This is a genomic window from Streptomyces cirratus, assembly GCF_014650775.1.
GTDB lineage: Bacteria > Actinomycetota > Actinomycetes > Streptomycetales > Streptomycetaceae > Streptomyces > Streptomyces cirratus.
In genome coordinates this window covers 1-57671 of record NZ_BMVP01000002.1, presented here as the reverse complement: position 1 = coordinate 57671, position 57671 = coordinate 1, and the positions used below count along the sequence as shown (strand labels likewise).

Genomic DNA, 57671 nt, shown 5'->3' with positions numbered 1-57671 from the left:
CCTGCACGGCGTCCTCGGCCTCCCCGAGGGAGCCCAACATCCGGTAGGCAACGGCCTTGAGGTGCGCGCGGTGCTCCTCGAACCGACCGGCCAGCAGTTCGTGCTCGTCCACGTCTCGTACTTCCCTCTCCACCACGCCGCCGCCACGCCCCCGCACGCCCCGCCCGCGGGAGCCACCTCCTACGCATCCTCGGCGCCGGCGCGCCCAAATCCCAGGCGATATGGGCGGGTCCGTCAGGAAGCGGCCCTGACGCCGTCGAGGAAGGGCTCCAGCACCGCCCGCCAGGCGGCCGGCTGGTCGTAGTGCAGGTAGTGGCCGGCATCGGGGATTTCGGCGTACCGGCCGGCGGGCAGGACGCGGACCATCTCCTGGGCTTCGGCGCGGCCCAGTTCGCCGTCCAGCCCGCGCACGACCAGCGTGGGGCAGCGGACCTGGGCCAACTCCTCCCAGTGCGCGTCGTGGACCCACGTCTCGCGGGCCGTCAGCATCTGGCGGCGGGAGAAGAGGGGCCGCCAGCCGTCCTCGGCCTGGTGCATGACCTCGGCGAAGAACGCGCCGCGGCCGGGATCGGGGCGGTCCACCCGGGGGTCGTCCTCGCCGAACCAGCGGCGGGCCGCGTCCTGGGTGGGGAAGGGGAGCGGCCAGCGGCGGAACCAGTCCTCCCACTCGCGCTGCGAGGCCTCCCCGAGCGCGGAGGCCCGCATGTCGCAGATGACCAGGGCCTCCACCAGCTCCGGGCGGCGGGCCGCCAGCTGCCAGGCGGTGAGGGCGCCCATGGAGTGGCCGATCAGGGTCAGGGGGGCGAGGCCGAGCTGTTCGACGGCGGCCTCGGCATCGGCGACGAAGGCCTCGCGTCCGAAGGCGGCCGGGGCGTGGGGGCCGGCCGGCGGACGGCCGCTCTGACCGTGCCCGCGCTGGTCCAGGGCAATGACACGGCGGTGCTCGGCGAGCCAGCGGGCGGTGCCGGCCCAGTGCAGGGCGCGGCCCATCAGTCCGTGGAGTAACAGGACCGCGGGCCGCTCTGGCTCCTCGGGCGCACGGGATTCTCCACGGGTCTCACGGCCCGGTGCGAGGAACTCCCAGGCGGCCAGGCGTACGCCGTCGGCCCCTGTGACATCGATGCGCTGTACCACCGCAGATGCACCCCCTTCGATCCCCGCCAGGGTATCGAACCCGTATTCGAAAATGGCGCTCTCGCCGACAACACCGCTCTTTCGAGTGACCTTGCTCAAGGATTGGCCGCCGCTGCCGATGGAGATCCTTTCAACAGGGAGGCGGGCCGCTCGGGGAAGACGGTCCGAAGGGGATGACCTTGAGAGCTCGGGGCTCCAGGTCAGTCAGGGGAGGACCGGTCCCGGCGCCGCAAGGCGCCGGGACCGCTTGCGTAACGCCGGGAGCGGTCGCGTAACGCCGGGCGCCCGGCCGCCGCCGGTACCTCGCCTCCACCGCACCCCGTCGCACCACGTCCACGCCGTCCGCCCCGTCAGCGCCGTCAGCGCTTCGCGACGAACACGTGCGAGGCGATCTCCGCTCCCAGCTCCGCGGCCTCGCCACCACTGCCGACCAGCACCCCGCCCGGGGACTCCGTCACGCTCACCACCGACCCGGGCTGCACCCCGGCCCGCCGCAGCGTGTACATCAGCTGGGCGTCCGTCTGGATCGGCTCGCCGATCCGGCGCACCACCACGGTCTTGCCCTCGGTGCCCGGGTCCAGCTCCGAGAGGCTGACCATGCCGGCCTCCAGGAACGGGTCCGCCTCGGCCTTCTCCCCCAGCTCCTCCAGCCCCGGGATCGGGTTCCCGTACGGCGACTCCGTCGGGTGGCGCAGCAGCTCCAGCACCCGCCGCTCCACCGCCTCGCTCATCACGTGCTCCCAGCGGCAGGCCTCGGCGTGCACCTGCTCCCACTCCAGGCCGATGACGTCGACGAGCAGGCACTCGGCCAGCCGGTGCTTGCGCATCACGCGCGTCGCCAGCCGCCGTCCCTCCTCCGTCAGCTCCAGATGCCGGTCACTGGCCACGGCCACCAGGCCGTCGCGCTCCATGCGCGCGACCGTCTGGCTCACCGTCGGGCCGCTCTGGTCGAGCCGTTCGGCGATCCGGGCTCGCATGGGGACCACGCCTTCCTCTTCCAGCTCGAGGATGGTGCGGAGGTACATCTCCGTCGTGTCGATCAGTCCGGACATTCGTGCCCCTCGGATTGCGTGCGCTGGCCCTGCCCCCAATTCTGACGCATCGGGCCGACAACCGTCCCGTGCCGGACGTCAAGGCCGGTACGGGACATCCGCCGGGGGCCCTCCCACCCCCGCTGGTTCCGCGTCCACCGGATTGACGTTCGTATTGACACGCCCTTGGTCCAGACCGCACGGTGAGCGGCGGACACGGACGCAACACCCCCGCACCCCACCCCTGGAAGGGCCTTCGGCGTATGAGCGAGAGCAAGCTGGCCGGGCAGTTCTTCGACGCCGCCATCGGCCTGCTGGAGCGGGTGCGGGACGAGGAAGCCGGGCCGATCGGCGCGGCCGGGGCCGCCATCGCCGATGCCGTCGCCGGCGGCAAGCGGCTCTTCGCCTTCGGCGCCGGGCACTCCTCGCTGCCCGCCCAGGACGTGGTCTACCGGGCAGGCGGGCTGGCCCTGATGAACTTCCTCGCCGTACCCGGCACCGCGGGCATCGACGTCATGCCGGCCACCCTCGGCAGCGCCCTGGAGCGTGTCGACGGTCTCGCCGCGGCCGTCCTGGACAGCAGCCCGGCCGCCGAGGGCGACGTCCTCGTGATCATTTCCCTCTCCGGGCGCAACTCCCTGCCCGTCGAGATGGCCATGAACGCCCGCGCCGTCGGCCTCAAGGTCATCGGCGTGACCTCCGTGGCGTACGCGACCGAGACGCGGTCGCGGCACGCGTCGGGCACCTACCTCAGGGACCACTGCGACATCGTCCTCGACAGCAAGATCGCGGTCGGTGACGCCGAGCTGACCCTCGACGGCATCGACGCCCCCTTCGCACCCGCCTCCACCGTCGTGACCAGCGCGATCATGCAGGCCGTGATGGCGGCGGCGGCCGGCGAGCTGGCCGCGCGCGGGGTGCAGCCGCCGCTGCTGCGCTCGGGCAACGTGGACGGCGGCCACGAGTGGAACGGCCGCGTCATGCAGGAGTACGGCGACCGGATCTTCTTCCGCCACTAGCCTGGCCCCTCAGCCGGACCCTGCCGGCCGGGGCCCCTCAGCCGGGCTCCGTCCGCCTGGCTCCGTCCGCGCCGGCCGACGTACGCCGGGCCAGGTCCAGGTCCGCCGCGACCCGGGCCGCGACCTCCTCCGCGTACAGGGCGTCCGCGCGCTCGAACGCCGGGCGCGACGGGCCCCGCAGGAAGGTCAGCGCCCCCAGGGTCCGGCCCCGGCTGCGCAGCACCGTGCACAGCGCGTGCGCCGCGTCCGGTGGCCAGTGCCGGGCCCGCGCCCACGCCTCGGGCGGCTCCCCCGCCGGGACGCTGGCCCGCACCGGGCCGATCCGGTCCAGGGCCTGCAACGCCGGGTGCATGCCCGCGTACCGGACCGGGATCGTGCCCGGCGCCGGCAGCAGCAGGGTCTGCCCCGACGGCGACACCGCCGCGCGGACGAGCCGTCTGCGGCGCCCCGGGACCGCCTGATCGGGGCGCGCGTCCGCCGGGTCCGCCGCCTCCGCCGGGCCGTCGAGGACATCGGGAACGTCCAGGACGTCGACCAGCGCGTGCTCCGCGAAGCCGGCCAGGGCGAAGTCCAGCCGTACGGCCGCCGCCTCCGCCGGGTCCTCGCACTCGGCGGCGGCCCGCCCCGCCCGGTGGAGCTGGTTGGACCGGAACCGCAGCTGCCCGGTGTCCAACTCGGCCCGCCTGGCCTCGGTGACGTCCTGGAACAGCCAGCCGACCCCGAGCGGCACCGGCAGCTCCGCCAGCGGCGAGGCCAGCCGCAGGAACCCCGAACGCCAGCACCGCCGCCGCACCCCTTCCGGCGTGCGGACCGACACCCACAGCTCCAGCGGCGCCGGCGGGGCCCCCTCCGCGAGCACGTGCTGGAGCGCGCCCTCGAGCTCCTCCACGCCCTGCGCCAGAAGCTCCCCGAGCGGACGCCCCAGCAAGGCGGTGCGCCCGGATCCGAAGGCGCGGGCGGCGTGCAGGTTCACGACCGCCGGGCGTAAGTCGACGTCGACCAGGACGACGCCCCAGGAGGCGTCGTCCAGCAGCGCCTCGCTCAGGGCGATGGACCGCTCCAGGTCGATCTGCGCGTGCACCTCGCTGAACGCGCAGTAGACGCCGGCGGGCTTGCCGTCCACGCCCGGCACCCCGGCGGACTGGGTCCGTACGAGGACCCGGCCGTTGTCCTTGGTCAGCAGCGCGAACTCGTGGACGTGCCGGCCGGGCGAGTCCTGGGCGGACATCAGCCGGCCCTCCACGTCGTGCGCGTCGGCGGCGCGCACCGCCCACCCGGCGAACCCGCGCCGGCCGACGGCCTCGGCGGCGGTCCAGCCGAGGATCCGCTCGGCTTCGCGGTTCCAGTGGGTGATCACGCCGTCGGCGTCGAACGCGCACAGCGCCGCGTCCATCCCGTCCAACAGCGCTGCGAGCAGATCGTCGGCGGTCTCGTTACGTCCGGAAACACTCACCTGGCACCCCCAGCAGGTGTTCGCGTATGCGGCACGTCAGATCATTGAACCGGAACGTGACGCAGCCCACACCCCCTTCCCGGAATCATCCCGTTTTTTCCGTTTCGGCCGCCCGGGCGAAGTCGGCTCCATAAATGCCTTGAGCGACTCGGGACGGGCTCGTAGGCTCTGCCGTACACGAGAAGGGAGGTGGTTCCCGAAATGTACGGAAACCGGACGCGTGAGGTGGCTGCGGGCTAAAGCGCCCGTCGTCGCACGCACCCAGTGCGGTGCCCGGCGGGAACGCCAGGCGCCAATCCCAAGCAGTCACCCGACCCGCGGGCTCGCCGGTACGTCCGGCCGGCTCCTCTCACTGCAGGAGAGGATCCCGAGCCCGCGGGTCGTCTGCATTTCCCGGGGCCCCCTTCCGTGAGCGGGGCCCCCGGTCCCGTATACACCGTCCCGGACTTCCCGTCCCGGACCTCCCGCCCCGGCCGCCTACGGGCAGAGCCGCTCGACCCGCCAGTTCACGCCCTCGCGGACGTAGCGCAGCCGGTCGTGCAGCCGGTTCTCGTGGCCCTGCCAGAACTCCACCGCGTCGGGCACCACCCGCAGGCCGCCCCACTCCGGCGGCACCGGCACCTGCTCGCCCTCCGGGTAGCGCTCCGCCAGCTCCGCGTAACGCCGGTCCAGCTCCGCCCGGGAGCCGATCACCTGGGACTGCGCGCTGGCCCAGGCGCCGAGCTGCGAGCCGTGCGGCCGGGAGCGGAAGTACGCGGCGGTCTCGTCGCGGCCGATCCGGGCGGCCGTACCCGTCACGATCACCTGGCGGGCGATCGGATGCCAGGGGAACAGCAGCGACACGTACGGGTTCTCGGCGATCTCGCGGCCCTTGCGGGAGGCGTAGTTCGTGAAGAAGACGAAGCCCCGCTCGTCGAACTGCTTGAGCAGCACGGTGCGGGAGCTGGGCCGGCCGTCGGCGGTCGCGGTCGAGACGACCATGGCGTTCGGTTCGAAGAGGTGCGACGCGGCGGTCTGCCGGAACCACTGCGCGAACTGCTGCATCGGGTCCTCGGCGAGGCTCTCCTCGTCGACGATCTCGGAGCGGTAGTGCTTGCGCATGGTGGCGGGATCAAGGTCCTGGTGGGTCACGCGGGCCATCCTGCCGCAGTACGACTGCCAGGGGTGTGCCGTATGTCACGCTTCCGCAGGCCATGCGGAACGGACAAAATCTTGGGGCCGGTCCGAGGGTCCCCGCACGGATGACCATCGGCCGTGCCGGGCATCAACGGGGATGACCGCGCCGGACCGCGAATCACGCCGGGAGCCGCGCGTGTTCGCACTATCTGAGGAGCCGCCTGATGTCCGACTTCGTACCCGGGCTCGAAGGGGTCGTCGCGTTCGAGACGGAGATCGCCGAGCCCGACAAGGAGGGCGGGTCCCTCCGCTACCGGGGGGTGGACATCGAAGACCTGGTCGGCCACGTCTCCTTCGGGAACGTGTGGGGCCTGCTGGTCGACGGCGCCTTCAACCCCGGTCTGCCGGCCGCCGAGCCCTTCCCGATCCCGGTGCACTCCGGTGACATCCGGGTCGACGTGCAGTCCGCGCTGGCGATGCTGGCCCCCGTGTGGGGTCTGAAACCGCTGCTCGACATCGACGAGCGGACGGCGCGGGACGACCTGGCGCGGGCGGCCGTGATGGCGCTGTCCTACGTCGCCCAGTCGGCCCGCGGCCAGGGCCTGCCGATGGTGCCGCAGAAGGAGATCGACAAGGCCGAGTCCGTGGTCGAACGGTTCATGATCCGCTGGCGGGGCGAGCCGGACCCGCGGCACGTCAAGGCCGTCGACGCGTACTGGACCTCGGCCGCCGAGCACGGCATGAACGCCTCCACCTTCACCGCGCGGGTGATCGCCTCCACCGGAGCCGACGTGGCGGCGGCGCTCTCGGGTGCCGTCGGCGCGATGTCCGGGCCGCTGCACGGCGGGGCGCCGTCCCGGGTGCTCGGCATGATCGAGGAGATCGAGCGCACCGGCGACGCCGTGGCCTACGTGAAGAAGGCCCTGGACAAGGGCGAGCGGCTGATGGGCTTCGGGCACCGGGTCTACCGGGCCGAGGATCCGCGCGCCCGCGTGCTGCGGCGCACCGCCAAGGAGTTGGACGCGCCGCGCTACGAGGTGGCCGCCGCGCTGGAGAAGGCGGCGCTGGAAGAGCTGCACGCCCGCCGTCCCGACCGGGTGCTCGCGACGAACGTGGAGTTCTGGGCGGCGATCATGCTGGACTTCGCGGAGGTCCCGGCGCACATGTTCACCTCGATGTTCACCTGCGCCCGCACGGCGGGCTGGTCGGCGCACATCCTGGAGCAGAAGCGCACGGGGCGCCTGGTGCGCCCGTCCGCCCGCTACATCGGCCCGAGCCGGCGGGACCCGCGCGACATCCAGGGGTACGCGGACATCGCCGAAACGGCCTGATCCGCCGCCCGCCGCGCCCAGGCGCCGCACCCCGGGGCGGGGGGCGGCGCCTTGCGCTTTCCCGGGGTCCTCGGGGGCCCTCAGGGGCCCAGCGCGGCGTCCAGGATGGCGGCCCACTGGGTGACGACGCGGGCCCGGCGGGCCGTGTCGTCGGACAGGACGTTGGCCAGGCCCAGGCCCCGGGCCATGTCGAGGAGGCCCTGCACGGTCTCCCGTACGCCCGGCACCGACTCGTCGGCGCCGAGCAGTTCGACGGCGATGCGGTGGGTCTCGCGGCCGACGCGGGCTTCGAGTCCGCTGACGTGCGGGCGCAGCTGTTCCTCGTTGGAGGCGGCGACCCACAGCTGGAGCGCGGCTCGGAAGAGCGTGCCGGTGTACAGGTCGACCAAGGCCTCGACGACGGCCGTGCGGGGGGCAGGGCCCGCGTGGAACAGCTCGCGCAGGGCGGTGGAGCGTTCCTCGGCGACGTGCTCCACGGCGGCCGTGAACAGCTTCTCGCGGGTCGGGAAGTGGTGCTGGGCCGCGCCGCGCGAGACCCCGGCCCGCTCGGCGACGACGGCGACGGTGGAGCCCGCCCAGCCGTGTTCGGCGAGGCAGGAGACGGCGGCCTCCAGGAGGTGGCGGCGGGTGACGCGGCTGCGGGCCTGCTTGGGGCCGGCGGCCGGACCGGCGCCGGTCACCGTGCCCATGACGGGTCCCGGCGTTCGAAGCGGGCGGTGATGCCTTCGCGGGCCTCTTCCGAGGCGAAGTGGCGGGCCGACAGCTCGGCCAGGGCGGCGCCGTCCTCGGCGAGCGCGGCCCGGACGGGTGCGGTCAGCAGCCGCTTCGTCGCGGCGAGGGCCTCGGGGCCGGCTTTGCGCAGGCCCGCGAGGACGGGGGCGAGCGCCTCGTCGACGTCCGCGCCGTGCAGGGTGAGGAGGCCGATCCGGGCCGCCTCGGCGGCGTCGAAGGCCTCGGCGGTCAGGAAGTAGCGGGCCGCTGCGCGGGGGTCCAGGCGGGGCAGCAGCGGTGCGGAGATGACGGCCGGCACGACGCCGAGGTGGGTCTCGGTGAAGGCGTACGTGGACTGCGGCCCGGCGGCGGTGATGTCGCAGGCGCCGAGCAGCCCGAGGCCGCCTGCCCGGACGTGTCCGGTGACCCGGGCCACGACGGGCTTGGGAAGCTCCGCCACCTCACGCAGCAGGGCCAGGAAGTCGGCGGGGTCGCAAGGCGACTTGAGGTCGGCGCCGGAGCAGAAGGTGGTGCCGGTGTGGGTGAGGACGACGGCCCGCGCCGCCGGGTCCGCGCCGGCTCCGGCGAGGGCCGCGCGGAGCTCGCCGACGAGACCGGCGGAAAGCGCGTTGCGGTTGGCCGGGGAGTCGAGGGTGAGCGTGGTGATGCCGGTCGCCTGCCCGGCGTGCACGAGTGGGGCCATGTCTCTCCTCCGGAGGGGGTGGGCCGGTCGGGGGTCCTCCCCCGGGGGAGGGTATGCGGACCCGGCGGCTGCCCGCCAAGTCACCCCCCGGGGGAGGGTGGGGCGGCCCGGGGCCCCCGGGCCCGCCTCCGGGAGGCCGGGCCCGGGGGCGGCCGCGGGCGGGGGGGCGGGTGTTGGCCCGCGGGCGGGGGCGGGATAGGCCGGTCGGCCGCCTGCTGCGGCAGGACGAGGAGCCGGCCGCGGGCCGGGGCCGGGTGGTGTCGTACAGGCCCGTCGGCCGTCTGTTGCGGCAGGACGGGGGTCGGCCGCGGGCGCGCCGGCCGGTCGTGGTTCGTGTCCGTACGAAGCGGCCGCCCCGCCGGCTCCCCGACCCAGCCCGCCGCGCCACGGCGGTCAGTAGGACTTGGGCAGGCCCAGAGTCTGGTGGGAGACGAAGTTGAGGATCATCTCGCGGCTGACGGGAGCGATGCGGGCTACTCGGGAGGCGGTGATGAGGGAGGCCAGGCCGTACTCGCGGGTGAGGCCGTTGCCGCCCAGGGTGTGGACGGACTGGTCCACCGCCCTCACGCAGGCTTCGGCGGCGGCGTACTTGGCCATGTTGGCCGCCTCGCCCGCGCCCATGTCGTCGCCCGCGTCATACAGCAGCGCGGCCTTGCGCATCATCAGGCGGGCCAGCTCCAGTTCGATGTGGGACTGGGCCAGCGGGTGAGCTATGGCCTGGTGGGCGCCCACGGGTTCCTTCCACACCTGGCGGGTCTTCGCGTAGTCCACCGCCTTGGCCAGGGCGTACCGGCCCATGCCGATGGCGAACGCGGCGGTCATGATCCGCTCGGGGTTGAGTCCCGCGAACAGCTGGAGCAGACCCGCGTCCTCCTCGCCGACCAGGGCGTCGGCCGGCAGCCGGACCTCGTCCAGAACCAGTTCGAACTGCTTCTCCGCCGCCTGGAGTTCCATGTCGATGACCGAGCGGGAGAACCCGGGCGCATCACGCGGCACGATGAACAGGCACGGCACCAGCCGGCCCGACGTGGCGTCCTCCGTGCGGCCGACGATCAAGGTGGCGTCCGCGATGTCCACGCCCGAGATGAAGACCTTGCGGCCGGTCAGCACCCACGAGTCACCGTCGCGGCGGGCTGTGGTGGTGATGCGGTGGGAGTTGGATCCGGCGTCCGGTTCGGTGATGCCGAAGGCCATGGTGCGGGTGCCGTCGGCAAGGCCGGGCAGCCAGGCCCGCTTCTGGGCCCCGGTGCCGAAGCGGGAGATCACGGTGCCGCAGATCGCGGGCGAGACGACCATCATCAGCAGCGGACACCCGGCGGCGCCCAGCTCTTCCAGGACGATGGAGAGTTCGGTGATGCCGCCGCCTCCGCCGCCGTACTCCTCGGGCAGGTTGACGCCGAGGTAGCCGAGCTTGGCGGCATCGGCCCACAGCTCCTCGGGGTGACGGCCCTCGCGGGCCGTGCGGGCGAGGTACTCGCGGCCGTAGCGCTGCCCGAGGGCGGCGACGGCGGCGCGCAGGGCCTGGTGCTCCTCGGATTCCACAACGGAGTTGCTCATACTGGCGTTTCCTCCTGGACTACGGCGAGCAGGGCGCCGAACTCGACCTGGTGGCCGGTTGCGGCGTGGAGCGCGGTGAGCGTGCCGGAGGCGGGCGCGACGATGCGGTGTTCCATCTTCATGGCCTCCAGCCAGAGCAGGGGCTGTCCGGCGGTGACGGCGCAGCCGGGGGCGAGTCCCTCGGCGACGCGCACGACGGTGCCGGGCATGGGGGCGAGCAGCGAGCCGGGTTCGGTGCGGTCCTCGGGGTCCGCGAACCGGGGCAGCCGGGACAGGGTGTGGGCACCCGGCGCGCCGTCCACGTAGACCTCCGCGGGGCCGACACCCCCCTTGTTCGAATTGTGTTTCACGTGGAACACGCGCCGGACGCCGTCCACTTCGAGAGTGACGCGTCCCGGCTCCACGGCCAGGACCCGGACACCGGGGTGGTCCACGGGCTGCGGAGGCCCGCTGCGCGCCGGGTGGTAGCCGATCTCGTACTCGGCACCGGCCACGGCGTAGCGCCGTACCTGCGGCTGCGAGCGCACATTGCGCCAGCCGCCCAACCGGGCCGCGAGCGGGGCGTCCGGGCCCGGCGCGGCGTCGGAGAGGGCCGCGGCGAGCGCGGCCAGGGACGCGGCCCGCTCCGCATCGGGGGCAGGCTCGGTGAGCGCGGCCAGGTGGCGCCCGTAGAACCCGGTGTCCAGGTGCCCGGCGGTGAACTCCGGGTGCCGCAGGGAACGTACGAGGAGGTCCCGGTTGGTGGTCAAGCCGTGGATCCGTGCTCCGGCGAGGGCGTGGGCGAGGGCGCGGACGGCCTCGGCCCGGGTCGGGGCGTGGGCGATGACTTTGGCCAGCATCGGGTCGTAGTGCACGCCGACGCCGTCCCCGTCCGCGAACCCGGTGTCCACGCGTACCGCGCCGGGCACGGCGAGGGTGTGGAGCACCCCGGTCTGCGGCCGCCAGTCCCGGGCGGGGTCCTCCGCGTACAGGCGCGCCTCGACGGCATGCCCGGCGGGTTCGGGGGGCTCCGGCGGCAGCGCCGCGCCCTCGGCGATCCGTAGCTGGAGGGCGACGAGGTCGAGGCCGAAGACGGCTTCGGTGACGGGGTGTTCCACCTGGAGGCGGGTGTTCATCTCCAGGAAGTACGGGCGGCCGTCGGCGGCGACGAGGAACTCGACGGTGCCGGCGCCTTCGTAGGAGACGGCCCGGGCGGCGGCGACGGCGGCCTGGTGGAGGCGCTCGCGCAGCGATGCGGGCAGGCCGGGCGCGGGGGCTTCCTCGATGACCTTCTGGTGGCGCCGCTGGAGGGAGCAGTCGCGGGTGCCGAGCGCCCAGACGGTGCCGTGGGCGTCGGCGAGGACCTGCACCTCCACGTGGCGGCCCCGCTCGATGTAGGGCTCGGCGAACACCTCGTCGTCGCCGAAGGCGGAGCGGGCCTCCGCGCGGGCGGCCTCCAGCTCCTCCTTGAGGCGGTCGAGGTCCCGTACGACGCGCATCCCGCGGCCGCCGCCGCCCGCCGCGGCCTTGAGCAGCAGGGGCAGGTCCGCGGCGGTGGCCCCGGCCGGGTCGACGGGGTCCAGGAGCGGCACCCCGGCGGCGCGCATGAGTTCCTTGGCCCGGGTCTTGGAGGCCATGGCCTCGATCGCCTCGGGCGGCGGGCCGATCCAGGTCAGACCCGCGTCGCGGACGGCACGCGCGAAGCCGGCGTTCTCGGAGAGGAACCCGTAGCCGGGGTGGACGGCGTCGGCGCCCGCCGCGAGGGCGGCCCCGACCAGCAGGTCGGCGCGCAGGTAGGTGTCCGCGGGCGCGGTGCCGGGCAGCCGTACGGCCGCGTCGGCGCGGCGCACGTGCAGGGCGTCGGCGTCGGCGTCGGAGTGCACGGCGACGGTGGCCAGGCCCAAGTCACGGGCGGTGCGGAAGATCCGTACGGCGATCTCGCCGCGGTTGGCGACGAGCAGCGAGGTGATGGTCATCTGCGGGCTCACATCCGGAAGACGCCGAAGCCGCCACGGGCGCCCTCGACGGGGGCGTTGTGGACGGCCGACAGGCACAGGCCGAGGACGGTACGGGTGTCGCGCGGGTCGATGACCCCGTCGTCGTACAGCCGCCCGGACAGGAACATCGGCAGGGACTCCGACTCGATCTGCGCCTCCACGAAGGCGCGCATCCCGGCGTCGGCTTCCTCGTCGTAGGGCTGCCCCTTCGCGGCGGCCGACTGCCGGGCGACGATCGACAGCACGCCGGCCAGCTGCGCGGGTCCCATGACGGCGGACTTGGCGCTGGGCCAGGCGAAGAGGAACCGCGGCTCGTAGGCCCGGCCGCACATGCCGTAGTGGCCCGCGCCGTAGCTGGCGCCGATGAGGACGGACAGGTGCGGGACGCGGGAGTTGGAGACCGCGTTGATCATCATGGAGCCGTGCTTGACGATGCCGCCCTGCTCGTACTCCTTGCCGACCATGTAACCGGTGGTGTTGTGGAGGAACAGCAGCGGGATGTCCCGCTGGTTGGCGAGCTGGATGAACTGGGCGGCCTTCTGCGACTCGGCGCTGAACAGCACGCCCTGGGCGTTGGCGAGGATGCCGACGGGATAGCCGTGCAGGGTGGCCCAGCCGGTGACCAGGCTGGTGCCGTAGAGGGGCTTGAACTCGTCGAAGTCGGAGGCGTCGACGAGCCTGGCGATGACCTCGCGCGGGTCGAAGGGCGTTTTGAGGTCCTCGGGAACGATGCCGAGGAGTTCCTCCGGGTCGTACAGCGGCTCGGGGGCGGGCGGCGGATCCTGGTGCGGCTTGCGGTGGTTGAGCCGGGCGACGATGCGGCGGGCCTGGCGGATGGCGTCGTACTCGTCGAGGGCGTAGTGGTCGGCGAGGCCGGAGGTCCGGGCGTGCATGTCGGCTCCGCCGAGGGACTCGTCGTCGCTCTCCTCGCCGGTGGCCATCTTGACCAGGGGCGGACCGCCGAGGAACACCTTCGAGCGGTCCTTGATCATGACGGTGTGGTCGGACATTCCGGGGATGTACGCGCCTCCGGCGGTGGAGTTGCCGAAGACGACGGCGACGGTGGGGATGCCGTCGGCCGACAGCCGGGTGATGTCCCGGAAGATCGCGCCGCCCGGGATGAAGATCTCCTTCTGGGAGGGCAGGTCGGCGCCGCCGGACTCCACGAGGCTGATGCAGGGCAGCCGGTTCTGCCGGGCGATCTCGTTGGCCCGCAGTGCCTTCTTGAGGGTCCAGGGGTTGCTGGCACCGCCCCGGACGGTGGGGTCGTTGGCGGTGATCAGGCACTCGACCCCCTCGACGGTGCCGATGCCGGTGATCATCGAGGCGCCGACCGGGTAGTCGCTGCCCCAGGCGGCGAGCGGGGACAGCTCGAGGAACGGCGTGTCGGGGTCCAGCAGCAGTTCGACGCGCTGCCGGGCCAGGAGCTTGCCGCGGCCGAGGTGGCGGGCGGTGTACTTCTCGCCGCCGCCGCGCAGGGCGGCGGCGTGCGCGGCGTCGAGTTCGGCGAGGCGGTCCAGGGCGGTGGCGCGGGCCGCGGCGTGCTCGGGCGCGTTCGGGTCGACGGTCGTGGTCAGGCGGGTCATGAGCCGGTCCCCTCCGGGGCGGACAACAGGTGGTCCGGGATGTCGAGGTGGCGGGCGCGCAGCCATTCGCCGAGCGCCTTGCCCTGGGGGTCGAAGCGGTGGGCGGAGGCGACGCCGTCGCCGAGGATGCCGGTGACGGTGAAGTTGAGGGCGCGGAGGTGGGGGAGGACGTGCCGGGTGACGGGCAAGGCGGCGGTCTCGGGCAGCAGCTCTCGGAGCAGCCCGGTGGTCAGGACGCGCCGCAGCCACGCCCAGGCGTCGTCGCTCTCGACCCAGACGCCGATGTTCGCGTCCCCGCCCTTGTCCCCGCTCCGCGCCCCGGCCACCCGTCCGAGCGCCGCCCTGGTGGTGGGCCCGTCCCATGCCTGCGACGGCGGTTCGGACCACCCTTGCGAGGCGGCCCCAGGCCGGTCCTGCGACGCGGCCCCAGGCCGGTCCGGCGACGCGGGCACCGGCGCGGCCGGGACGCCCACGCGGGTTCCGTCCGGGAGGACGGCCGTGTGGGGGACCCCGGTGGCCGGGACGGAGTCCGCCGTGAAGACCCCGTACGGCTGCGCCGGGGCCGGCGGGGCCGTGACGTGGAAGCCCGGGTAGCTCGCCAGCGCCAGCTCGATCGCCGCCGAGGTCAGCGACCGGCCCACCCGGTCCGGGGAGGGGTCCCGCACCACCAGGCGCAGCAGCGCGCTCGCCGTCTCCTGCGTCGGCGCGTCCTCGTGGTCCGTGCGGGACAGCGTCCAGTCCACGACGGCCACCTCCCGCAGCGCGTCCGCGAGTTGCGCCCGGACCAGATCGGCCTTCTCACCGATGTCCAGGCCGGTCAGCACGAACACCACCTCGTTGCGCCAGCCCCCCACCCGGGTCACCCCCACCTTGAGGGTGTCCGGCGGCGGCTCCCCGACGACCCCCGAGATCCGCACCCGGTCCGGCCCGGCCGGCTCCAGCCGGACGGTGTCCAGGCGGGCCGTCACATCGGGGCCCGGATACCGCGCGCCGTGGGTTTCGTAGAGGAGCTGCGCGGTGACCGTGCCCGGCGTGACGGCCCCGCCGGTCCCCGGGTGCTTCGTGATCACCGACGAACCGTCCTCGCAGACCTCCGCGAGCGGGAACCCGGGGCGGCCCACGTCGTGCCGGGTGAAGAAGGCGTAGTTGCCGCCGGTGGCCTGCGTCCCGCACTCCAGGACGTGTCCCGCCACCACCGCCCCCGCCAGCCGGTCGAAGTCGTCCGGCGCCCAGTCGAACCACCAGGCGGCCGGCCCGCTGACCAGCGCTGCGTCCGTGACCCGGCCGGCGACCACCACGTCCGCGCCCGCCCGCAGGCAGGCCGCGATCCCCGCGCCGCCGAGGTAGGCGTTGGCCGTCAGCGCGTCACCGCGCGCGGACGCGTACGGCGTCAGGTCGTCACCCTCCACGTGCGCCACCGTCACCGGGACGCCCGTCTTCGCCGCCAGCTCGCGGATCGCGTCCGCCAGACCGGCCGGGTTCAGGCCGCCCGCGTTGGTGACGATCCGTACGCCCCGCTCGTGCGCGAGGCCCAGGTTCTGCTCCATCTGGCGCAGGAAGGTCTTCGCGTAGCCGAGTTCCCGGTTCTTCAAGCGGTCGCGGCCGAGGATCAGCATGGTCAGTTCGGCCAGGTAGTCCCCGGTCAGGACGTCCAGCGGGCCGCCCGTCAGCATCTCGCGCACCGCGTCGAAGCGGTCCCCGTAGAAGCCCGAGGCATTGCCGATGCGCAGCGGCCGCCGCCCGGTCACCGGGAGCCCTCCCCGTCGGCGGCCGACGGTGCACGACCGGAACCCGCCGGACCCGCGAAGGCCTGCGCGATGTCCAGCCAGCGCTCCGCGTCGGGGCCGGTCGCCGTCAGGGCGAGGTCGGCGCGGTGGGCGCGCCGGGTGACCAGCAGGCAGAAGTCCAGCGCCGGTCCCGTGACCCGCTGCCCGGCGTCTTCGGGCCCGAACGACCACACCCCGGCGCCGTCGGGGGCGAGCAGTTCCACCCGGAACTGCTCGCCGGGCGCCCGCAGGCCCCGTACCGCGTACGCGTAGTCCCGCGCCCGCACCCCGATCCGCGCGACGTGCCGCAGCCGGGCCGTCGGGGTCCGCCGGACGCCCAGCGCGTCGGCGACGTCCTGCCCGTGCGCCCAGGTCTCCATCAGCCGGGCGCTCGCCATCGAGGCGGCCTTCATCGGCGGCCCGTACCAGGGGAAGCGCGCACCGGGATCGGCGGCGGCGAGCGCCTCGTCGAGCGCGGCCCGCCCCGCGCGCCACCGGGCCAGCAGCTCGGCGGCGCCCAGCAGTACCCCTTCGGCGGCGCCCTCGTCCACGAAGGTGTCGGGGGACTTCGCGGCCACCTGCGCCATGACGGCGAAGCCATCGGCATCGGTGAGGGCGAGCAGCGAGGCCCGGTCAGTCCAGTGCAGGTGGGCGATCTGGTGGGCGATGGTCCATCCGGCGGCGGGCGTGGGCGCCGCCCAGCCGGCCTCGGGCAACTCCCCCACCAGAGAGTCGAGTTCGCTCCCCTCCGCACGGAGATCGGCGAAGACGGCGACAGCGGACGGATCGGGCACGGTGCGCTCCCCTTCTCGGCGTGGGGGAAGCCTGGCAGGGGTCCGCAAAACAATCAAGCATGCTTGCATGATTTTCGACTCGGTCCGGGCGGACGCTGTCGCGTTCCCGCCACCCACGGCAACTGTGTCTATCCGCAGGCGAATTGAGGCGACCCCAGGTCCGGCATGGGCGGCGGCAGCGGCCGCCGGTCGTGGACCGCCCGTGGGCACGGGGGCCCTTTCGGCCGTACGCCGGGAAACGCGCGGAACGTCTGCGATGTCGCGCCGATACTGAATTCCCCGCCGCCCGGAACCGCGGAACCCCCTTGCGGCGCGGCACGCACACCCCGCTCCTGTCATGGCACGTGAGGCACTCGACGAAGAGGACGAACCGACGTGACCTACGCGAACCCAGCCGACCTCTCCCTCTACCCCGAACTCGATGCCACCGCCCTGGCCGCCTTCGTCGCCGCCCTGGAAACCGGCGACGTCACGGGCCTGTCCCCCGCCCGGGCCTTGGACGTCGCCGAGGTGCGCTCGCTCGCCGTGTTCAGCCGCGGCAAGGTGACCGGCGCCGGCGGCGCCATGCTCGACGCCGCGCTGTGGCGGCACACCGGGCCGCAGCCCCGCCCGGTGATCGTGATGCCCTCGCCCTGGACGGACGCCGGCTGGCTCACGTACGCCGTCCAGGCCAGCCTCTTCGCGGCGCGCGGCTACGACGTCCTCGCCTACAGCGCACGCGGGTTCGGCGCCTCCGAGGGTCAGGTCGAGGTCGCCGGCCCGCTCGACGTCGCCGACGGCAGCCGCGCCCTGGACCACCTCATCGAGCGCACCTCCGGACCCGTCACGAAGATCGGCTTCCTCGGGGACTCGTACGGATCCGGCATCAGCCAGCTCGTCGCCGCGCACGACACCCGCGTGGACGCGGTGGTGGCGCTGAGCACCTGGGGCGACCTGGGCGAGGCCTTCCTGGAGAACTCCACCCGCCACGTCGCCGCCGTGCAGGCCCTGCTGAGCGCGGCGGCGCGGGCCCGGCTCAGCGCGCAGACGCAAGGCGTATTCGAGAGCGTCCTGGCCAACCGGGACATCGAGGGCGCCCTGCGCTGGGCGGAGCCCCGCTCGCCCTTCACCCACGTCAAGGAACTCAACCGGCGCCGAGTCCCCGTCCTGTTCGCGCAGGCCTGGCACGAGACGCTCTTCCCGGGCAACCAGACCCTCAAGATGTTCAACGAACTCACCGGCCCCAAGCGCCTCGACTTCTCCATCGGCGACCACTCGGCCCCGGAGATGCCGGGCATGCTCGGACTGCCCAACCGGATCTGGACCGACGCGCACCGCTGGTTCGACCACCACCTCAAGGGCATCGACAACGGCATGGCCGACGAGGGGCAGGTGGTCGCGGAGGTCATGTGGAGCAAGGCCCTCGAAGCCGCTCCCACCTGGCACGCCCTCACCGGAGGCGTCCGCCGGGTGCACCTCGCGGGCGGCGGGGAACTGGCCGAGAAGCCGGAGGCGGGCTGGACGGCGACCGTCGTGTGCGGGATCGACACCCCGGCCACCGTCGCCGACCAGATCGTCCGCTCCGGATACGCGGAGATCGCGGGACTGCCGAAGGTCTACCCGACTGCCGACATCGACCGCACCGTGGCCGCCGTCTGGGCCGCGGCCCCCGAGGAGGCCGTCTTACGGCTGCGCGGCACGCCCCGGCTGCGGGTGACCTACCGGGCGGCGAACCCGGGCTCCGGCTTCGTCGCGTACCTGATGGACACCGCGCCCGACGGGAGCGCCCACATCATCACGCACGCCCCGTACAGCGACCTCGACTCGGCACCGGACAGCCTGGTCAGCGCGGACATCGACCTCCAGGCGACGGCCTACGACGTCCCGCGGGGGCACCGCGTACTGCTGGTCGTCGATGCCCGCGACCCGTTCTACTCGGACCCCAACCTGCCTCGCGCGACGCTCTCCTTCACCTCACCGGAGGCGACGCCCTCGTACCTGGAGCTGCCGCTGGCGCCCTGAGCGGACGAGCCGCCGACCTGCGACCGCACCGCGCCCATGCTCGCCGCGATCACCAGCGCGATCGCGAGGGCGTCCCCGAGGGACATGCCCTGGTGCAGCACCAGGAAGCCGGCGCTCGCCGCGATGGCCGGTTCCAGGCTCATCAGGATCGCGAAGGTCGGGGCGGGCAGCCGGCGCAGGGCCAGCAGCTCCAGCGTGTACGGCAGGACGGAGGACAGGACGGCCACGCCCAGGCCCAGCGCCAGGGTGCCCGGGACGACCAGGTCGGAGCCGGCTTCGACCACTCCGAGCGGCAGCGAGATGACCGCGGCGACGGCCATCGCCAGGGCCAGGCCGTCCGCCTGCGGGAAGCGGCGGCCCGTCCGGGCGCTGAACACGATGTACGCCGCCCACATCCCGCCCGCGCCGACCGCGAAGGCCGCGCCCAGCGGGTCGAGGCCGCCGAAGCCGCCCCCGCCGTGGCCGGCGAGCAGGGTCACTCCGGCCAGGGCGAGGGCGGCCCACAGCACGTTCACCAGGCGCCGCGACACGACCACCGACAGGGCGAGCGGGCCGAGCACCTCCAAGGTGACGGCGGGGCCGAGCGGGATGCGGTCGATGGCCTGGTAGAAGAGGCCGTTCATGCCGGCCATGGTGACGCCGAACCAGAACACGGTGGTCCAGTCCGCCCGCGCGTAGCCGCGCACCTTGGGCCGGCACACCAGCAGCAGCACCAGCGCCGCCGCCGCCAGCCGCAGCGTGACCACGCCCGCCGCGCCCGTCCGGGGCATCACCATGACGGCGAGGGCGGCACCGAACTGCACCGAGATCCCCGCCGAGACCACCAGCGCGACCGGCCCGAACCGTGCGCGGGCACGGTCGAGGGCACCGCCGGCCGACGGCGCCCGCACACCGGGCGCGCCGGAGGCCCGGGCCGGGGCCGGGGCCGGGGAGGACGGTGACGGGGAGGACGGTGACGGGGAGGAGGACGGGGCCGGGGAGGACGGGGTCATTCCACCAGGCTAAGGGGTACGTAACGGGTGCCATGCCGCGTTCCGCCTTACCTCGCGCACACCCCCGTAACCCCGGCTAAAGACCCTCCCCGAGCCCCTCCCCGAGCCCCTCCGCGAGGACCTCCGCGAGGTGGCGGGCCCGGCGGCCCCCGCCCAGCTGGGCGATCTGGGTCCGGCAGGAGAAGCCGTCCGCCAGGAACAGGGCCTCCGCGGGCGCGGCCCGCAGCGACGGCAGCAGCTGCTCCTCCGCGCAGGCCACCGACACCTCGTGGTGGCCCGGCTCGAAACCGAAGTCGCCCGCGAGCCCGCAGCAGCCGCCGCTGAGCCCGCCGGTGAGGCCGGCCCGCTCGCGCAGCCGGCGGTCGGCCGCGTCCCCCAGGACGGCGTGCTGGTGGCAGTGGGTCTGTCCCGCCACCGGCCGGTCCAGGCGCGGCGGCCGCCACTGCGGGGCGCACTCCTCCAGCACCTCGGCGAAGGTCCGGACGGCCGCCGCCAGGCGAGGGGCACGCCGGTCGTCGGGGAGCAGGGCCGGCAGGTCGGTGCGCAGGGCCGCCGCGCAGCTGGGTTCGAGGACCACCACCGGGGCCCGTACCTCCCCGAGGGTGTCGAGGGTGCGGGTGAGGAGCTTGCGGGCGTGCTCCCGGCGCCCGGTGGAGAGGTACGTCAGGCCGCAGCAGACCCGCCCGGGCGGCAGGTTCACCCCCAGCCCGGCCGCCTCCAGGACCCGTACGGCGGCCCGACCGGTCCGGGGCGACAGGTACTGCGTGAAGGTGTCGGGCCACAGCACGACAGCGGCGCCCGTTCCACGCGAAGGCGTCCGGGCGCGGCGCCACCACCGCGTGAACGGCTCCCGCGCCGGCGGCGGCAGCGCACGCCGCCGGTCCAGGCCCGGTACCGGCAGCCGGCGGGCCACGGCGCCGGCCGGCCCCGCCGCCCGCAGCGCCGCGATCAGCCACAGCCACTGCGGCAGCCCGCCCAGCGTGTAGTGGGACAGCGGCCGGATCCGCCCCGCCCAGTGGCGCTCCAGGAACTGGGACTTGTACGTGGCCATGTCCACGCCCACCGGGCAGTCGCTGCGGCACCCCTTGCAGGCCAGGCACAGGTCCAGGGCCTCCGCGACTTCCGCGGAGCGCCAGCCGTCCGTCACGATCTCCCCCGCCAGCATCTCGTGCAGCAGCCGCGCCCGCCCGCGCGTGGAGTGCCGTTCCTCGCCCGTGACCCGGTACGAGGGACACATCACCTCCGCGCCCGCCGGCTGCGTACCGCGGCACTTGGCGACGCCGACGCAGCGCGCCACCTCCCCCGCGAAGGGCGTCGCCGGCAGCACCGCGAAGCGCAGGTTCTCGTCCAGGCGCGCCGGGCGGACCAGCATCCCGGGGTTCATGCCGCCCGCCGGATCCCACACGTCCTTGTACGCGGCGAACAGCTCCAGCACCTCGGGCCCGTACATCCTCGGCAGCAGTTCGGCCCGCGCCTGCCCGTCCCCGTGCTCCCCCGACAGGGAGCCGCCGTGGGAGACGACGAGGTCGGCGAGGGCGACGGAGAAGTCCCGGAAGCGGGCCACCCCCGCCGCCGTCACCAGGTCGAAGTCGATCCGTACGTGGACGCAGCCCTCCCCGAAGTGACCGTACGGGGACCCGTGCAGCCCGTGCTCCGCCAGCAGCGCCCGGAACTCCCGCAGGTAGGCGCCGAGCCGCTGCGGCGGCACCGCGCAGTCCTCCCAGCCCGGCCAGGCCATCTCCCCGGTCGGCAGCCGCGTCGCCGTGCCCGCCGCGTCCTCGCGGATCCGCCACAGCGCGCGCTGCCCCGCCGGGTCGGTGACCAGCGCCGCGTCCACGGAGTCGGCGGCCCGCACCAGCGCCCGGGCGGCGCCCTCGTCCCGCATCTCGGCGAACAGCCACGCCCCGCCCCGCGGCAGGCCGTGCGCCGCCGCGCCGACCAGGTCCCGGGCCATGCCCTCCACCGTCAGCGGCCGGTGCGGGAGCAGCCCGGCCGCCGCGTCGGCCGCCGCGCTCTCGTCGGCGTACCCCAGCACCGCGAGCACCGGCGCGCGCGGCGCTTCCACCAGGCGCACCACCGCCTCCGTCACCACCCCGAGCGTGCCCTCGCTCCCGCAGAACGCGCGGGCCAGCCCCACCCCGCGTTCGGGGAGCAGCGCGTCGAGGCCGCCGTAGCCGGAGATGCGGCGGGAGAAGCCCCCGGCCATGCCGGTGCGCAGGACGGCCAGGTTCCCGGACACCAGCTCGCGCAGGCCCTGCGGCGCGCCCGCCCAGCCCGTGGCGATCCGGTGGGAGGTGCCCCCGTACGCGGTCACCGCAAGCTCCGTCACGTTGTCGGCGGTGGTGCCCCAGGCCACCGAGTGGGCCCCGCAGGCGTTGTTGCCGATCATCCCGCCCAGGGTGCAGCGGGAGCGGGTGGAAGGGTCGGGACCGAAGGTCAGCCCGTGCGGGCGCGCCGCGTCCCGCAGCCGGTCCAGGACCAGGCCCGGCTGGACGACGGCGGTCCGGGCGGCCGGGTCCAGGGCCACCAGGGCGTTCATGTGGCGGGTGAGGTCGAGCACCACCCCGGTGCCGGTCGCCTGGCCCGCGATGGAGGTCCCGCCGCCGCGCGGCACGACCGGGACCCCGGCCGCGGCGCACACCCGCAGCGCCGTCGCCACGTCCTCGGCGTCGCGCGGGGCGACGACGCCGAGCGGGACACGCCGGTAGTTGGAGGCGTCCATGGTCACGAGCGCCCGCGCGGCGGCGCCGAAGTCCACGTCCCCGCGCAGTTCGGCCCGCAATGTCCGTTCGAGTTCCCCGGGTGCCGTCACACCGTCCACCCTGCCACCGCCGCCGTGCGTCTCACCGGGTGGACGCGCTTCCGGGACGGCGTCCGGGACCCGATACGCTCCGCTCGTGGCTGAGATCCAGATTCCCGCTGACATCAAGCCCGCCGACGGACGCTTCGGCGCGGGCCCCTCCAAGGTGCGGACCGAGGCGCTCGACGCCCTCGCCGCCACCGGTACCTCCCTGCTCGGAACCTCACACCGCCAGGCCCCGGTCAAGAACCTGGTCGGCTCGGTGCGCCAGGGACTCCGGGACCTCTTCTCCCTGCCCGAGGGCTACGAGGTGATCCTGGGCAACGGCGGCTCCACCGCCTTCTGGGACATCGCGACCGCCGGTCTCATCGAGAAGAAGTCGCAGCACCTCACCTTCGGTGAGTTCTCCTCCAAGTTCGCCACCGCCGCGAAGCTCGCGCCGTGGCTGGACGCCCCCTCCGTCATCTCCTCCGAGCCGGGCACCCACCCGGAGCCGGTCGCCGAGGCGGGCGTGGACGTGTACGCGTACACCCACAACGAGACCTCGACGGGTGTCGCGGCACCGATCAAGCGCGTCGCGGGCGCCGACGCCGGGTCCCTCGTCCTGGTGGACGCGACCTCGGGCGCCGGCGGTCTGCCGGTGGACATCACCGAGACCGACGTCTACTACTTCGCCCCGCAGAAGTCCTTCGCCTCCGACGGCGGCCTGTGGCTCGCGGCGTTCTCCCCGGCGGCCCTGGAGCGCGCGGCCCGCGTCCACGCCTCCGGCAGCCGGCACATCCCCGAGTTCTTCTCGCTGCCCACCGCGATCGACAACTCGCTCAAGAACCAGACGTACAACACCCCGGCGCTCGCCACCCTCTTCCTGCTGAACCAGCAGCTGGAATGGATGAACTCGCAGGGCGGCCTGGAGTTCACCACCGGCCGCACCGCGGAAAGCGCCCGCAACCTGTACGGCTGGGCGGAGGCGTCGAAGTACGCGACCCCGTTCGTCGCGGACCCGGCCAAGCGCTCGTCCGTCATCGGCACGATCGACTTCTCCGACGACATCGACGCGGCCGCCGTCGCCAAGGCGCTGCGCGCCAACGGCATCGTGGACACCGAGCCCTACCGCAAGCTCGGCCGCAACCAGCTGCGCGTCGCGATGTTCCCGGCGATCGACCCGGCGGACGTGCAGGCCCTCACCGCCTGCGTCGACTACGTGATCGAAAAGCTGTAACGCGCGGGTCCACGACGGGAGCCCCCGGTGCCGTCCGGCGCCGGGGGCTCCCGCCGTCGCCGGTGGTCCGCCCGGGTGTCGTCCCGCCCACCTCACCGGCGGGGAGCGGCCGCGCACGCGATACCGTCAAGAGGTCCGGGGCCCGGCGCCCCGGGTGTGGGTCCGGTAATACGTGGAGGCAGCGGCGTGAGCGTGCGAGTGACGGCGGCCCAGGGCGGCGTGGATCCCTTCGGTACGGCCCGGTTGCGGCGCGGGGTGCTCGACGCGTGGGGCGCGGGCCCCGCCCGGTTCCGTGAGGACGCCAACGCCGAGGAGGACCTGGCGCTGGGCGGCTACCGCGACCGGCTCGTGGTGGAACTGGCCCAGAACGCCGCCGACGCGGCAGCCCGCGCCGGGGTACCGGGACGGCTGCGCCTCACCCTGCACCCCGGCGACGGGGAGACCGGCCACGCGGTGCTGGCCGTCGCCAACACCGGCGCCCCGCTGGACGCGGCGGGCGTGGAGTCGCTGTCGACGCTACGGGCCTCGGCGAAGCGGGAACCCGCCGGCGCGGCCGGCTCCGCCGAGACCGTGGGCCGCTTCGGCGTCGGCTTCGCGGCCGTCCTCGCCGTCACCGACGAGCCCGCCGTACTCGGCCGCCACGGCGGGGTCCGCTGGTCCCTCGCCGAAGCCCGCGAACTGGCCCGGGACGCCGCGGGCGGCAGCCCCGGCCTCGGCGACGAGCTGCGCCGCCGCGACGGCCACGTCCCGCTGCTGCGCCTGCCGTTGCCCGCCGAGGGCACCGCACCGCAGGGCTACGACACCGTCGTGGTCCTCCCGCTGCGCGACGCCGCCGCCGAGGAACTGGTGGAACGGCTGCTGGCCGGCATCGACGACGCGCTGCTCCTGACGCTGCCCGGGCTGCGCGAGGTCGTCGTGGAGACCCCCGCCGCCGGGCACCGGGTGCTGTACCGGCGCACCGAGGGCCCGTACACCGTCATCGAGGACTCCGCCTCCGGCACGCACCGCTGGCGCACCGTCCGCCACAGCGGCCCCATCGAGGCGGCGCTGCTCGCCGACCGGCCCGTGGAGGAACGGCTGCGCCCGTTCTGGACGGTCACCTGGGCCGTGCCCGCCGACATCGAGGGCACGCCCCTCTACCCGCGCACCGCGCCCGTCGTCCACGCGCCGACCCCGACCGACGAGCCGCTGGGCATCCCCGCCCTGCTCATCGCGTCCCTGCCGCTGGACACCAGCCGCCGCCACCCCGCGCCCGGGCCGCTGACCGACTTCCTCGTGGAGCGCGCCGCCGACGCCTACGCCGAACTCCTGGGCTCCTGGGAACCGGTGAGCACCGGCCTCGTCGACCTGGTGCCCGGCCCGCTCGGCAAGAGCGAACTCGACGGGGCCCTGCGCGCCGCCGTCCTCCAGCGGCTGCCCCGTACCGCGTTCCTCGCGCCCGCCGTGCCCTCCGAGGAGCTGAAAGCGCTGCGGCCCTTCGAGGCGGAGGTGGTGGAGGGCGCCGGCGCCGACACCGTACGGGTCCTCGCGGAGGTGCTGCCGACCCTGCTGCCCGCCGGGCTGGAGCGCCGCCCCGAGCTGCGCCACCTGGGCGTCGGCCGGCTTCCGCTGGGTGACGCCATCGAGCGGATCGCCGGCATCGAGCGGACCCCGCAGTGGTGGCACCGGCTCTACGACAGCCTCGCGGGCGTCGACCCGGACCGGCTCTCCGGCCTGCCCGTGCCGCTGGCCGACGGCCGCACCGCGATCGGCCCGCGGCACATCCTGCTGCCCGGCGCGGACACCCCCGCGAGCCTGGCCCGCCTCGGGCTCAAGGTCGCCCACCCCGACGCCGTGCACCCGCTGCTGGAGAGGCTCGGCGCGCTCCCGGCGACCCCGCGCGCGGTCCTGACGACCCCGCAGGTACGGGCGGCGGTGGCGGCCTCCCTGGACGCGGGGGAGGTCTGGGACGAGGACGGGCTGGACGCCGACGAGCTGGCCGAGGTGGTCCTCACCCTGGTCCGCGACGCCGCCCTGGAGCCCGGTGACGAACCGTGGCTGGGAGCGCTCGCCCTGCCCGACGAGGACGGCGAACCGACCCCGGCGGGCGAACTGCTGCTGCCCGGGTCCCCGTTGGCGTCGGTGGTCCGCGAGGACGAGATCCCGTACCTCGACGCCGGTCTCGCCGAGCGGTGGGACGCCGAAACCCTCACCGCCGTCGGGGTACTGGGCACCTTCCAGCTGGTCCGCGCCACCGATGTGGTCCTGGACCCAGACGAACTGGAGCCCCGCGAGGGCGACTTCGCCGAACCCGACGACGCGGGCCTGCTCGACGCCGTCGACGTGTGGTGCGAGGACCTCCTCGACCAGCTCCCCGACACCCCCCTGCCGCCGGTGGCCACCGAACTGATCGGCGTACGGGACCTGGACCTCGTGGACGACGACCGCTGGCCCCAGGCCCTGGCCATGCTCGCCCAGCCCCCGCTGCGCGACGCGCTGACCCAGCCCGTGCGCGTCCTGCTCCCCGACGGCACCACCCGCTCCGTGCGCCCGTACACCGCCTGGTGGCTGCGCGACCACCCCGTGCTCGACGGCCGCCGCCCGGCCGGCCTGCGCGCGGCGGGCGGCGACCCGCTGCTGGCCGGCCTGTACACCCCCGCCGACGCCACCGGCTTCGAGGACGAGCAGGTGCTGCGGGCCCTGGGCGTACGGACCTCCGTGCACGCCCTGCTCGACGAGCCCGGCGGCGCGGCCGAGCTCCTGGGCCGCCTCGCCGACCCCGACCGGGAGGTCTCCGACCGGCAGCTGCACGCCCTCTACGGGGCGCTGGCCGAGCTGGACCCCGAGCAGGTCACCCTCCCGGACGACCTGCGGGCGGTCGTGGACGGCGAGGTCCGCGTGGTGGACGCGGCCGACGCGCTGATCGCCGACGCCCCGGACCTGCTGCCCCTGACCGCGGGCCTGCCCCTGCTGCCGGTCGCGCCCGCACAGGCCGCCGACCTCGCGGAGCTGCTCCAGGTGCGCCGTCTGTCGGACACCGTCCCGGCGGAGGTCACCACCCCGGGGGAGGAGCACGAGGTCCCGGAGTCCGTACGGGTCCTGCTGGGCCCCGCCACGCCGCTCACGTACGTCGAGCACGAGGAACTCGTGGCGGGCGGCACGGAACTCGACTGGCGCCGCACCCCGGACGGCACCGTGCACGCAGCCACCCTGGAGGGCGTCGCGGCGGGTCTCGCCTGGTCGGCGGGCCAGTGGCCGCGCCGCTTCGAGGTCGCGGCCCTGCTGGAGGACCCCTCGCGCACGGCGGAACTGGCCCGAGACCGCTGGTTCGACTAGACGGCCCGCGGGGCGCCCTCATCAGCGGAAGACCACCGCTGGGGGGGCGCCCCTCAGCGGAAGACCACCGCGGCCGCTCCCCACTGGGACGTGGTGGTCCCCGTGGCGGCGCACATCTGGTCCGCCGGGACGATCCGGTACGCCGTGGACAGCCGGTAGGACGACAGCCTGAGGACGGGCAGCGCGGTCCACTCGGCGGTGAAGACCGGGGCGGTGCCGCTGTTGGAGCCGACCGTGCCCACCACGAGGTCCCCGGCGGCGCAGTCGAGCCGGGTCGACGAGGTGCTGAACGCGGTCTGGCCGGATTCGCCGTGCGCCTGCGCGTACCCGACGGCCCGGCTGATCCCGCTGAACTCGTCCACGGCGACGTGGTACTTGCTCGCGTGCGGGTACTTCACCCTGATCGAGTCCGCCGTGGTGAGCGGACGGACGTGGAAGGCGGCGAGGACCAGCGTCCGGTGCAGGCGGGCATCGGTCTCGTCGGCCACGATTCGGAAGGCGTTCCCCCGGGTGTCGGTCACCGTGACCGGGCCGGGGCAGGTGGCGGTCAGCATCATCGTGACGACGAGCGCGTTTCCCTCGGTGACCGCGTTGGTGACCGGCAGCACCACGTCGGTGCCGCCGAGGATCTGCTGGTCCGCGGCGGCCCGCGCCACCCAGGCGGCCGGCTCGTCCCCGGTCCGCGGGCCGGCGTCGGCGGCCCCCGCCGAGGAGGGCGCCGCATTGGCGGTCGGCGGCGGACAGGGCTGCTCTTCCACCGGGAACCCCACTTTGACGCCGGCCGGCCCCCCGGCGGGGTCCGCGCCGGTCAGGCCCTCCATGGCGCCGACACCGACGCAGACGCCGAGGAGCAGGCTCGCGGAGTGCGTGAGGACCCGCCGCACGGTGGGGCCGCGCCGGGCTCCGCGTACGGCTCTCCCCGCCCCGTCGGCGGGCTCGCCTCCCCCGTCCGCCCCCGTGGGGCCCGGGAGGACCTCCGCCGTGGGCGGGGCGACCCCGACCGGCGGCGGCGGGGCGACCTCAACCGCGGGGGGCGGCGCGACGGGCGCGGGGCTCGCGCCGGCGTCCGCCGCCAGTCGCAGGCCCGTCCATGCCCGCCGCCACCCCGGCAGCTCGCTCTCGGCCACCCCGAGGGCCCGCAGCAGCGCCAGGACCCGGTCCCACGGCGGCAGCGACTCCCGCTCCCTCTCCAGCGCGTGCGCGATGGTCGTGCGGGGCAGCCCGGTGCGCCGCTGCAACTCGCGCAGGGACAGCCCCTCCACCGCCTTGAGGGACCGCAACGCCCCGATGAACTCCCCCACCGTCGCCGGCTGCCCCGGCACGTCCCGCTCCGACATCGACACGGCTCCCCCCGCTCGCGTCCCCCTGGACCGGCCCGTCCGAAGGTGTCCCACGACGGCCCGGTGGCCGGAGCCTACGAGGGTCCCGGGCCGCCCCGTAACGGCTCGACCGGCCAACTCCGCCGCGCCGCGCGGACCGGCCCGTCCGGGGCCGTCCAGGGTCGTCCGAGCCCGTCGAACCCCCTTGTCGGACACCGTTGCCGCTGCTGATGGTTGGCCCCATCGCCGGACCCGGTGGACGGGCCCGGCAGCCGACTTCCGACAGGAGAACCCATGAAGTTCACGCTCGGGCGCCGCGGCGCCATGGCCGGTGCGGTCGCGGCCCTGACCGTAGGCGCGCTGGCCGCGGGGGTCACCACCGCCTCCGCCACCAGCGGGTGGACCCGCCTTTCCACCTCGCACGGGGTGGGCGTCTACGGCAACCACACCTCGACGGCGGGCAAGGTCACCTCGGACGTCTTCAACGGGGACTACGTCGACGTCCTGTGCTGGAAGCGCGGCGAGAACATCGCCAACCAGGGCAACGTCTGGTACTACGTCGACAACGAATGGCACAGTTCCGGCTGGTACGGCAACGCCTCCGGTTGGGTGTACGCGCCCTACACGGACGCCTCCTACGCGTGGCGCACGGGCCTGGGCGAGTGCAACTTCGGCTGAGCACGACCTCGGCTGAGCACGACCTCGGCTGAGCACGACCTCGGCTGAGCACGACCTCGGCTGAGCCGGCTCCCTCACCCGCCGGTTCCCGGCCAGGCCGCGTCGGCCTAGGCCGGGAACCTCCGGCCGACCCAGCGGAACGTGAACTCGATCAGCGCGGCGCCGGCCGCCGCGACCGCCACCGCCGTCCACGGCAAGGCCGTGCCCTCCAGCCGCAGCTGGAAGAAGTCCTGTAGCCACGGCACGACCAGCACGAGGAGGAACGCCCCGCCCATCGCCCCGACCAGGGCGATCCGCCACCACGTGTAGGGGCGGGCGATGATCGCCAGCACCCACATCGAGGTCAGGAACAGGGTCAGCGTCGCGGCGCTGGTCTCGGCCTTGAGGCTGTCCGCCCCGGTGTAGTGGTGGCGGGCGAGCAGGTACGTCACGAAGGTGGCGACCGCCGCGATCACCCCGCCCGGGATCGCGTAGCGCATCACCCGTCTCACGAAGTGCGGCTTCGCCCGCTCCTTGTTGGGGGCGAGCGCGAGGAAGAACGCGGGGATGCCGATGGTGAGCGTCGACAGCAGCGTCAGGTGGCGCGGCAGGAACGGGTACTCCACCTGCCAGCAGACCACGAGGACGGCCAGCAGCACCGAGTAGACGGTCTTCACGAGGAAGAGGGTGGCCACCCGGGTGATGTTGCCGATGACCCGGCGGCCCTCGGCGACCACCGAGGGCAAGGTGGCGAAGCTGTTGTTCAGCAGCACGATCTGGGCGACCGCGCGCGTGGCCTCCGAACCGGAGCCCATGCTCACCCCGATGTCGGCGTCCTTGAGGGCGAGTACGTCGTTGACGCCGTCGCCCGTCATCGCGACGGTGTGCCCCTTGGACTGGAGCGCGGCGACCATGTCCCGCTTCTGCTGCGGGGAGACCCGGCCGAAGACCGCGTTGCCGTCCAGGACCTCGGCCATGTCGGCCCGCACCTCGGGCAGTTCGCGCGCGTCGACCGTGTTCTGGGCACCTGGCAGCCCGAGTTTGCCGGCCACCGCGCCGACGGAGACGGCGTTGTCACCGGAGATGACCTTCGCCTTGACGTCCTGGTCCTCGAAGTAGCGCAGCGTGTCGGCGGCGTCGGGCCGCAGCCGCTGCTCCAGGACGACGAGGGCTGTGGGCCGGACCCCGTCGGCGACGGCCGGGTCGTCCAGCTCGCGGGCGGAACGGGCCAGCAGGAGCACCCGTAGGCCCTGTTCGTTGAGGGCGCCGATCTCCTCCAGCGCCGGGTCCCCGGCGGGCAGCAGCACGTCGGGGGCGCCGAGCAGCCAGGTGGTGTTCTCGCCGTCGCCCTCGCTGAAACTGGCGCCGCTGTACTTGCGGGCGGAGGAGAACGGCAGCGATTCGGTGCAGCGCCACTCCGCGTTGTCGGGGTAGGCGTCGATGATCGCCTGGAGGCTGGCGTTGGGGCGCGGGTCGGACTCCCCGAGCGCGCCGAGCACCTTCTCGACGTACGCGCGGTCCTCGCCGCCGAGCGGGCGCAGCTCGGTGACGTCCATACCGCCTTCGGTGAGGGTGCCGGTCTTGTCGAGGCAGACGACGTCGACGCGCGCGAGCCCTTCGATGGCGGGCAGCTCCTGGACGAGGCACTGCTTGCGGCCGAGCCGGATGACGCCGATGGCGAAGGCGACTGAGGTCAGCAGGACGAGCCCTTCGGGGATCATCGGCACGATGCCGCCGACGGTCCGGGCGATGGAGTCCTTGAGGTTGGAGTTCTTGACGACGAGCTGGCTGACGATGAGGCCGATCGAGGTCGGGACCATCATCCAGGTGACGTACTTGAGGATGGTGGAGATGCCGGTGCGCAGCTCGGACTGGACGAGGGTGAAGCGGGACGCCTCCTCTGCGAGCTGGGCGGCGTAGGCCTCGCGGCCGACTTTGGTGGCGGTGAACGCGCCGCCGCCGGCGACCACGAAGGAGCCGGACATGACCGGGACGCCGGGCTTCTTGAGCACCGGGTCGGCCTCGCCGGTCAGCAGGGACTCGTCGATCTCCAGCCCTTCGGCCTCGCCGAGGACCCCGTCGACCACGACCTTGTCCCCGGGCCCGAGTTCGATGACGTCGCCGAGGACGATCTCGGAGGTGGAGATCTCGGCGGTCCGGCCGTCGCGGCGGACGCTGGGTTTGGCCTCGCCGATGACCGCGAGCCCGTCGAGGGTCTTCTTGGCGCGCAGCTCCTGGACGATGCCGATGCCGGTGTTCGCGATGATCACGAAGCCGAAGAGGCCGTCCTGGATCGGCGCGACGAGCAGCATGATCAGCCACAGCACGCCGATGATGGCGTTGAAGCGGGTGAAGACGTTCGCCCGGACGATCTCGGAGGTGGAGCGCGAGGAGCGCACCGGCACGTCGTTGACGTCGCCGCGGGCCACGCGTTCGGCGACCTCCGCGGTGCTCAGACCACCCGGCTTGAACCGGGGCGCCGGGGGACGCACGGGGTGGACGGGGTCCAGCTCGGCCCCCGCGTCGATGGCCGTCCCGGAGGCGGCCGCGCCACCGGCGCCGCTGCCACCGCCCGTACCGCCACCGGTACCGCCCGGCTCCGGTCCGTTCGTGTCGGTCTTCGCCCGCTGCGTCATGCTCTCGACGGTAAAGGGCGTTCGAACGCTTCACCCGCCGAGCGGACGGAAGGTCCGGCTTCGGGACGATCCGGATCATCCGCCGGCAGGCCGCTCCGGCGGGCCCCCGTCAGACCTCGGGGTGCGGCTCCGCGACGGCCTGCGCCGACTGCTGCTCCTTGTGCCGCTTGATGGCCGCCTCGCGGCCGCGGGCGTACCAGATGCCGAACAGGCCGAGGGCCGTGCCGGCCGCCGGGGTCCAGACCCACCACAGCATGCCCCGGTCCGCGAACCACCCGTAGAAGGGGAGCTGAACGAGGAAGAGGACGAACCAGATGATCGTGCCGCCGACGACGGTCGCGACGACGGGGCCCTCCAGGGGCTCGGGGGCCTCGTGCTGTGCGGTCCATTTCGCCATGCGGCCAGTCTAGGCGGGCGGCCCGGGGCGGCCGGAGGGAGGCCGAAGAGAGGCCCGGGGGGAGGCCGGGGCGAGGCACAGAGGAGCCGTCCGCGGTGGTCCGCACCACGTCCGGGGGGTCTACGCGCGGAGATGGACGCACGTTCCCTCATCTGTTCATACTGAAACGGTTTGCCTGCGACCGGTTTTATTCGTATGAATAACCAAATGACCCTTTGAGGACCGCATGAGCACCTCGGCACCCGCCGCGGCCCCCACCAACGCCGTCGACCGCTACTTCAAGATCTCTGAGCGCGGTTCGACCGTGGCCCGCGAGATCCGCGGCGGCTTCGCGACGTTCTTCGCGATGGCCTACATCATCGTGCTGAACCCGATCATCCTCAGCAGCGCGAAGGACATGTACGGCCACCAGCTCGACGGCGGCCAGCTCGTCACCGCCACCGTTCTGACGGCCGCGTTCTCCACCCTCCTCATGGGCGTCATCGGCAACGTCCCGATCGCCCTCGCGGCCGGCCTCGGCGTCAACACCGTCGTCGCCCTCCAGCTCGCACCCCGGATGAGCTGGCCCGACGCCATGGGCATGGTCGTCCTCGCCGGCTTCGTGGTGATGCTGCTGGTCGCCACCGGCCTGCGCGAGCGGGTCATGAACGCCGTCCCGCTCGGCCTGCGCAAGGGCATCTCGATCGGCATCGGCCTGTTCATCATGCTGATCGGCCTGGTCGACTCGGGCTTCGTCTCCCGCATCCCCGACGTCGCCCACACCACGGTGCCCCTCCAGCTCGGCGCCGGCGGCCACCTGCACGGCTGGCCCGTGCTGATCTTCGCGCTCGGCGTGCTGCTCACGCTGACCCTGCTGATCCGCAAGACGCCCGGCGCGATCCTGATCTCCATCGTGGCCATGACCGTGCTCGCGGTCGTCGTCCAGCTGGTCACCGACCTTCCGGCCGCCGCCTGGGGCCTGACCGTGCCGCAGTGGCCGGGCAACCCCCTGTCCGCACCCGACTTCGGGCTCGTCGGCCAGGTCAGCCCGTTCGGCGGCTTCGGCAAGGTCGGCGTGCTCACCGGCGTCCTGTTCGTCTTCACCGTGCTGCTGTCCTGCTTCTTCGACGCGATGGGCACCATCCTGGGCGTCGGCGACGAGGCCAAGCTGACGAAGCCGGACGGCACCTTCCCCGGGATCAACCGGGTCCTGCTCGTCGACGGCCTGGCCGTCGCCTCGGGCGGCGCCACGTCCTCCTCGGCCACCACCTGCTTCGTGGAGTCCACGGCCGGCGTCGGCGAGGGAGCCCGCACGGGCCTGGCCAACGTGATGACCGGCGCCCTGTTCACCGTCTCGCTCTTCCTCACGCCGCTGGCGACGATGGTCCCCTCCCAGGCGGCGACGCCCGCCCTGGTGGCGGTGGGCTTCCTGATCCTGGCCGGCTCGGTCCGGGACATCGACTGGAGCGACTTCACCATCGCCGTCCCCGCCTTCCTGGCGATGGTGATGATGCCCTTCACCTACTCGATCACCAACGGCATCGGCATCGGCTTCATCAGCTTCTGCACCCTGCGCCTGACGACCGGCCGGGCCCGCGGCGTCCCGGTGGCCATGTGGGTGGTCGCGGCGGTGTTCGTCTTCTACTACGCGATGCCGGCCCTCGGCCTCACATAGCGGGCCTCACGGAGCGCGCAGGGCCTACGTGAGCCCGTAGAACTTCTCCGTCTCGTCGACGGCCGCCTTGAAGCGCTCGTCGAAGTCATCGCGAATGAGCGTCCGGACGACATAGTCCTGGACGCTCATTCCGCGTTTGGCGGCATGTGTCCGGAGGCGGTCGAGCAGCTCCCCGTCTATGCGCATGCTCAGCACATGAGTCCCCATGCCGCAAAGAGTCGGGGCACCGCCCCGGGACGCGTGTCACTTTCCGCACGCACCTCACCCGGACGAGTGACGAAACCCGCGGGCTGTCCGATGGTGTGACGTGTGACGCCCGGAAACCGGTGTTCTTTAGCGAGAGTAATGAGTTACTCTAAAGAACATGCACGACCTTTCCCACGGCGACGACGCCGCCGCCGTGAACGACCTCCGCTCCGCCGTCATGCGGCTGGGCCGCCGGCTCAAGCACCAGCGCGTCGACGAGTCACTGAGCCCGACCGAGATGTCGGTGCTCGGCACCCTCGCGCGCTGCGGCCAGGCCACCCCCGGCGAGCTGGCACGGCGCGAGCACGTGCAGCCGCCGTCGATGACGCGCATCGTCGCGCTGCTGGAGGCCAAGGGACTGGTACGGCTGGAGCCGCACCCCGACGACCGCCGCCAGAAGGTGGTCAGCCAGACCGAGGAAGCCGAAGCGATGCTCGAAGAGAGCCGTCGCAAGCGCAACGCCTTCCTGGCCGGGCTCGCGGCCGAGCTCACCGAGGACGAATGGGCCAAGCTGCGCGCCGCGGCACCCGTCCTGGAGAAGCTCGCGCACTTGTAACCGTCCGACGCCAGGAGGCGAACGCTTTTGAGTACGGGAACCGGAGCAGACTCCGCACCCGGCCACACATCCACCACTACGCGACCCGCGAGCCGGAACTCCATGTTCAGCTCGCTGAGGATCCGGAACTACCGGCTCTTCGCCACGGGACAGGTCGTCTCCAACACCGGTACCTGGATGCAGCGCATCGCCCAGGACTGGCTGGTCCTGTCCCTCACCGGCTCGGCCTCCGCGGTGGGCATCACCATCGCGCTGCAGTTCCTGCCGATGCTGATGTTCGGCCTCTACGGAGGCGTACTCGCCGACCGGCTGCCCAAGCGGCCGCTGCTGCTGGCCACCCAGGGCGCCATGGGACTGACGGGCGTGGCACTCGCCGCCCTCACCCTGGCCGGACACGTCCAGGTGTGGCACGTCTACCTCGCCGCCTTCGTGCTCGGCCTGGTCACCGTCCTGGACAACCCGGCGCGCCAGACGTTCGTCCCGGAGATGGTCGGCAAGGACCAGCTCGCGAACGCCGTCAGCCTGAACTCCGCCAACTTCCAGTCCGCGCGGCTGGTCGGCCCGGCGATCGCCGGTGTGCTGATCACCGCCGTCGGCTCCGGCTGGGCCTTCCTGCTGAACGGACTGTCCTTCGCGGCCCCGATCGCCGCGCTGCTGATGATGCGGACGCGTGAACTCCACCCGGTGGAGCGGCAGCCGCGCGGCAAGGGCCAGCTGCGGGAGGGCCTGCGGTACGTCGCCGGCCGGCCCGAGCTGATCTGGCCGATCGTGCTGGTCGGGTTCATCGGGACGTTCGGGTTCAACTTCCCGATCTGGCTCTCGGCGTTCGTGGGCAACGTGTTCCACGGGGACGCCGGCACGTACGGCCTGTTCAACACGCTCATCGCGGCGGGTTCCCTGGCGGGCGCCCTGCTGGCGGCCCGGCGCGGGCACTCGCGGCTGCGGGTGCTGGTCGTGGCGGCGGTGCTGTTCTCCGTCCTGCTGGTCGTGACGGCCTTCGCCCCGTCCTACTGCCTGTTCGCGGCACTCCTCGTCCCCATCGGGATGTTCGGCCTGACGGTCAACGTCACGGCGAATTCGAGCGTGCAGATGGCGACCGACCCGGAGATGCGGGGCCGGGTGATGGCGCTGTTCATGATGGTCTTCACCGGCGGCACCCCGCTCGGGGCCCCGCTGGTGGGCTGGATCACGGACACGTACGGCGCCCGCATCGGCATGGCCGCGGGCGGCGCGGTCTCGCTGGCGGCCGCGCTGGCGATCGCCCTGGTCCTCTCGCGCGTCGGCAACCTCCGCGTCAGCCTCTCCCGCCACGGCGTCACCTTCGTCCCGACGACCGGCCACACCTTGGTCAAGGCGGCCTGACCCCTGCCGGGGGCGCCGCGGGGGCGGGCGCCCTCGCGGCGACGCCGGGGGGCGGGCCCCCTGCGCGGAGGCCCCGGGGGACGGAGACGTCACCTCGCGGCGAAGCCCAGGACGGGAGCCCCCTGCGCGGAGGCCCCGGGGACAGAGACATCCCCCTCGCGGCGAAGCCCATGGCGGCAGCCCCCTGCGCGGAGGCCCCGGGGACGGAGACGTCACCTCGCGGCGGGGTCCGGGGGCGGGGCCCTTGCCGTGAGGCCGGGGGGCCAGGAGCCCCGGCCCAGCGCCGCCTGCGGAGACCCCGCACCTCCGGCCCCGCCGGAGCCACCCGCCGATTCGGCCTCGTAGGGGCACCTCCCAGCGGTAGCCGGGGGAGCTTGAGGCGCCGGGTCTGGGCGGAGCCCCGGAAAGCCGGGCGCAGCGAGGGGGCCCGCCCACCGGCGCAACAGATCGCCACGCGCTCCTCCCGCACAGCGTCCGCAGGCCCCCCTCGGCTCGGGCCAAGCCGCCGACGATCGCCCCGCGCTCCTCCCGCCACGGCGTCTGCGGCCTGTCCGGGGCTGGGCACAGGCCGCCAACGACCGCCACACGGCTCACGTGCCCCCGCGTCGAAGCCGCCGCCACTCCAGCCCCGCAGGGGCCGCCTCGCAGGGCTCGGCGCCGGGGGAGCTTGAAGCGCGGGGTCCGGGGCGGAGCCCCCGAAAGCCGGGCGCAGCGAGGGGGCCCGCCCCCCGGCACAACAGATCGCCACGCGCTCCTCCCGCACAGCGTCCGCAGGCCCCCTCGGCTCGGGCCAAGCCGCCGATGATCGCCACGCGCTCCTCCCGCCACGGCGTCTGCGGCCTGTCCGGGGCTGGGCACAGGCCGCCAACGACCGCCACACGGCTCACGTGCCCCCGCGTCGAAGCCGCCGCCACTCCAGCCCCGCAGGGGCCGCCTCGCAGGGCTCGGCGCCGGGGGAGCACGTCCGGCCCCGCCGGAGCCGCCCCGGGGGCTGGGGCGGAGCCACATCGGGCCGCGCGTCGGCGCCGCAGACGTCCGCAGGGCTAAGGTCACCCCCATGAGGCTGTTCGCCGCCGTTATGCCCCCGGCCACCGCCGTCGCGGAACTCCGCCGGGCCGTCCGGGCACTCGCCCCCGACCCCTCGCTCCGCTGGACCGCGGAAGCGTCCTGGCACTTCACGCTCGCCTTCATGGGCGAGGTCCGCGAGGAGCTCATCCCCGAGCTCCACACCCGCCTCGCCCGCGCAGCGGCCCGCACGGAGGCGTTCCCCCTGCGCATCCACGGCTCCGGCCACTTCGGCGACACCGCCCTGTGGGCCGGCGCCGCGGGGGACCTCGACCGGATGCGGCTCCTCGCCGAGCGCGCCGACGCCGCCGCCCGCCGGGCCGGGATCCCCATGGAGCAGCACCGCCGCTACACCCCGCACCTCACGCTTGCGCGCGGCTCCCACGGTGCCCACCTCCGCCCCCACCTCGACGCCCTCGCCCCCTTCGAAGGCACGCCCTGGCAGGTCGACACCCTCAGCCTCGTCCGCAGCAACCTCCCCGCCCACGGGATCCCGGGCGAGCAGCCCCGCTACGAGGTGGTCGGCGCCTGGCCGCTGGCCGCCGCGTAGCGGCTCGCCGCCGGGAGGGGGAAAACACGGGCGGCGGTAGCGCGAGTTCGGCCCCGGCAGCACGGCCTGTGAGCGGTGTCGCAGCGGCCCCGCGACAGCCGGCGCCGCGTATCGCGTTAGGCTCGACGGGTGGATCCGAAGACCAGAAACCGTGTCATGGCCGGTGTGCTCGTGCTGATGTTCGTCGTCGTCGCCGTGGCGGCCGCCGTCGGGCAGTAGTCCTCACGACCCTCGGTGCTCTTGCTTCGAGTCGACTCGAAGCAGTTGGCTTGGGTCCCATGAAGTACACGCAGCTCGGACGCACCGGACTCAAAGTCAGCCGACTCGTCCTCGGCACGATGAACTTCGGTCCGCAGACAGACGAACCGACCAGCCACGGCATCCTGGACGCCGCGCTCGACGCGGGCCTCAACTTCGTGGACACCGCCAACGTCTACGGGTGGGGTGAGAACAAGGGCCGCACCGAGGCCATCATCGGTACCTGGTTCGCCCAGGGCGGTGGCCGCCGGGACAAGACGGTCCTGGCCACCAAGGTCTACGGGAACATGGCCGCGGAAGGCGACCCGTGGCCCAACCACGACCGCCTGTCGGCCCTCAACATCCGGCGGGCCGTGGACGCGAGCCTCAAGCGGCTCCAGACCGACTACATCGACGTCTACCAGTTCCACCACGTAGACCGCCGGACCCCCTTCGAGGAGATCTGGCAGGCCGTCGACGTCCTGGTCCAGCAGGGCAAGATCCTCTACGCGGGCTCGTCCAACTTCCCCGGCTACAAGATCGCCCAGGCCAACGAGACGGCCGCCCGGCGCGGCTCGCTCGGACTGGTCAGCGAGCAGTGCCTGTACAACCTCGCCGAACGGCGCGCCGAGATGGAGGTCGTCCCGGCCGCCCAGGAGTACGGTCTCGGCGTCATCCCCTGGTCCCCGCTGCACGGCGGGCTGCTCGGCGGGGTCATCAAGAAGGAGGCGCAGGGCGGGCGCCGCGCCTCGGGCCGCTCGGCGGACGCGCTGGCCAACAGCTCGGTACGGGCGCAGGTGCAGGCGTACGAGGACCTCCTCGACAAGCACGGCCTGGAGCCCGGCGAGACGGCGCTGGCCTGGCTGCTGACCCGGCCAGGGGTCACCGGCCCGATCGTCGGCCCGCGCACGTCCGAGCAGCTCGACAGCGCCCTGCGCGCGCTGGAACTGGAGCTGGACGAGGAGGTGCTGGCGGCGCTGGATGAGATCTTCCCCGGCCCGGGGCCGTCCCCGGAGGCCTTCGCCTGGTGAGCCTCGTGAGCGGGGTGAGCCGGTGAGGCTGGGTGACCGGCCGGCGAGCCGGTGAGGCTGGGTGACCGGCCGGCGAGCCGGTGAGGCTGGGTGACCGGCCGGTGAGCCGGTGAGGCTGGGTGACCGGCCGGTGAGCCCGGTGAGGCTGGGTGACCGGCCGGAGAGCCCGGTGACCGGCCGGCCCCTGCCCGGCCGGGGCCCTCAGGCGTCCGCGTCCGCCGCCGCCCGGTAGGGACCGCCGACCGCCCACGCCTGGTGGAGGGCCGACGCGAACTCGGCCGCCAGGCGGTGTTCGCCCGAGGCGTTGGGGTGGGTGCCGTCGTACGTGTCCCGGGCCAGCTCGTAGCCCTGCGGGCGCGCGGCCAGCAGGATCGGCGAGGCGGGGGTGGACAGGTCCGCCACCGCCTTGCCGAGCAGCTCGTTGAAGTGGGCCACCTGGGCGGCGAAGGGCGCGTCGTAGTCGGCCCGGACGTTCGGTATGACGGGCAGCAGGACCATCCGGACGCCGGGGCGGGCGGCGCGGGCCCGCGCGATGAACCGGCGGACGTTGACGGCGGTCTGCGGCGCGTCCGTGTAGAAGCCGAGGTCTATCAGCCCGAGCGAGACGAGCAGCACGTCCGGCTCGGCCGCGGTGGCCGCCGGCCCGATCAGCGGGGCCATGTGCTGCCAGCCCTCGCCCCAGCCGGCCAGGTGCCGACGGGCGTCCTCCGGGAACTCGGGGTCGGCGTAGGCGTGGCTGACGGGAGCGTCGGCGGCCGCGTCGTACAGCGCGCTGCGCGGGCCGACGATGCGGAAGGAGTCGCCCAGGGTGGCGCACAGGTGCTGCCACATCCGGTAGCGCCAGGTGTAGTCGCCGGCGCGTCCGATGGTCATGGAATCGCCGACGAACATGAAACGCATCCGGTCATCATCGCGGATCACCGGTCCACGGCCGCTGTGATGCCCGCCACGCCCGGCGGCCTGGCAGGCTTGGGGAATGCGCCTGCTGCCGATCTTGACCGCGTTCACCGCCGCCGTCGTCCTCACCGGTTCCCCGGTGGCCGCGGCCGCCGCCACCGGAGCCGGGGCCGGGGCGTCGGACTTCACCCTCCAGGACCCGCGCATCAAGGAGTCCAGCGGGCTCGCGGCCAGCCGCATCCACCCGGGCGTCTACTGGACGCACAACGACAGCGACGACGGCCCGTTCGTGTACGCCGTCGATTCCGCGACGGGCCGGACGGTGGCGCGGGTGACGCTGACGGGCATCGGGCGGCCGCGTGACGTCGAGGCGATCTCGCTGGGCCCGGACGGGCAGCTGTACGTCGCGGACATCGGGGACAACAGGGACGGCACCTGGGACCACGTCTGGATCTACCGCTTCCCGGAACCAAGGGAGTTGGCGGACGCGACGGTCAAGGCGGAACAGTTCACGGTGCGGTACGCGGACGGCCCGCGCAACGCGGAGGCGCTGATGGTGCATCCGGTGACGGGCAGGGTGTACATCGCGAGCAAGAACGAGCGGACGGGCGGGCTCTACGAGGGACCCGAGCGGCTGTCGGCCGACGACACCAACGTGTTCCGGCGCATCGCGGACGTGCCGTGGGTGACGGACGGGGCGTTCTCGCCGGACGGCGGCCGGCTGACGCTGCGCGGGTACTTCTTCGCGAAGACGTACCCGTGGAAGGACGGGCGGCCGCAGGGTCCGGGGGAGGCGGTGTCCGCGCCGTGGCAGGGGCAGGCGGAGTCGGTGACGTACACGGCGGACGGCTCGGCGCTGATGTTCGGCTCGGAGGGCACGAACAGCCGGGTCATCGCGGTCCCGGTCCGCCCGACGACGACGAGCACCCCGCCGCCGTCAGCCGGCCCCGTCCAGGGCGCGCCGCCCGCATCCCCGAAGCCCCGGCCGGGCTCCTTCACCAAGGGCGCCCTGACCCTCGCCCTGGCCACGGCCCTGGTCCTGGCCGGCCGCACTCTCCTCCGCCGCCGCCGCAACCGCTGATCCGGCCCCGCCGGCGCCCCCGCAGCCCCGGCCGGGGGCACATCCAGCCCCGTGGGGCACCCGTCAGGAGTGGCCCAGGTCCGCCGGCGGGAGGTCCGCCACCGGCACCGACCCCGAATCCTCGGCCGGCCGCAGCAGGAACTCGTCCGACGCCATCGAGTCCAGCACCGGCGGCGCCGGCCGCAACGGCTTCGGCATGACGGCGGCCTCCGAGTGCGCCCCGCACCCGTAGGACAGCGACACCAGCCGCCCGTCCGCCGGACTGAACTCGTTCGCGCACACCCCGAAGGCCTGCCCCAGCGAGCCGCCGATCTTGACGAGGAACCCGCACGACACGCACGACGCCGGCGCCGCCTGCGCCATCGGGGTCTTGGCCCCGAACGCCTCGTCCCAGCGGTCCGCCGCACTGTGCAGCCCGTACCGCGACAGCACCCGCGCCCGCCGCATGCCGAGCTCCTCGGCGACGGAGGCGATGGAGCCGCGCTCCGGCACCACGACCCGGTCGGTGACGTCGGCGTCCTCCGCCTCGACCAGCTCCGCCATCTCCTCGGAGACCACCGAGTTCGGCGGCGGCGCGTCCTCGCCCGTCCAGCCCGGCTCCAGCCGCAGGTCGTCGGCCTCGGTGGGCAGCAGGTCGCCGGGCCCCAGGTCACCGGGGCGAAGCCGCTCGCTCCACGGCACCCACTCGGGGGCGAGCAGCGCGTCGTCGCCCGGAAGCAGCACCGTTTCGTCGAGGGTGACGAGCTTCGCGCGGGAGGCGCGCGTCACGGTGACCGCCCACCGCCAGCCCCGGTAGGCGGGGTCCTTGCACTCGAAGAAGTGGGTGACGACCCGGTCGCCCTCGGAGACGACGGAGACATGCCCGCCCACCACTCCGGGGGCGGCGGCCTCCTCGGCCGCCGCACGGGCGAGGTCTACCGCCTCGGCACACAGGCGGTCGGGGGTACGGCTTCGCGTCGTCGCAGCACTCACAGGTCTCGTTCTCTCCTACGCCGTCTCACGAGTGCGCCGTCCGTACTGTCGTCCACAACGACCCGTCGGTCTTGTCCGTACGTAGTGCGGGCGGAGCGGACCAGAGGGCCGCGTCGACGTCCGCACCCGATCGGCCTCGGGCGCACCTACCTGCAATCCATTCTGCGGGATCGCGAAGAGGCGCGCGGCCAAGAGCAACCGCCGGTGGCGCGCTACGCACGCTACCTCCTCCGACGGCTTCGGCCCACATGCAAGGTCCGATTCGCGGACAACCCGAGACCGGCCAGGGGCCCGAAACGCGCCGGGAAGGGTCCGTGAGGGCCCAGTGGGGCACTATGGCCAGGTGACACCCGTACGGTCGTCCGCCGACGGCCCGGGACCGGCCAGGCGGGCCGGCCGGGCCGTCGGTCGTGCCCTGCACCTCCCGATCACCGGGACGGTCCGCGGGATCCGGCGGGCCACGCACGCACACGGGGCGGGCGAATCGGGGCTCGGCAAGCTCATCGAGCTGCATGCCATCAACGGCGCCGGCGACGTGATGGTCACAGTGGCTTTGGCGTCGACGGTGTTCTTCTCCGTCCCCACGGACGAGGCACGCGGCCGGGTGGCCCTGTACCTCGCCATCACCATGGCCCCCTTCACCCTGCTGGCCCCGGTGATCGGCCCGCTGCTGGACCGGCTGCCGCACGGGCGGCGGGCCGCGATGGCGAGCGCGATGCTGGCGCGGGCCGTGCTGGCGGTGATGATGTCGGGCGCGGTGGCCACGGGCGGACTGGAGCTGTATCCGGCGGCGCTGGGCGTCCTGGTCGCGTCCAAGGCGTACGGAGTCGTCCGCAGCGCGGTGGTACCGAGGCTGCTCCCGCCGAAGTTCTCACTCGTCAAGGCGAACTCCCGGGTCACGCTGGCCGGGCTGCTGGCCACCGGCGCGGCGGCGCCGGTGGGTGCCGGGCTCCAGGCGATCGGCCCGCCATGGCCGCTGTACGGAGCGTGCGCGATCTTTCTCTGGGGGACCGTCGCGGCGTTCACGCTGCCGCACAAGGTGGACGAGGCGAAGGGGGAGCGGCGGGCGCGGCTCTCCACCCACCAGGCGCACTCGCGCAAGCCGGGGCTGCGGACGATCAGCCGGCCGGTGCTGTGCGGGCTGCTCGCGAACGCGTCGATGCGGGTGCTGTCGGGGTTCCTGATCTTCTTCCTGGCGTTCCTGCTGCGCGAGCACCCTCTGGCGGGGCAAAGCGCGGCGGTGTCGCTGGGCATCGTCGGCGTGGCGGCGGGCGTCGGCAACGCGGGCGGTACGGCGGTGGGCGCGTGGCTGCGGGCGCGGGCTCCGGAGACCATCATCGCGGCGGTGCTGTCGGTGACCCTCGGGGTCGCGGTGCTGGCGGCGGTGTTCTTCAGCGGGTTGCTCGTGGCGGTGCTGGGCGCCACGGCGGGCTTCTGCCAGGCACTCGCGAAGCTCTCCCTGGACGCGATGATCCAGCGGGACGTCCCGGAGGCGGTGCGCACGTCGGCCTTCGCCCGCTCGGAGACGCTGCTCCAGATGGCGTGGGTCGTGGGCGGCGGAATAGGCATCGTGCTGCCGCTGAACGGCGTACTGGGCATGTCGGTGGCGGCGGCCGTCGTGGCCACGGGCACCACCCTTGCCCTCCGCGGCCGCCTCGCCACCACCGCCCACCACCCGGGCTCCTCCCGCCCCCGCGTGGCCTGAGGGCCCCTGTCCCCCTCCACCGCCATCCCGGGCGCGGACCCGGGGCCCAACCCCGCCGGGGCGGCGAATCCAGCCCCGCCGACGCTTGAGGGGCGGCGTCCGGGATCCCAACCCAGCCCGGGCGGCAAAACCAGCCCCGCCGGCGCTTGAGGCGCGGGAGCCGGGGCGGAGCCCCGGGAGGCCGGCGCGGCCGGGGGCGCGCAGCGCCCGCGGCCGGGGGCGCGCAGGGCAGCGACGCCGCAGCCACGCCTGAGCACCCCCGTGCGGCGGCTCAGCCAACCGGCCCGATAGCCTTCGGCTCATGACCGCACCGCTTATCCCGGGTAGGGCCCGCCGCAGCGTCGCGGCCCTCGGAGCCGTGTCCGCCGGCCTCCTCCTCGTCTCGGCCTGCGACAACGCCAAGCCGACCCCCCTCACCACCGTGACCATCGGCAGCTCGACGGTGTCCTCCCAGGCGGCCTGCCGGCCCGCCAAGGGCGAGGACCTCTCCATCGAGAAGGTCCAGGCCTGCCTCGCCAACGTCAAGGACGCCAAGACCATCGAGTACGGCCGCGGCGACACGCTGCGCCTGGGCGTCGAGCCCGCCGTGGTCGAGGACGACAAGAAGTGGCAGGCGGTCCTCGACGGACAGCCGATCACCGAGCCCTCCGCGAACACCTACCGCAGCTTCGCGGGCGCCGACGTCTTCGCCACCGGCGGCCAGGGCGAGGCCCCCGCCTCGAAGATGCTGGGGTTCGTCCAGGTCGGCCCGGACGGCAAGCCGCTCGCCGTCTGGACCTACAAGGTCAAGCTCAAGTAGCCGCACCGTGCGCGTGCTCATCGTGACCGCCGTGGGCGCGGAGGCAGACTCCGTGACCGCCGGTCTGACCCCTCTTCCGGATCCGGTCACGCCGGAGCCGCGCACCCTGCCCGGCGGGTATCCGCTCCACCGCCGGGACCTGCCCGGTCTCGCCGCCGACGTGCTCGTCGGCGGCGTGGGGCCGGCCGCCGCCGCGGCCGCCACGGCCACCGCGCTGGCGCTGGCCGACTACTCGCTCGTCGTCTCCGCCGGCATCGGCGGCGGGTTCGCGCCCGCCGCCCCGCCCGGCTCCCTCGTCGTCGCCGACGCCGTCGTCGCCGCCGACCTGGGGGCCGAGACACCCGACGGGTTCGTGCCGGTGGACGCGCTCGGCTTCGGCCGCAGCGTGCACCTGCCGCCCGCCGAGCTCGCCGCCCGGGCCGCCGAGGCCACCGGCGCGCTCCTCGCACCCGTCCTCACCGTCTCCACCGTCACCGGCACCGCCGCCCGGGCCGCCGAGCTCGCCGCCCGGCACCCCCTCGCCGGCGCCGAGGCCATGGAGGGCTTCGGCGTGGCGGAGGCGGCCGCCGCGCACGGGCTGCCCGTCCTGGAGGTCCGGGCGGTGTCCAATCCCGTCGGGCCCCGCGACCGGGACGCCTGGCGGATCGGGGACGCCCTGGCCGCGCTCGCCGACGGCTTCCAGGCGCTGGGACCCGTACTCGTCCACTGGGGAGAACACCATGAGCGGCAGTCCTGACACCGGCCCCACCGGCAGCGGCAGCGGCGGCGCTCCCGTCCGGATCGCCTATTCGCCGTGTCCCAACGACACCTTCGTCTTCGACGCCTGGGCGCACGGCCGGGTCCCGGGCGCGCCCGCCCTCGACGTCACCTTCGCGGACATCGACGTCACCAACGGCATGGCCGAGCGCGGCGAGCTCGACGTGCTCAAGGTCTCCTACGCCGTGCTGCCCTGGGTGCTGGAGGAGTACGCGCTGCTGCCCTGCGGCGGGGCGCTCGGGCGCGGCTGCGGCCCGCTCGTGCTCACCCGGGAGCCCGGCACGGACCTCGCGGGGAAGACGGTCGCCGTGCCGAGCGAGCGTTCAACCGCGTACCTGTTGTTCCGGCTGTGGGCGGCGGACGTGCTCCCCGCGCCGGTCGGCAAGGTGGTGGTGCTGCCGTTCCACGAGATCATGCCGGCGGTGCGCGACGGCCGGGTGGACGCCGGGCTCGTCATCCACGAGGCCCGGTTCACCTATCAGGACTACGGGTTGCACTGTCTGGCCGACATGGGCGAGCACTGGGAGTCCACCACCGGCCTGCCCATCCCCCTCGGCGCGATCATCGCCAAGCGCTCGCTGGGCGCGGACACGCTGCGGGCGCTGGCCGAGTCCGCCCGTACGTCGGTGCGGATGGCCTGGGACGACCCCGAGGCGTCCCGCCCCTACGTACGCGCCCACGCGCAGGAGCTGGATCCGGCCGTCGCCGACCAGCACATCGGGCTGTACGTCAACGAGTTCACCGCGGACCTCGGCGACAACGGGTACGCGGCCGTGCGCGGCCTGCTGACCCGGGCCGCCGCGGAGGGTCTGGTTCCCGCCATCGCACCCGACGCGCTGCGCTTCCCGTAGCCGCGAACGCCGGTGCCCCGCCCCCCGTGGGAGGGGCGGGGCACCGGCGGCGGACCACCTCAGACGTCGAGCTGGTCGGCGACCGCCCGCAGCAGCCCGGCGATCTTCGTGCCGTGCGTCTTGTCGGGGTAGCGGCCGCGCTCCAGCATCGGCGTGATGTTCTCCAGCAGGGTCGTCAGGTCCTGCACGATCGAGGCGAGCTCGTCCGGCTTGCGGCGCTGCGCGGCTGCGACGGACGGGGCCGGATCCAGCACCGTCACCGAAAGCGCCTGGTCACCGCGCTGTCCGGCGACCACGCCGAACTCCACGCGCTGGCCGGGCTTGAGGGCGTCCACCCCGGCGGGCAGCACCGACGAGTGCACGAAGACGTCCCCGCCGTCGTCGCGGGAGAGAAAGCCGAAGCCCTTCTCACTGTTGAACCACTTGACCTTGCCGGTAGGCACGTCCGTCCTCTGTTCTTGTACGTGTCGGGTCCGAAGGGCCGTGTGACGGCTCCGGACAGCAGTGCAGCGGGTCCCCTGACCCGCCACCTCCAGGCTAATGCTCAGGAAACGGGTGACAAGTCGTTACCCGGTCCTTCCCGCACCGCTGCTTCGGCCAGGGAACTACCCTGGTGGGGTGACTGTTACTCCTCACCCCGATCACGACGACGCGCCCCGGCCGGGCGACGGACTGATCCGGGCCGGCGGCATCGTGTTCATCGTCGGTGCCGTCGCCACGCTCGTGACGATGGCGCCGCTGTTCCTCGGCACCGACCCGTTCCCGTCGTACGCGTGGGCGGTGTGCATGCTGATGGGCGTCGGGTTCGCCGTGTCGGCGGCGGGCGTGGTCCGCTCCGCGGCCGCGCAGCGCAGGGCGGCCCGGGAGTCCCAGGCCGCCGCGCGCTGAGGGCCGGAGGGTCAGACCTCGCGGGTACGGACGTACTCCTCGAGCCACTCGGGCAGCTCGGTGAGGTCCGTCAGAACGACGTCGGCACCGGCCGCGAGCAGCTCGGGCTCGGGGCAGGGGCCGGTCGGCACGGACACCGACACCGCGCCGGCGGCGCGCGCCCCGCGTACGTCGCCGACGTGGTCGCCGACGTAGACCTGCGCCCCGTACTCGCGCAGGGCCTCCGCCTTGGCCTCGGCCCACAGCCAGCCGATGACGGCGTCGGGCTCGATGCCGAGGTGCTCCAGGTGCATGCGGGCGTTGGGCTCGTTCTTGGCGGTCACGACGATCGCCCGCCCGCCGAGCCCCTGCACGGCCTTGATCGCCTCACGGGCGCCGGGCATCGCGGGGGTGGAGTGGATGGCGTGCGTGGCGTAGATCTCGCGGTACCGGTCGACCATCGCCGGGATCTGCTCCTCGGGGAACCACCGGGCGATCTCCTCCTCCAGCGGCGGCCCGAGCCGGGTGACGGCCTCGTCGGCGTCGATGAAGGTGCCGGTCTCCGCGGAAAGCGCCAGGTAGTTGGCTCTGATGCCGGGGCGGGAGTCGATGAGAGTCATGTCGAGGTCGAAACCGACCGTCAACGGCGGGACGGGGGGTGCGGTGGGGGGCGTCTCGGAACTCATGGCAGCCATTGTGCCGAGACCGGTCAGACGGGAGGGAACACGGCCTTGGCCCCGGCTGACCGGGGGATGAAATATGCGTACTTGTCACACCGGAACCCCCCTCCCGCTATAGGCCCCCTCAAGCGATCCATGACGCCGTATCGAACCAACCGGAAACCCCACCACCACTTCCCGGCCGTTAAGTCCGAAATCCACCGCCGTGCGGTGCTCTCTTCTCAACCCGGCCCGACCTGAAAACGACTGCCCGGGACGCCCCAGCGCCATCCGCCCGGCGGGGCACCTCCCGGCGGTAGCCGGGAGGTAGAGGCACGGGCCCGCACATCCAGCCCCGCCGGGGCACCTCCCGGCGGTAGCCGGGAGGTAGAGGCACGGGCCCGCACATCCAGCCCCGCGGGGACACCTCCCGGCGGCAGCCGAGGCAGGGGTCCGGGGCGGAGCCCCGGGAGGGCCGACGCGGCCGGGGTTGGGCAAACCCCGCCCCGTGGGGCACCTGCCGGCGGTAGCCGGGGGAGTTCGGAGCGGCGTACGGGTGCACTCCCCGCGGAGCAGCCCCGGGCTCCGGGCAGAATGCGGCCTCCGCCGCGCCCGGGACGGCCTCGGGCCCCGGCACATCCAGCCCCCTGGGGCACCTCCCGGCGGTAGCCGGGGCGCGGGGGCCGGGGCGGGGGGGCGGGGCGCGGGGGGCGGGGCGGGCCCGCACATCCAGCCCCGTGGGGCACCTCCCAGCGGTGGCCGGGGGAGTTCGAGGCGCGGGCCCGCAAACCCAGCCCCCCCCTGGGGCACCTCCCAGCGGTGGCCGGGGGAGTTCGAGGCGCGGGCCCGCAAACCCAGCCCCCCCCTGGGGCACCTCCCGGGCGGTAGCCGGGGCGCGGGGGGCGGGGCGGGGCCCCGGGAAGGGCGGTGCGGCCGGGGCCGCTTCGTGGGGCGGCGCCGCGGCGAACCGGCCGACGGTGCGACGGGATCGCGGACCAGACTCAGGACCGGCGCGAGCGCCACGCCACGTACGCCGCCGCCACCACGCCGGACACCCGCGCCAGCACCGGCCACATGTCCTGGAACACCGCCCCCAGCTCCTGGTCCCCCAACGCCTCGCCCCACCGCCCGGTGTGCCGCCCCCACAGCCACACCACCGCCCCCGCGAACACCACCCCCGGCACTCCGAACACCACCGCCTTGCGCTCCGCCGGCCCCAGCACCCGGGACGCGTACGCCAGCAGGAAGCCGGCCGCCAGGACCAGCCAGTACCCCGACACCGCCCCCGCGACCAGCACCACCGCCGCCAGCAGCAGGAACGCGTTCGGCTTCGGCCGGGGAGCCGCCACCGCCACCGCCGCCGGCGGCGCAACCGGCACCGCCTCCCGCCGCCGCTCCCGCAGGGCCCGTACCACCACCCGCACCCGGGACGACGAACCCGGGGCCGCCGCCTTGGCGACAGGGGCCGCCCCGGCCTCCTCGTCCTCGTCCTCCCCGAACCGGTCCGGGAGCTCGATCCCCCCGGCGAACCCCTCCACCTGCGGCCCCGCCCCGTACCCGCTCGGCCCGAGCCGCCACCAGTCCGGCTCGCCGCCGTCGCCCTCGTCGCCGAGCTCGTCCAGCCCGGCCAGGTGCGGCGGCACGTTCTCCGCCGGCCGCGGCTCCGGCGCCCGCTTGCGCCGCACGCCCCGCTGCTCCGGCACGGACGGCACCGGCGGCACCGGCGACACAGACGGCACGTCCGGCGAAGCCGACACCCCCGCCGCCCCCGCCAGCACCTCCTCCGGCGTACCGATCCGCTCCAGGATCCTGCGCACCGCCGCCGGCGTCTCCGGCTCGTACTTGGCGCGCCGCCGGTCGATCTCGTCCCGCAGCCCCGCCACCAGCCGCATCCGGTCCCCCGACGACAGCTGCCTGCGCTGCGCCAAGTCCCCGACCCTGCTCAGGTATTCGTAGACCAGCTGGTCACTCTCGATCCCCACGCCCCGCCTCCTCCCGTCCCGCCTGCCCCGAAGGTAGCGCGTACGCCGTGGAGCCGCTGGCGGCGCAACGGAGACCGCAGCGGATACCGTTGACCGGATGGGGACCGGCCGACGGACCGGCCGACGCGACCAGGAGGCGACCGTGCCCGACCCAAGCACCGCGGAGCCAAGCACCGCCCAGGCCCGCACGGCGGAAGCCCGCGCCACCGCGGCCACCGCCCCGCGCTCCCTCGCCGAGGCGCTCCGCGCCCGCGACGACGTGGCCCTCGCCGCACTGCTGCACGCCCGCCCGGACCTGCTGACCCCGGTGCCCGGCGACGTCACCCAGCTCGCCACCCGCGCCGGGACCCGCGCCTCCGTGGTCCGCGCCCTGGACCGCCTCGACCGCTTCGCCCTCCAGACGGCCGAGGCCCTCGCGGTGGCCCCGGACCCCTGCCCGTACCCGGTGCTGGAGTCGCTGCTGGCCGGCGACACCGGCAGCTCCGGCGAGGACAACGGTGCCCGCGCCGCCCTCCCCCGCGCCCTCGGCACCCTGCGCGACCAGGCCCTGGTGTGGGGGGACGACGACCGGCTCCGCCTGGTCCGCACCGCCCGCGAACTGCTCTCCCCGTCACCGGCCCGCCCCTCCCCCACCGGCCTCGGCCCCACCGTCGCCGAAGCCACCTCCGGGATGTCCCCGACCCGCGTCCAGGAGATCGTGGCGACCGCCGGGCTGCCCGCCACCCACGACCCCGTCTCCGCCGTGTCCGCGCTGACAGCCCTGTTCACCGACCCCGAGCGGATGTCGGCGCTGCTGGACCAGGCCCCGGCGGAGGCCCACCAGGTGCTGGGGCGGCTGGTGTGGGGGCCGCCGTACGGGGAGGTGACCCCCGATCCGACGCCGCCGGTGCGCTGGCTGCGCGACCGGGGCCTGCTGCTGCCCGCCTCGGCGCGCACCGTCGTACTGCCCCGCGAGGTGGCGCTGTACCTGCGCGGCGGCCTCGCGCACCGGGTGACGGAGCCGGTCGCGCCCCCCGTACGGCTGCACCGCGAGCACCGTCCACAGCTTGTGGACGCGAACGCGGCGGGCCAGGCGCTGGCGGCGCTGTCGACCGTGGAGGAGCTGGTCAAGTCCTGGGAGCACACCGGTCCCCCGGTGCTGCGGGCCGGCGGTCTGTCCGTACGGGACCTCAAGCGGACGGCGGCGACGCTGGACACCACCGAGCAGTCGGCGGCGTTCTGGGCCGAACTCGCCTACGCCGCCGGGCTGGTGGCCGGTGACGCCGAGGCCGACGAGCGCTACGCGCCCACCCCGGCCTTCGACGGGTGGCTCGAACTGCCGCCCGCCGAGCGCTGGTCGGCGCTGGTACGGGCGTGGCTGCCGGCGACCCGCACGGCCGGGCTGGTCGGCGAACAGGACAGCAAGGGGCGTACGTTGTCGGCGCTCGGCCCGGAGCTGGACCGCTCCGCCGCGGCCGAGGTCCGCCACCGGGTCCTCGGGCTCCTCGCCGAACTGCCGGAGGGCGGATCGCCGGAGCCGGACGCGCTGCTGGCCCGGCTGGCGTGGGAGCGCCCGCCGCGCGGCACGAGCGACCTGCGGGCCCGCCTCGCGCGGTGGACGCTGACCGAGGCCGAGGTCCTCGGCGTCACCGGCCGGGGCGCGCTCAGCGCGTTCGGCCGCGCCCTGCTGGAGGGCCGCGACCCGGCGCCGGTGCTCGCCCCGCAGCTGCCGGAACCGGTGGACCACGTCCTGTTGCAGGCGGACCTGACGGCCGTCGCGCCCGGCCCGCTGCGGCGGCCGCTCGGCGACACCCTGGCGGTGCTCGCGGAGGTGGAGTCAAAGGGCGGTGCGACGGTGTACCGCTTCACTCCGGGCTCGGTACGCCGGGCCCTGGACGCCGGGCACACCGCCGTCGACCTGCACGCCTTCCTCGCGGAGCACAGCCGTACCCCGGTGCCGCAGCCGCTGTCGTACCTCATCGACGACGTGGCCCGGCGCCACGGGCACCTGCGGGTCGGCGCCGCCTCCTCGTACCTGCGCTGCGACGACGACGGCATGCTGAACGAGATCCTGGCCGACAAGCGCTCCGCGGGGCTCGGGCTGCGGAGGCTCGCGCCGACCGTGCTGGCCGCGCAGGCCGAACCGGGGGCCCTGCTCGACGGGCTGCGGGCGATGGGCTACGCGCCGGCCGCGGAGTCCCGTACGGGCGACGTGCTGGTGGCCCGGGCGGACGCGCACCGTTCCCCGGCGCGGTCTGCGCCCGCGCCGGTGCCGGACGGCCCGCCGGTACCGGACGCGACCCTGCTCGGGGCGGCCGTACGGGCGATCCGCGCGGGCGACCTGGCGGCGACGGCGGTGCGCAAGGACCCCGCCGCCACCCCCTCGGGCGGCAGCGGCCCCGGCGACCTCCCGCGCACGAGCGCGGCGGAGACCCTGGCGACGGTGCAGGCGGCCGCGCTGACCGGCTCGGCGGTGTGGATCGGGTACGTGAACGCGGAAGGCGCGGCGAGCCAGCGGGTCATCGCCCCGGTCCGGGTGGAGGGCGGCTTCGTCACCGGCTACGACCACACGGCGGACGAGGTCCGCACCTTCGCCCTCCACCGCATCACGGGCGTCGCGGAACTCGCGGAGGACCAGGTCTAGGGCGTCGCGGCGACGCGGCGGGATGCGGTGCCGGGCGTTTTGGCAACGCGGCGGGGTGCGGTGCCGGGCGTCGCGGGCCGGGGGGCGCTCCCGGGCCCGCGACGCCGGTAAAACCGCTGGCCCGGCGGCCCCGGGCACCCGCACCCTAGGGGCATGTCCGCCCAGCCCGCCCGCGCTGTCCGCGCCGCCCACACCGCTTCCACGATCACCGTCTACCAGGCGTACGCGCCCGCCCTGGGGCTCGCGGCGGCCCGTGACGGGCGGTTCCCGGCGGCCTGGAAGCGCGAGCGGATGACCTGGATCAAGCCCTCGTTCCTGTGGATGATGTACCGCTGCGGCTGGGCCACCAAGGCCGGCCAGGAGACGGTGCTGGCCGTCGAGATCACCCGCGAGGGCTTCGACCGGGCTCTGGCCGGGGCCTGCCTGTCCCACTTCGAACCCCGCACCCACGTCGACCGCGCGGCCTGGCGGGACGCCCTGTCCCGCTCGGCGGCCCGCGTGCAGTGGGACCCCGAACGCGACCTGCATCTGAACCCGCTGCCGTACCGCTCCCTCCAGCTGGGACTGTCGGGCCCGGTCTCCCGCGCCTACGCCGACACCTGGACGGTCTCCATCCGCGACGTCACCCCGCTCGCGCGGGAGATCCACGCCCTGCTCCGCTCCGGGCGCCCGGACGCCGCCCGCGCCCTCCTCCCCGCCGAGACCCCGTACCCCGCCGGCCCCCTGCCCCACCTGGGCGCGTAGTCCTCCTCACTCGGCGGCCCGCGAACCGCCCCGACCGCGCGGCGATACGGCAGACTGGAGGTTTGGCCGTCCGCGCCCGGGCGGCCGACCCCACGCCGGAAAGGGACGCGTGTGAACGGGCCTCTCATCGTCCAGAGCGACAAAACCCTCCTTCTCGAGGTCGACCACGAGCTGGCCGGCGCCGCGCGGCGGGCCATCGCGCCCTTCGCCGAGCTGGAGCGGGCGCCCGAGCACATCCACACCTACCGGATCACCCCGCTCGGGCTGTGGAACGCCCGCGCCGCCGGGCACGACGCCGAGCAGGTGGTGGACGCGCTCGTCGAGTTCTCCCGCTATCCGGTGCCGCACGCGCTGCTCGTGGACGTCGCCGAGACCATGGCGCGCTACGGGCGGCTGACCCTGTCCAAGCACCCCGTCCACGGGCTGGTGCTGACCAGCACCGACCGGCCCGTGCTGGAGGAGATCCTGCGGTCCAAGCGGATCACCCCCCTGGTCGGGGCCCGGCTCGACCCGGACACCGTGGCCGTGCACCCCTCCGAGCGCGGCCAGATCAAGCAGACCCTGCTCAAGCTGGGCTGGCCGGCCGAGGACCTCGCCGGGTACGTCGACGGCGAGGCGCACGCCATCGACCTGGTCGAGGACGGCTGGGCGCTGCGGCCCTACCAGCAGCAGGCCGTCGAGGGGTTCTGGCACGGCGGCTCCGGCGTCGTCGTGCTGCCCTGCGGAGCCGGCAAGACGCTGGTCGGCGCGGGCGCCATGGCCATGGCGAAGGCGACCACGCTGATCCTGGTGACCAACACCGTCTCGGCCCGGCAGTGGAAGCACGAGCTGGTCAAGCGGACCTCCCTGACGGAGGAGGAGATCGGCGAGTACTCCGGCACCCGCAAGGAGATCCGGCCCGTCACCATCGCCACCTACCAGGTGCTCACGACGAAGCGGAAGGGTGTCTATCCGCACCTGGAGCTGTTCGACTCCCGGGACTGGGGCCTGATCCTCTACGACGAGGTGCACCTGCTGCCCGCGCCGGTCTTCAAGTTCACGGCCGACCTCCAGGCCCGGCGGCGGCTCGGCCTGACCGCGACCCTGGTCCGGGAGGACGGCCGCGAGTCGGACGTGTTCTCCCTGATCGGCCCCAAGCGGTTCGACGCGCCGTGGAAGGAGATCGAGGCCCAGGGCTACATCGCGCCGGCGGACTGCGTCGAGGTGCGGGTGAACCTCACCGATTCGGAGCGGCTCGCCTACGCGACCGCCGAGACGGAGGAGAAGTACCGCTACTGCGCGACGACCGCGACGAAGCGGAAGGTCACCGAGGCGCTGGTGCGCAAGCACCGGGGCGAGCAGACCCTGGTCATCGGTCAGTACATCGACCAGTTGGACGAGCTCGGCGAGCACCTCGACGCACCCGTCATCAAGGGCGAGACCTCCAACGCGCAGCGCGAGAAGCTCTTCAACGCCTTCCGCGAGGGCGAGATCAGCGTGCTGGTCGTCTCGAAGGTCGCGAACTTCTCCATCGACCTGCCGGAGGCGACCGTCGCGATCCAGGTGTCGGGCACCTTCGGCTCGCGCCAGGAGGAAGCGCAGCGTCTGGGCCGGGTCCTGCGCCCGAAGGCGGACGGACACGAGGCGCGGTTCTACTCGGTCGTCGCGCGCGACACGATCGACCAGGACTTCGCCGCGCACCGTCAGCGCTTCCTGGCGGAGCAGGGCTACGCCTACCGGATCATGGACGCCGACGAGCTGCTGGCGAGCGACTGACCCCGGGCGGCGCGCGCCAGGAACGCCAGCAGCGGGACGCACCAGACCCAAACGTGCGCCGGCTCCGGCAGCAGGGCCCGGCCACCGGCGGCGAGGTGGCGGGTCCAGAAGTCGGCGGAGGCCTGCGGGAGGACGAGCAGGCCCAGCAGGCCGGTGCCGGCGAAGGCGGCCAGTGCCGTCAGGCCGGTCCGGATCCGGCCGGTCAGCAGCAGGTACGGGATGAGGACCGCCGGGGTCAGGGTGATCCCGGCGGCGGTGCCCAGCGCGAAGCCCTTGCCGAGCGCCACGCGGGGACGGCCGAGGTCCCAGACGGCGACGCAGGCCAGCGCCAGGTTGATCTGCCCGGGCAGCGGGCTCTGGAACAGCGTCTCCACCCACAGCCCCGCGACGGTGGCGGCCAGGACGTGCCCCGGCCTGGCCCGCAGCCCCGCGAGGCGGCAGGACCACAGAGTGAGCAGGGCGAGCAGGCCCGCGCTGCCCAGGACGAGCACGGCCTTGAGGACACCGGCCGGCAGCCAGGCGGCAGGCGTGAACAGGATCGCGGCGAACGGCGGATAGGCGGTGGGCGGGCGCCACTCGGCGGCGGAGAAGCCCTGGACGAGGGCGTTGGCCATCGGGACGCGCGGGGCGATGCAGAGCACCCCCAGCGCGAGCAGCGAGCCGGTGATCAGCAGGCGGTACGGGGGCGACGGCGAGCGGGCGGGCTCGGGGCTCGGGGTCACGCGCGTGACCCTAGTGGATCAGTGGCCCCGACAGGGGACGGCAGTGGCCCGGGAGTGGATGACTGGCCGAACGCCGCCGTGATCAGGCCGGTTCGCCTCCGGCGCGGACGGTCGTGCCGGGACCCGTGGCGGTCCGGCCGGGATCCGTGCCGGTCCGGCCGGGATCAGCGGCGTATGAGGCCGGTCTCCTCGGAGTATTCACCCAGGACGACGACGCTCACGGCGGTCGCGGCGAAGACCTTGGCGGCGCGCAGGACGTTGCCGAGGCGGTGGCGGGGACGGTGGTCGGAGGTGGCGGTGGCGCCGCGAGGGCGGCCGCCCTGGATCGGGGTGCAGGTTGCGGTGCTCATGTGTCCATGGTGGCTTTCCTCCCCCGATGTCACATCGCCCCCAGGAAGGAACCCCCGGGCCTCCCGCCTCCTCCTCCGGGCGCATGCCCGCCCCTAAGGTCCTGCCTCAGGTCTGACACTCCCCCGCATGCCCCCACCCGGAGCGCCGGCCCACCACCGGCCCGGGCACCACCTCCCAGCCCGCCCCCGGGCCTGCTCCGGACTCGGTCACGTGCCCGGTCCGGCCTGCTCCGGGCCCGGCCACTGCCCCCACCCGGGCCTGCTTCGGGGCCGGACCATGCCCGGGGGCCGGGACCGGGCCGGTCGGGCGCCGGGGCGAGCGGGCGCCGTCACAAGGCCCGTAATCCATTCGCGCACCGGCCGCCCGGTGGCTACACTCGCCGCTCTTGCCGCCTCCCTCCGCCCCATCGGGAGAGCGCCCGCCGGCCGGTACCGGCGGGCACGTGTCCGTACCGCACCGCTCCCCCGGAGCGAGCTCCCGCACACCAGCCGTTGGAGGCAGTCCGTGCCCGCGCACGCCCCCGAGCCCGCCGCACCCACCCGGGCGGAAGCCGAAGCCGAGCCCGCCCACCCCCTCGCCCGCGAGCAGGCGCACCTCACCGCCTCCCGCGCCGCGCTCCGCGCGATGCGCGCGGACGTCGAGTCCCTCGACATCCGCGACGTCACCGCGAACTGGGTCAACGCGATCGTCCTCCAGGGCCAGATCGACGACCGCATCAAGGCCCTCGCCGACCTCGCCCACACCCCCCTCTTCTTCGGCCGCCTCGACTACCTCCACGCACCCGGCGCCGAACTCGCCGAGGGCGCCGAGGGCGAGATGTTCTACATCGGCCGCCGCCACGTCCACGACGCCGACGGCGACCCCATGGTCATCGACTGGCGCGCCCCCGTCTCCCAGCCCTTCTACCGCGCCTCCAAGGCCGACCCCCAAGACGTCGCCCTGCGCCGCCGCTTCGGCTACACCGGCGGCGAACTCACCGCGTACGAGGACGAGCACCTCAGCGACCCCACCGAGGGCGCGACCGTCAGCAAGCTCCTCCAGCAGGAGATCGAGCGCCCGCGCGTCGGCCCCATGCGCGACATCGTGGCGACGATCCAGCCCGAGCAGGACCGGCTGGTCCGCTCCGGCCTGTCCGGCTCCGTCTGCGTCCAGGGCGGCCCCGGCACCGGGAAGACGGCCGTCGGCCTGCACCGGGTCGCGTACCTGCTGTACGCGCACCGCGAGCGCCTCGCCCGCACCGGCACCCTCGTCATCGGGCCGAACCGTTCCTTCCTCCACTACATCGAGCAGGTCCTGCCGGCCCTGGGCGAGCTGGAGGTCAAGCAGGCCACCGTGGACGACCTCGTCGCCCGCGAAGGCCTGGAGGTACGCGCCGCGGACGCCGCCGAAACCGCCGTGGTCAAGGGCGACGCCCGGATGGCGGAGGTCCTGCGCCGCGCCGTCCGCTCGCACGTCAGCGCGCCGGTCGAGCCGCTGATGGTGGTGCGGGGGTCGCGCCGCTGGCGGGTGCCCGCGTACGAGCTGGAGGAGATCGTGTCCGAGCTCCTCGACCGGGACATCCGCTACGGCGCCGCGCGCGACGCGCTGCCGCAGCGGATCGCGCACACCGTCCTCGTCCGCATGGAGCAGGCGGGCGAGGCCCCCGACGACCGGGTGCAGGACGCGGTGGCCCGCAACGCGGCGGTCAAGGCGGCGGTACGGGAGATCTGGCCGCCTGTGGAGCCGGCGAAGCTGGTGCTGCGGCTGCTGTCGGACGCGGAGTTCCTCGCCGCGCACGCGGACGGCATCCTCGACGACGACGAGCAGAAGCTGCTGCTGTGGCCCAAGCCGTTCCGCAGCGTGAAGTCGGCGAAGTGGACGGCCGCGGACCTGGTCCTGATCGACGAGGCGGCGGACCTGGTGGAGCGCACGCACTCGCTGGGCCACGTCGTGCTCGACGAGGCGCAGGACCTTTCGCCGATGCAGTACCGGGCGGTGGGGCGGCGTTGCACGACGGGCTCGGCGACCGTGCTCGGGGACCTCGCGCAGGGCACCACGCCGTGGGCCACGCGCAGTTGGGACGAGGCGCTGACGCACCTGGGCAAGCCGGCGGCGGTGCTGGAGGAGCTGACGGCCGGGTTCCGCGTACCGCGCGAGGTGATCGCGTACGCGTCGCGGCTGCTGCCGGTGATCTCGCCGGGGCTGGCGGCGGTGTCGTCGGTCCGCGAGACGCCGGGCTCGCTGGTCGTGTCGGAGGTGGTGGCGGCGGAGCTGACGGCCGCGGTGGTCGCGGCGTGCGGGGAGTCCCTGCGGTACGAGGGCTCGATCGGCCTGATCGCGGCGGACGCCCGGATCCCGGAACTGGCGCGGGCCCTGGAGACCACGGGGCTGCCGTACCTGGCGCCGGGCGAGGAGACGACGGAGCGGGCCCGGCTGACGCTGGTGCCGGCCTCGCTGGCGAAGGGCCTGGAGTACGACTACGTCGTGCTGGACGAGCCGGCGGCGGTCGTCTCGGGCGAACCGGACGAACGCACCGGCCTGCGCCGGCTCTACGTCTGCCTCACCCGAGCCGTCTCCGGCCTCCACCTCCTCCACGCGGCCCCCCTCCCGGAAGCCCTGGCCTGACGCGCCCGGCGGCCCCCCGCCCGGCGGCCCTAGTGCTGTGACCGGGAAGGTTCGCCGGGTTGCTTGTTGTGCTGGTTGGTAATGCTTTC

The 57671-nt window shown here is 74.3% G+C and carries 46 protein-coding genes (1 of these 46 running past the window's edge); 21 read left to right on the top strand and 25 right to left on the bottom strand.

The window, feature by feature from the left end; translation table 11 throughout:
* The 3 genes from sigJ to IE207_RS05140 all read right to left on the bottom strand — a co-directional run.
* On the bottom strand, nt 1-112 hold the start of the coding sequence (sigJ, locus tag IE207_RS05150; protein ID WP_190182853.1) for an RNA polymerase sigma factor SigJ. Its footprint begins 782 nt before the window's first position; the window shows 112 of its 894 coding nt (coding positions 1-112); the start codon lies at nt 110-112; the stop codon falls past the left edge of the window.
* Between the two features lie 122 nt (nt 113-234).
* Entirely contained in the window at nt 235-1134 is a 900-nt protein-coding gene (locus IE207_RS05145) for an alpha/beta fold hydrolase (RefSeq protein ID WP_190182852.1), read from the bottom strand.
* A gap of 359 nt (nt 1135-1493) precedes the next feature.
* On the bottom strand, nt 1494-2186 hold the full coding sequence (locus IE207_RS05140) for an iron-dependent transcriptional repressor DtxR (protein ID WP_190182851.1): 693 nt from the start codon (nt 2184-2186) through the stop codon (nt 1494-1496).
* 242 nt (nt 2187-2428) lie between these two features.
* Between IE207_RS05140 and IE207_RS05135 the strand changes: the two genes are divergently transcribed.
* On the top strand, nt 2429-3184 hold the full coding sequence (locus tag IE207_RS05135; protein ID WP_190182850.1) for an SIS domain-containing protein: 756 nt from the start codon (nt 2429-2431) through the stop codon (nt 3182-3184).
* Nucleotides 3185-3221: 37 nt separating this feature from the next.
* Here the strand turns inward: IE207_RS05135 and IE207_RS05130 are convergent, their stop codons facing one another.
* Complete coding sequence (locus IE207_RS05130) at nt 3222-4637, bottom strand: PAS domain-containing protein (RefSeq protein WP_190182849.1); 1416 nt, start codon at nt 4635-4637, stop codon at nt 3222-3224.
* Between the two features lie 477 nt (nt 4638-5114).
* Entirely contained in the window at nt 5115-5777 is a 663-nt protein-coding gene (gene pdxH, locus IE207_RS05125) for a pyridoxamine 5'-phosphate oxidase (RefSeq protein ID WP_190182848.1), read from the bottom strand.
* Nucleotides 5778-5977: 200 nt separating this feature from the next.
* Here pdxH and IE207_RS05120 point away from each other — a divergent pair, with 200 nt between their 5' ends.
* Nucleotides 5978-7084 carry a citrate synthase 2 gene (locus IE207_RS05120; RefSeq protein ID WP_190182847.1) on the top strand — a complete coding sequence of 369 codons (1107 nt, stop codon included), beginning with the start codon at nt 5978-5980 and terminating at the stop codon, nt 7082-7084.
* 80 nt (nt 7085-7164) lie between these two features.
* Here the strand turns inward: IE207_RS05120 and IE207_RS05115 are convergent, their stop codons facing one another.
* The 7 genes from IE207_RS05115 to IE207_RS05085 form a co-directional block, all read right to left on the bottom strand.
* Entirely contained in the window at nt 7165-7773 is a 609-nt protein-coding gene (locus IE207_RS05115) for a TetR/AcrR family transcriptional regulator (RefSeq protein ID WP_190182846.1), read from the bottom strand.
* On the bottom strand, nt 7761-8498 hold the full coding sequence (locus IE207_RS05110; RefSeq protein ID WP_190182845.1) for an enoyl-CoA hydratase family protein: 738 nt from the start codon (nt 8496-8498) through the stop codon (nt 7761-7763). Before IE207_RS05110 ends, IE207_RS05115 begins: the two co-directional genes overlap by 13 nt.
* 393 nt (nt 8499-8891) lie before the next feature.
* Nucleotides 8892-10055 carry an acyl-CoA dehydrogenase family protein gene (locus tag IE207_RS05105; protein ID WP_190182844.1) on the bottom strand — a complete coding sequence of 388 codons (1164 nt, stop codon included), beginning with the start codon at nt 10053-10055 and terminating at the stop codon, nt 8892-8894.
* On the bottom strand, nt 10052-12010 hold the full coding sequence (locus tag IE207_RS05100; protein ID WP_190182843.1) for an ATP-binding protein: 1959 nt from the start codon (nt 12008-12010) through the stop codon (nt 10052-10054). The genes IE207_RS05105 and IE207_RS05100 overlap by 4 nt, the downstream gene beginning before the upstream one ends.
* A gap of 8 nt (nt 12011-12018) precedes the next feature.
* Nucleotides 12019-13617: an acyl-CoA carboxylase subunit beta gene (locus IE207_RS05095; RefSeq protein WP_190182842.1), complete on the bottom strand. Its 1599-nt coding sequence runs from the start codon at nt 13615-13617 to the stop codon at nt 12019-12021.
* Entirely contained in the window at nt 13614-15290 is a 1677-nt protein-coding gene (locus IE207_RS05090) for an acyclic terpene utilization AtuA family protein (RefSeq protein WP_229873499.1), read from the bottom strand. The genes IE207_RS05095 and IE207_RS05090 overlap by 4 nt, the downstream gene beginning before the upstream one ends.
* A gap of 71 nt (nt 15291-15361) precedes the next feature.
* Nucleotides 15362-16177, bottom strand: a complete 816-nt coding sequence (locus IE207_RS05085) for a TIGR03084 family metal-binding protein (protein WP_229873372.1) — start codon at nt 16175-16177, stop codon at nt 15362-15364.
* Between the two features lie 375 nt (nt 16178-16552).
* Between IE207_RS05085 and IE207_RS05080 the strand changes: the two genes are divergently transcribed.
* On the top strand, nt 16553-18178 hold the full coding sequence (locus tag IE207_RS05080; RefSeq protein WP_190182840.1) for an alpha/beta fold hydrolase: 1626 nt from the start codon (nt 16553-16555) through the stop codon (nt 18176-18178).
* On the opposite strand, the gene IE207_RS05075 is transcribed toward IE207_RS05080, so the two are convergent.
* Nucleotides 18088-19170, bottom strand: a complete 1083-nt coding sequence (locus tag IE207_RS05075; RefSeq protein ID WP_190182839.1) for an EamA family transporter — start codon at nt 19168-19170, stop codon at nt 18088-18090. The genes IE207_RS05080 and IE207_RS05075 overlap by 91 nt on opposite strands.
* Before the next feature lie 76 nt (nt 19171-19246).
* Nucleotides 19247-21982: an FAD-binding and (Fe-S)-binding domain-containing protein gene (locus IE207_RS05070; RefSeq protein ID WP_373304671.1), complete on the bottom strand. Its 2736-nt coding sequence runs from the start codon at nt 21980-21982 to the stop codon at nt 19247-19249.
* 85 nt (nt 21983-22067) lie between these two features.
* Between IE207_RS05070 and serC the strand changes: the two genes are divergently transcribed.
* Nucleotides 22068-23189: a phosphoserine transaminase gene (serC, locus tag IE207_RS05065; protein WP_190182837.1), complete on the top strand. Its 1122-nt coding sequence runs from the start codon at nt 22068-22070 to the stop codon at nt 23187-23189.
* A 186-nt stretch (nt 23190-23375) separates the two neighbouring features.
* Nucleotides 23376-26504 (top strand): sacsin N-terminal ATP-binding-like domain-containing protein, encoded by a 3129-nt coding sequence (locus IE207_RS05060; RefSeq protein ID WP_190182836.1) that lies wholly within the window; start codon nt 23376-23378, stop codon nt 26502-26504.
* Nucleotides 26505-26557: 53 nt separating this feature from the next.
* Here IE207_RS05060 and IE207_RS05055 read toward each other — a convergent pair whose 3' ends face one another.
* Nucleotides 26558-27841, bottom strand: coding sequence for a helix-turn-helix domain-containing protein (locus IE207_RS05055; RefSeq protein WP_190182835.1), 1284 nt, complete (start codon nt 27839-27841; stop codon nt 26558-26560).
* Between the two features lie 276 nt (nt 27842-28117).
* On the opposite strand from IE207_RS05055, the gene IE207_RS05050 reads away from it, so the two are divergent.
* Nucleotides 28118-28501 carry a hypothetical protein gene (locus IE207_RS05050; RefSeq protein WP_190182834.1) on the top strand — a complete coding sequence of 128 codons (384 nt, stop codon included), beginning with the start codon at nt 28118-28120 and terminating at the stop codon, nt 28499-28501.
* 107 nt (nt 28502-28608) lie between these two features.
* Here the strand turns inward: IE207_RS05050 and IE207_RS05045 are convergent, their stop codons facing one another.
* Complete coding sequence (locus IE207_RS05045) at nt 28609-31116, bottom strand: cation-translocating P-type ATPase (protein ID WP_190182833.1); 2508 nt, start codon at nt 31114-31116, stop codon at nt 28609-28611.
* A gap of 109 nt (nt 31117-31225) precedes the next feature.
* A complete protein-coding gene (locus tag IE207_RS05040; RefSeq protein WP_190182832.1) occupies nt 31226-31513 on the bottom strand; it encodes a DUF2530 domain-containing protein in 288 nt (95 codons plus the stop codon).
* Between the two features lie 226 nt (nt 31514-31739).
* Here IE207_RS05040 and IE207_RS05035 point away from each other — a divergent pair, with 226 nt between their 5' ends.
* The gene (locus IE207_RS05035; RefSeq protein WP_190182831.1) at nt 31740-33167 is read left to right on the top strand and encodes an NCS2 family permease; all 1428 of its coding nucleotides are present in this window, start codon (nt 31740-31742) and stop codon (nt 33165-33167) included.
* Nucleotides 33168-33191: 24 nt separating this feature from the next.
* Here the strand turns inward: IE207_RS05035 and IE207_RS05030 are convergent, their stop codons facing one another.
* A complete protein-coding gene (locus IE207_RS05030) occupies nt 33192-33374 on the bottom strand; it encodes a hypothetical protein (RefSeq protein WP_030156886.1) in 183 nt (60 codons plus the stop codon).
* A gap of 157 nt (nt 33375-33531) precedes the next feature.
* Here IE207_RS05030 and IE207_RS05025 point away from each other — a divergent pair, with 157 nt between their 5' ends.
* From IE207_RS05025 to IE207_RS05010, 4 genes are all read left to right on the top strand, one after another.
* A complete protein-coding gene (locus IE207_RS05025; RefSeq protein ID WP_190182830.1) occupies nt 33532-33969 on the top strand; it encodes a MarR family winged helix-turn-helix transcriptional regulator in 438 nt (145 codons plus the stop codon).
* Nucleotides 33970-33996: 27 nt separating this feature from the next.
* A complete protein-coding gene (locus IE207_RS05020; RefSeq protein ID WP_190182829.1) occupies nt 33997-35331 on the top strand; it encodes an MFS transporter in 1335 nt (444 codons plus the stop codon).
* A 1057-nt stretch (nt 35332-36388) separates the two neighbouring features.
* On the top strand, nt 36389-36946 hold the full coding sequence (thpR, locus tag IE207_RS05015) for an RNA 2',3'-cyclic phosphodiesterase (RefSeq protein ID WP_190182828.1): 558 nt from the start codon (nt 36389-36391) through the stop codon (nt 36944-36946).
* Between the two features lie 278 nt (nt 36947-37224).
* The gene (locus IE207_RS05010; protein ID WP_190182827.1) at nt 37225-38214 is read left to right on the top strand and encodes an aldo/keto reductase; all 990 of its coding nucleotides are present in this window, start codon (nt 37225-37227) and stop codon (nt 38212-38214) included.
* A 201-nt stretch (nt 38215-38415) separates the two neighbouring features.
* Here the strand turns inward: IE207_RS05010 and IE207_RS05005 are convergent, their stop codons facing one another.
* Nucleotides 38416-39114, bottom strand: coding sequence for a GDSL-type esterase/lipase family protein (locus IE207_RS05005; protein ID WP_190182826.1), 699 nt, complete (start codon nt 39112-39114; stop codon nt 38416-38418).
* Nucleotides 39115-39190: 76 nt separating this feature from the next.
* Between IE207_RS05005 and IE207_RS05000 the strand changes: the two genes are divergently transcribed.
* Nucleotides 39191-40192 (top strand): YncE family protein, encoded by a 1002-nt coding sequence (locus IE207_RS05000; RefSeq protein ID WP_190182825.1) that lies wholly within the window; start codon nt 39191-39193, stop codon nt 40190-40192.
* Between the two features lie 63 nt (nt 40193-40255).
* Here the strand turns inward: IE207_RS05000 and IE207_RS04995 are convergent, their stop codons facing one another.
* Nucleotides 40256-41164 (bottom strand): DUF3027 domain-containing protein, encoded by a 909-nt coding sequence (locus tag IE207_RS04995; protein ID WP_190182824.1) that lies wholly within the window; start codon nt 41162-41164, stop codon nt 40256-40258.
* Nucleotides 41165-41507: 343 nt separating this feature from the next.
* Here IE207_RS04995 and IE207_RS04990 point away from each other — a divergent pair, with 343 nt between their 5' ends.
* The 4 genes from IE207_RS04990 to IE207_RS04975 all read left to right on the top strand — a co-directional run bounded on the left by IE207_RS04990 (nt 41508) and on the right by IE207_RS04975 (nt 45275).
* On the top strand, nt 41508-42869 hold the full coding sequence (locus tag IE207_RS04990; RefSeq protein WP_190182823.1) for an MFS transporter: 1362 nt from the start codon (nt 41508-41510) through the stop codon (nt 42867-42869).
* A gap of 301 nt (nt 42870-43170) precedes the next feature.
* Nucleotides 43171-43668: a DUF2771 domain-containing protein gene (locus IE207_RS04985; protein WP_190182822.1), complete on the top strand. Its 498-nt coding sequence runs from the start codon at nt 43171-43173 to the stop codon at nt 43666-43668.
* Nucleotides 43669-43675: 7 nt separating this feature from the next.
* Complete coding sequence (locus IE207_RS04980; protein WP_190182821.1) at nt 43676-44404, top strand: futalosine hydrolase; 729 nt, start codon at nt 43676-43678, stop codon at nt 44402-44404.
* Entirely contained in the window at nt 44388-45275 is an 888-nt protein-coding gene (locus tag IE207_RS04975; protein ID WP_190182820.1) for a 1,4-dihydroxy-6-naphtoate synthase, read from the top strand. Before IE207_RS04980 ends, IE207_RS04975 begins: the two co-directional genes overlap by 17 nt.
* A gap of 59 nt (nt 45276-45334) precedes the next feature.
* On the opposite strand, the gene IE207_RS33930 is transcribed toward IE207_RS04975, so the two are convergent.
* Nucleotides 45335-45718 (bottom strand): cold-shock protein, encoded by a 384-nt coding sequence (locus IE207_RS33930; RefSeq protein WP_030961842.1) that lies wholly within the window; start codon nt 45716-45718, stop codon nt 45335-45337.
* Nucleotides 45719-45893: 175 nt separating this feature from the next.
* Between IE207_RS33930 and IE207_RS04965 the strand changes: the two genes are divergently transcribed.
* Nucleotides 45894-46163 (top strand): hypothetical protein, encoded by a 270-nt coding sequence (locus IE207_RS04965; RefSeq protein ID WP_190182819.1) that lies wholly within the window; start codon nt 45894-45896, stop codon nt 46161-46163.
* An 11-nt stretch (nt 46164-46174) separates the two neighbouring features.
* Here IE207_RS04965 and IE207_RS04960 read toward each other — a convergent pair whose 3' ends face one another.
* Both IE207_RS04960 and IE207_RS04955 read right to left on the bottom strand, forming a co-directional pair.
* Nucleotides 46175-46837, bottom strand: coding sequence for an HAD family hydrolase (locus IE207_RS04960; RefSeq protein WP_373304670.1), 663 nt, complete (start codon nt 46835-46837; stop codon nt 46175-46177).
* Between the two features lie 965 nt (nt 46838-47802).
* Complete coding sequence (locus IE207_RS04955) at nt 47803-48783, bottom strand: hypothetical protein (RefSeq protein ID WP_190182817.1); 981 nt, start codon at nt 48781-48783, stop codon at nt 47803-47805.
* Between the two features lie 97 nt (nt 48784-48880).
* Between IE207_RS04955 and IE207_RS04950 the strand changes: the two genes are divergently transcribed.
* The 3 genes from IE207_RS04950 to IE207_RS04940 all read left to right on the top strand — a co-directional run bounded on the left by IE207_RS04950 (nt 48881) and on the right by IE207_RS04940 (nt 53905).
* The gene (locus IE207_RS04950) at nt 48881-51406 is read left to right on the top strand and encodes a helicase C-terminal domain-containing protein (RefSeq protein ID WP_190182816.1); all 2526 of its coding nucleotides are present in this window, start codon (nt 48881-48883) and stop codon (nt 51404-51406) included.
* A 153-nt stretch (nt 51407-51559) separates the two neighbouring features.
* The gene (locus tag IE207_RS04945; protein WP_190182815.1) at nt 51560-52150 is read left to right on the top strand and encodes a DUF4291 domain-containing protein; all 591 of its coding nucleotides are present in this window, start codon (nt 51560-51562) and stop codon (nt 52148-52150) included.
* Between the two features lie 111 nt (nt 52151-52261).
* Nucleotides 52262-53905 carry a DNA repair helicase XPB gene (locus IE207_RS04940; protein ID WP_190182814.1) on the top strand — a complete coding sequence of 548 codons (1644 nt, stop codon included), beginning with the start codon at nt 52262-52264 and terminating at the stop codon, nt 53903-53905.
* Here the strand turns inward: IE207_RS04940 and IE207_RS04935 are convergent.
* Nucleotides 53863-54627, bottom strand: a complete 765-nt coding sequence (locus tag IE207_RS04935) for a glycosyltransferase family 87 protein (RefSeq protein ID WP_190182813.1) — start codon at nt 54625-54627, stop codon at nt 53863-53865. The genes IE207_RS04940 and IE207_RS04935 overlap by 43 nt on opposite strands.
* 164 nt (nt 54628-54791) lie before the next feature.
* Complete coding sequence (locus tag IE207_RS04930; protein WP_190182812.1) at nt 54792-54977, bottom strand: hypothetical protein; 186 nt, start codon at nt 54975-54977, stop codon at nt 54792-54794.
* Nucleotides 54978-55482: 505 nt separating this feature from the next.
* On the opposite strand from IE207_RS04930, the gene IE207_RS04925 reads away from it, so the two are divergent.
* Nucleotides 55483-57582, top strand: a complete 2100-nt coding sequence (locus IE207_RS04925) for a HelD family protein (protein WP_373304669.1) — start codon at nt 55483-55485, stop codon at nt 57580-57582.
* Nucleotides 57583-57671 lie beyond the last annotated feature (89 nt).

What these genes read in the sequence shown, in the direction of transcription:
- IE207_RS05025 (WP_190182830.1), top strand. Translation starts at nt 33,532, where the DNA reads ATGCACGACCTTTCCCACGGCGACGACGCCGCCGCCGTGAACGACCTC.
- IE207_RS05000 (WP_190182825.1), top strand. Translation starts at nt 39,191, where the DNA reads ATGCGCCTGCTGCCGATCTTGACCGCGTTCACCGCCGCCGTCGTCCTC.
- IE207_RS05115 (WP_190182846.1), bottom strand. Translation starts at nt 7,773, where the DNA reads ATGGGCACGGTGACCGGCGCCGGTCCGGCCGCCGGCCCCAAGCAGGCC.
- IE207_RS05035 (WP_190182831.1), top strand. Translation starts at nt 31,740, where the DNA reads ATGAGCACCTCGGCACCCGCCGCGGCCCCCACCAACGCCGTCGACCGC.
- IE207_RS05100 (WP_190182843.1), bottom strand. Translation starts at nt 12,010, where the DNA reads ATGACCATCACCTCGCTGCTCGTCGCCAACCGCGGCGAGATCGCCGTA.
- thpR (WP_190182828.1), top strand. Translation starts at nt 36,389, where the DNA reads ATGAGGCTGTTCGCCGCCGTTATGCCCCCGGCCACCGCCGTCGCGGAA.
- IE207_RS05110 (WP_190182845.1), bottom strand. Translation starts at nt 8,498, where the DNA reads ATGGCCCCACTCGTGCACGCCGGGCAGGCGACCGGCATCACCACGCTC.
- IE207_RS05040 (WP_190182832.1), bottom strand. Translation starts at nt 31,513, where the DNA reads ATGGCGAAATGGACCGCACAGCACGAGGCCCCCGAGCCCCTGGAGGGC.
- IE207_RS04945 (WP_190182815.1), top strand. Translation starts at nt 51,560, where the DNA reads ATGTCCGCCCAGCCCGCCCGCGCTGTCCGCGCCGCCCACACCGCTTCC.
- IE207_RS05010 (WP_190182827.1), top strand. Translation starts at nt 37,225, where the DNA reads ATGAAGTACACGCAGCTCGGACGCACCGGACTCAAAGTCAGCCGACTC.
- pdxH (WP_190182848.1), bottom strand. Translation starts at nt 5,777, where the DNA reads ATGGCCCGCGTGACCCACCAGGACCTTGATCCCGCCACCATGCGCAAG.
- IE207_RS05055 (WP_190182835.1), bottom strand. Translation starts at nt 27,841, where the DNA reads ATGTCGGAGCGGGACGTGCCGGGGCAGCCGGCGACGGTGGGGGAGTTC.
- IE207_RS04950 (WP_190182816.1), top strand. Translation starts at nt 48,881, where the DNA reads ATGGGGACCGGCCGACGGACCGGCCGACGCGACCAGGAGGCGACCGTG.
- IE207_RS05140 (WP_190182851.1), bottom strand. Translation starts at nt 2,186, where the DNA reads ATGTCCGGACTGATCGACACGACGGAGATGTACCTCCGCACCATCCTC.
- IE207_RS05120 (WP_190182847.1), top strand. Translation starts at nt 5,978, where the DNA reads ATGTCCGACTTCGTACCCGGGCTCGAAGGGGTCGTCGCGTTCGAGACG.
- IE207_RS05045 (WP_190182833.1), bottom strand. Translation starts at nt 31,116, where the DNA reads ATGACGCAGCGGGCGAAGACCGACACGAACGGACCGGAGCCGGGCGGT.
- IE207_RS05075 (WP_190182839.1), bottom strand. Translation starts at nt 19,170, where the DNA reads ATGACCCCGTCCTCCCCGGCCCCGTCCTCCTCCCCGTCACCGTCCTCC.
- IE207_RS04985 (WP_190182822.1), top strand. Translation starts at nt 43,171, where the DNA reads ATGACCGCACCGCTTATCCCGGGTAGGGCCCGCCGCAGCGTCGCGGCC.
- IE207_RS04930 (WP_190182812.1), bottom strand. Translation starts at nt 54,977, where the DNA reads ATGAGCACCGCAACCTGCACCCCGATCCAGGGCGGCCGCCCTCGCGGC.
- IE207_RS05030 (WP_030156886.1), bottom strand. Translation starts at nt 33,374, where the DNA reads ATGGGGACTCATGTGCTGAGCATGCGCATAGACGGGGAGCTGCTCGAC.
- IE207_RS05050 (WP_190182834.1), top strand. Translation starts at nt 28,118, where the DNA reads ATGAAGTTCACGCTCGGGCGCCGCGGCGCCATGGCCGGTGCGGTCGCG.
- IE207_RS05005 (WP_190182826.1), bottom strand. Translation starts at nt 39,114, where the DNA reads ATGCGTTTCATGTTCGTCGGCGATTCCATGACCATCGGACGCGCCGGC.
- IE207_RS05095 (WP_190182842.1), bottom strand. Translation starts at nt 13,617, where the DNA reads ATGACCCGCCTGACCACGACCGTCGACCCGAACGCGCCCGAGCACGCC.
- IE207_RS04975 (WP_190182820.1), top strand. Translation starts at nt 44,388, where the DNA reads ATGAGCGGCAGTCCTGACACCGGCCCCACCGGCAGCGGCAGCGGCGGC.
- IE207_RS05090 (WP_229873499.1), bottom strand. Translation starts at nt 15,290, where the DNA reads ATGCTGACGGGCGGCCCGCTGGACGTCCTGACCGGGGACTACCTGGCC.
- IE207_RS05135 (WP_190182850.1), top strand. Translation starts at nt 2,429, where the DNA reads ATGAGCGAGAGCAAGCTGGCCGGGCAGTTCTTCGACGCCGCCATCGGC.
- IE207_RS05105 (WP_190182844.1), bottom strand. Translation starts at nt 10,055, where the DNA reads ATGAGCAACTCCGTTGTGGAATCCGAGGAGCACCAGGCCCTGCGCGCC.
- IE207_RS04960 (WP_373304670.1), bottom strand. Translation starts at nt 46,837, where the DNA reads ATGGCTGCCATGAGTTCCGAGACGCCCCCCACCGCACCCCCCGTCCCG.